The sequence below is a fragment of the Trichocoleus sp. FACHB-90 genome, assembly GCF_014695505.1.
In the GTDB taxonomy this organism is placed as follows: domain Bacteria; phylum Cyanobacteriota; class Cyanobacteriia; order Cyanobacteriales; family FACHB-T130; genus Funiculus; species Funiculus sociatus.
Window position 1 is genome coordinate 57,128 of record NZ_JACJOK010000019.1, and the last position, 56,888, is coordinate 114,015.

At 45.4% G+C, this 56,888-nt stretch carries 56 protein-coding genes and 1 pseudogene (2 of these 57 running past the window's edge); 28 read left to right on the plus strand and 29 right to left on the minus strand.

Annotation, left to right across the window (positions count from 1 at the left end; genetic code table 11):
- From H6F74_RS05170 to H6F74_RS05180, 3 genes are all read right to left on the minus strand, one after another.
- Positions 1 to 2,512, minus strand: the 5' portion of a protein-coding gene (locus tag H6F74_RS05170) for an EAL domain-containing protein (protein ID WP_190437271.1). The gene continues 5 nt to the left of window position 1, outside the view; 2,512 of the gene's 2,517 nt are visible here — the first part of the coding sequence; its start codon is at positions 2,510 to 2,512; the stop codon falls past the left edge of the window.
- A gap of 184 nt (positions 2,513 to 2,696) precedes the next feature.
- Entirely contained in the window at positions 2,697 to 2,855 is a 159-nt protein-coding gene (locus H6F74_RS05175; protein WP_190437273.1) for a hypothetical protein, read from the minus strand.
- A 36-nt stretch (positions 2,856 to 2,891) separates the two neighbouring features.
- Positions 2,892 to 4,826 carry a GAF domain-containing protein gene (locus H6F74_RS05180; protein WP_190437290.1) on the minus strand — a complete coding sequence of 645 codons (1,935 nt, stop codon included), beginning with the start codon at positions 4,824 to 4,826 and terminating at the stop codon, positions 2,892 to 2,894.
- Between the two features lie 956 nt (positions 4,827 to 5,782).
- Between H6F74_RS05180 and H6F74_RS05185 the strand changes: the two genes are divergently transcribed.
- Together H6F74_RS05185 and H6F74_RS05190 are read left to right on the plus strand one after the other, a co-directional pair.
- Positions 5,783 to 6,898 (plus strand): saccharopine dehydrogenase NADP-binding domain-containing protein, encoded by a 1,116-nt coding sequence (locus tag H6F74_RS05185; protein WP_190437293.1) that lies wholly within the window; start codon positions 5,783 to 5,785, stop codon positions 6,896 to 6,898.
- A gap of 130 nt (positions 6,899 to 7,028) precedes the next feature.
- Entirely contained in the window at positions 7,029 to 7,385 is a 357-nt protein-coding gene (locus H6F74_RS05190; protein WP_190437294.1) for a hypothetical protein, read from the plus strand.
- An 83-nt stretch (positions 7,386 to 7,468) separates the two neighbouring features.
- On the opposite strand, the gene H6F74_RS05195 is transcribed toward H6F74_RS05190, so the two are convergent.
- Together H6F74_RS05195 and H6F74_RS05200 are read right to left on the minus strand one after the other, a co-directional pair.
- Positions 7,469 to 7,930 carry a hypothetical protein gene (locus H6F74_RS05195; protein ID WP_190437296.1) on the minus strand — a complete coding sequence of 154 codons (462 nt, stop codon included), beginning with the start codon at positions 7,928 to 7,930 and terminating at the stop codon, positions 7,469 to 7,471.
- A gap of 28 nt (positions 7,931 to 7,958) precedes the next feature.
- Positions 7,959 to 11,111, minus strand: coding sequence for an efflux RND transporter permease subunit (locus tag H6F74_RS05200; RefSeq protein ID WP_190437298.1), 3,153 nt, complete (start codon positions 11,109 to 11,111; stop codon positions 7,959 to 7,961).
- Between the two features lie 91 nt (positions 11,112 to 11,202).
- On the opposite strand from H6F74_RS05200, the gene H6F74_RS05205 reads away from it, so the two are divergent.
- Positions 11,203 to 11,988 carry a GUN4 domain-containing protein gene (locus tag H6F74_RS05205; RefSeq protein ID WP_190437300.1) on the plus strand — a complete coding sequence of 262 codons (786 nt, stop codon included), beginning with the start codon at positions 11,203 to 11,205 and terminating at the stop codon, positions 11,986 to 11,988.
- 42 nt (positions 11,989 to 12,030) lie between these two features.
- Here the strand turns inward: H6F74_RS05205 and H6F74_RS05210 are convergent, their stop codons facing one another.
- The 3 genes from H6F74_RS05210 to H6F74_RS05220 form a co-directional block, all read right to left on the minus strand.
- A complete protein-coding gene (locus H6F74_RS05210; RefSeq protein WP_190437303.1) occupies positions 12,031 to 12,729 on the minus strand; it encodes a Uma2 family endonuclease in 699 nt (232 codons plus the stop codon).
- Between the two features lie 70 nt (positions 12,730 to 12,799).
- Positions 12,800 to 14,413 carry an efflux RND transporter periplasmic adaptor subunit gene (locus H6F74_RS05215; RefSeq protein WP_190437306.1) on the minus strand — a complete coding sequence of 538 codons (1,614 nt, stop codon included), beginning with the start codon at positions 14,411 to 14,413 and terminating at the stop codon, positions 12,800 to 12,802.
- A 168-nt stretch (positions 14,414 to 14,581) separates the two neighbouring features.
- Positions 14,582 to 15,277: a DUF305 domain-containing protein gene (locus tag H6F74_RS05220; protein ID WP_199300848.1), complete on the minus strand. Its 696-nt coding sequence runs from the start codon at positions 15,275 to 15,277 to the stop codon at positions 14,582 to 14,584.
- 223 nt (positions 15,278 to 15,500) lie between these two features.
- Here H6F74_RS05220 and H6F74_RS05225 point away from each other — a divergent pair, with 223 nt between their 5' ends.
- The gene (locus H6F74_RS05225; RefSeq protein ID WP_190437309.1) at positions 15,501 to 15,863 is read left to right on the plus strand and encodes a four-helix bundle copper-binding protein; all 363 of its coding nucleotides are present in this window, start codon (positions 15,501 to 15,503) and stop codon (positions 15,861 to 15,863) included.
- A gap of 3 nt (positions 15,864 to 15,866) precedes the next feature.
- Here the strand turns inward: H6F74_RS05225 and rppB are convergent, their stop codons facing one another.
- Complete coding sequence (gene rppB / locus H6F74_RS05230) at positions 15,867 to 17,216, minus strand: two-component system sensor histidine kinase RppB (protein ID WP_190437554.1); 1,350 nt, start codon at positions 17,214 to 17,216, stop codon at positions 15,867 to 15,869.
- Positions 17,217 to 17,277: 61 nt separating this feature from the next.
- Complete coding sequence (gene rppA, locus H6F74_RS05235; RefSeq protein ID WP_190437312.1) at positions 17,278 to 17,958, minus strand: two-component system response regulator RppA; 681 nt, start codon at positions 17,956 to 17,958, stop codon at positions 17,278 to 17,280.
- A 264-nt stretch (positions 17,959 to 18,222) separates the two neighbouring features.
- On the opposite strand from rppA, the gene H6F74_RS05240 reads away from it, so the two are divergent.
- Together H6F74_RS05240 and H6F74_RS05245 are read left to right on the plus strand one after the other, a co-directional pair.
- A complete protein-coding gene (locus H6F74_RS05240) occupies positions 18,223 to 19,053 on the plus strand; it encodes a DUF1206 domain-containing protein (RefSeq protein WP_190437315.1) in 831 nt (276 codons plus the stop codon).
- Positions 19,054 to 19,304: 251 nt separating this feature from the next.
- Positions 19,305 to 19,541 (plus strand): hypothetical protein, encoded by a 237-nt coding sequence (locus tag H6F74_RS05245; protein ID WP_190427927.1) that lies wholly within the window; start codon positions 19,305 to 19,307, stop codon positions 19,539 to 19,541.
- 308 nt (positions 19,542 to 19,849) lie between these two features.
- Here H6F74_RS05245 and H6F74_RS05250 read toward each other — a convergent pair whose 3' ends face one another.
- The 5 genes from H6F74_RS05250 to H6F74_RS05270 form a co-directional block, all read right to left on the minus strand.
- Positions 19,850 to 20,491 (minus strand): ThiF family adenylyltransferase, encoded by a 642-nt coding sequence (locus H6F74_RS05250; RefSeq protein WP_190437318.1) that lies wholly within the window; start codon positions 20,489 to 20,491, stop codon positions 19,850 to 19,852.
- Positions 20,492 to 20,539: 48 nt separating this feature from the next.
- Entirely contained in the window at positions 20,540 to 21,472 is a 933-nt protein-coding gene (locus H6F74_RS05255) for a hypothetical protein (protein WP_190437321.1), read from the minus strand.
- A gap of 221 nt (positions 21,473 to 21,693) precedes the next feature.
- Positions 21,694 to 22,902 (minus strand): AAA family ATPase, encoded by a 1,209-nt coding sequence (locus tag H6F74_RS05260; protein ID WP_190437324.1) that lies wholly within the window; start codon positions 22,900 to 22,902, stop codon positions 21,694 to 21,696.
- Positions 22,903 to 22,977: 75 nt separating this feature from the next.
- Positions 22,978 to 23,538, minus strand: coding sequence for an RNA 2'-phosphotransferase (locus tag H6F74_RS05265; RefSeq protein WP_190437327.1), 561 nt, complete (start codon positions 23,536 to 23,538; stop codon positions 22,978 to 22,980).
- A gap of 18 nt (positions 23,539 to 23,556) precedes the next feature.
- Positions 23,557 to 24,054, minus strand: coding sequence for a hypothetical protein (locus tag H6F74_RS05270; protein WP_199300852.1), 498 nt, complete (start codon positions 24,052 to 24,054; stop codon positions 23,557 to 23,559).
- Between the two features lie 7 nt (positions 24,055 to 24,061).
- Here H6F74_RS05270 and H6F74_RS05275 point away from each other — a divergent pair, with 7 nt between their 5' ends.
- Positions 24,062 to 24,355, plus strand: coding sequence for a hypothetical protein (locus tag H6F74_RS05275; protein ID WP_190437577.1), 294 nt, complete (start codon positions 24,062 to 24,064; stop codon positions 24,353 to 24,355).
- Between the two features lie 67 nt (positions 24,356 to 24,422).
- Here the strand turns inward: H6F74_RS05275 and H6F74_RS05280 are convergent, their stop codons facing one another.
- The gene (locus tag H6F74_RS05280) at positions 24,423 to 24,587 is read right to left on the minus strand and encodes a hypothetical protein (RefSeq protein WP_190427913.1); all 165 of its coding nucleotides are present in this window, start codon (positions 24,585 to 24,587) and stop codon (positions 24,423 to 24,425) included.
- A 139-nt stretch (positions 24,588 to 24,726) separates the two neighbouring features.
- On the opposite strand from H6F74_RS05280, the gene H6F74_RS05285 reads away from it, so the two are divergent.
- Positions 24,727 to 25,077 (plus strand): hypothetical protein, encoded by a 351-nt coding sequence (locus H6F74_RS05285; protein ID WP_190427911.1) that lies wholly within the window; start codon positions 24,727 to 24,729, stop codon positions 25,075 to 25,077.
- A gap of 76 nt (positions 25,078 to 25,153) precedes the next feature.
- On the opposite strand, the gene H6F74_RS05290 is transcribed toward H6F74_RS05285, so the two are convergent.
- The 3 genes from H6F74_RS05290 to H6F74_RS05300 all read right to left on the minus strand — a co-directional run bounded on the left by H6F74_RS05290 (position 25,154) and on the right by H6F74_RS05300 (position 27,644).
- Entirely contained in the window at positions 25,154 to 25,405 is a 252-nt protein-coding gene (locus H6F74_RS05290) for a hypothetical protein (protein ID WP_199300854.1), read from the minus strand.
- A 67-nt stretch (positions 25,406 to 25,472) separates the two neighbouring features.
- A complete protein-coding gene (locus tag H6F74_RS05295) occupies positions 25,473 to 26,024 on the minus strand; it encodes an NYN domain-containing protein (RefSeq protein WP_190437330.1) in 552 nt (183 codons plus the stop codon).
- A gap of 186 nt (positions 26,025 to 26,210) precedes the next feature.
- Positions 26,211 to 27,644, minus strand: coding sequence for a hypothetical protein (locus H6F74_RS05300; protein WP_190437557.1), 1,434 nt, complete (start codon positions 27,642 to 27,644; stop codon positions 26,211 to 26,213).
- Positions 27,645 to 28,139: 495 nt separating this feature from the next.
- Between H6F74_RS05300 and H6F74_RS05305 the strand changes: the two genes are divergently transcribed.
- On the plus strand, positions 28,140 to 29,411 hold the full coding sequence (locus H6F74_RS05305; RefSeq protein WP_190437332.1) for a DNA cytosine methyltransferase: 1,272 nt from the start codon (positions 28,140 to 28,142) through the stop codon (positions 29,409 to 29,411).
- Between the two features lie 83 nt (positions 29,412 to 29,494).
- Here H6F74_RS05305 and H6F74_RS05310 read toward each other — a convergent pair whose 3' ends face one another.
- A complete protein-coding gene (locus H6F74_RS05310; protein ID WP_190437335.1) occupies positions 29,495 to 30,043 on the minus strand; it encodes a rhodanese-like domain-containing protein in 549 nt (182 codons plus the stop codon).
- Between the two features lie 497 nt (positions 30,044 to 30,540).
- Here H6F74_RS05310 and mutL point away from each other — a divergent pair, with 497 nt between their 5' ends.
- Complete coding sequence (gene mutL / locus H6F74_RS05315) at positions 30,541 to 32,286, plus strand: DNA mismatch repair endonuclease MutL (RefSeq protein ID WP_190437337.1); 1,746 nt, start codon at positions 30,541 to 30,543, stop codon at positions 32,284 to 32,286.
- A gap of 5 nt (positions 32,287 to 32,291) precedes the next feature.
- On the opposite strand, the gene H6F74_RS05320 is transcribed toward mutL, so the two are convergent.
- Positions 32,292 to 33,566 carry a sodium:proton antiporter gene (locus tag H6F74_RS05320; RefSeq protein WP_190437338.1) on the minus strand — a complete coding sequence of 425 codons (1,275 nt, stop codon included), beginning with the start codon at positions 33,564 to 33,566 and terminating at the stop codon, positions 32,292 to 32,294.
- Positions 33,567 to 33,710: 144 nt separating this feature from the next.
- Here H6F74_RS05320 and H6F74_RS05325 point away from each other — a divergent pair, with 144 nt between their 5' ends.
- From H6F74_RS05325 to H6F74_RS29190, 6 genes and pseudogenes are all read left to right on the plus strand, one after another.
- The gene (locus H6F74_RS05325) at positions 33,711 to 35,090 is read left to right on the plus strand and encodes a cytochrome P450 (protein WP_190437341.1); all 1,380 of its coding nucleotides are present in this window, start codon (positions 33,711 to 33,713) and stop codon (positions 35,088 to 35,090) included.
- A gap of 82 nt (positions 35,091 to 35,172) precedes the next feature.
- On the plus strand, positions 35,173 to 35,379 hold the full coding sequence (locus H6F74_RS05330; RefSeq protein ID WP_190437355.1) for a cytochrome P450: 207 nt from the start codon (positions 35,173 to 35,175) through the stop codon (positions 35,377 to 35,379).
- Positions 35,380 to 35,433: 54 nt separating this feature from the next.
- Positions 35,434 to 35,595: a hypothetical protein gene (locus tag H6F74_RS05335; protein ID WP_190437358.1), complete on the plus strand. Its 162-nt coding sequence runs from the start codon at positions 35,434 to 35,436 to the stop codon at positions 35,593 to 35,595.
- A gap of 265 nt (positions 35,596 to 35,860) precedes the next feature.
- Complete coding sequence (locus tag H6F74_RS05340) at positions 35,861 to 36,232, plus strand: hypothetical protein (RefSeq protein ID WP_190437361.1); 372 nt, start codon at positions 35,861 to 35,863, stop codon at positions 36,230 to 36,232.
- An 86-nt stretch (positions 36,233 to 36,318) separates the two neighbouring features.
- Entirely contained in the window at positions 36,319 to 37,353 is a 1,035-nt protein-coding gene (locus tag H6F74_RS05345; RefSeq protein WP_190437365.1) for a glycosyltransferase family 4 protein, read from the plus strand.
- A 65-nt stretch (positions 37,354 to 37,418) separates the two neighbouring features.
- Positions 37,419 to 37,544, plus strand: a pseudogene (locus H6F74_RS29190) (glycosyltransferase family 4 protein); the annotation flags it as partial.
- A 219-nt stretch (positions 37,545 to 37,763) separates the two neighbouring features.
- On the opposite strand, the gene H6F74_RS05355 reads toward H6F74_RS29190, so the two are convergent.
- Complete coding sequence (locus H6F74_RS05355) at positions 37,764 to 39,263, minus strand: glycoside hydrolase 100 family protein (RefSeq protein WP_190437368.1); 1,500 nt, start codon at positions 39,261 to 39,263, stop codon at positions 37,764 to 37,766.
- A gap of 423 nt (positions 39,264 to 39,686) precedes the next feature.
- On the opposite strand from H6F74_RS05355, the gene H6F74_RS05360 reads away from it, so the two are divergent.
- A complete protein-coding gene (locus H6F74_RS05360; protein WP_190437373.1) occupies positions 39,687 to 41,984 on the plus strand; it encodes an amylo-alpha-1,6-glucosidase in 2,298 nt (765 codons plus the stop codon).
- 38 nt (positions 41,985 to 42,022) lie between these two features.
- Here the strand turns inward: H6F74_RS05360 and H6F74_RS05365 are convergent, their stop codons facing one another.
- Both H6F74_RS05365 and H6F74_RS05370 read right to left on the minus strand, forming a co-directional pair.
- Positions 42,023 to 42,331: a DUF2973 domain-containing protein gene (locus tag H6F74_RS05365; protein ID WP_190437376.1), complete on the minus strand. Its 309-nt coding sequence runs from the start codon at positions 42,329 to 42,331 to the stop codon at positions 42,023 to 42,025.
- 43 nt (positions 42,332 to 42,374) lie between these two features.
- A complete protein-coding gene (locus tag H6F74_RS05370; RefSeq protein ID WP_190427890.1) occupies positions 42,375 to 42,704 on the minus strand; it encodes a DUF2605 domain-containing protein in 330 nt (109 codons plus the stop codon).
- Between the two features lie 238 nt (positions 42,705 to 42,942).
- Between H6F74_RS05370 and thrS the strand changes: the two genes are divergently transcribed.
- From thrS to H6F74_RS05390, 4 genes are all read left to right on the plus strand, one after another.
- The gene (thrS, locus tag H6F74_RS05375; RefSeq protein WP_190437378.1) at positions 42,943 to 44,796 is read left to right on the plus strand and encodes a threonine--tRNA ligase; all 1,854 of its coding nucleotides are present in this window, start codon (positions 42,943 to 42,945) and stop codon (positions 44,794 to 44,796) included.
- 163 nt (positions 44,797 to 44,959) lie between these two features.
- Positions 44,960 to 45,541 carry a hypothetical protein gene (locus H6F74_RS05380; protein WP_190437381.1) on the plus strand — a complete coding sequence of 194 codons (582 nt, stop codon included), beginning with the start codon at positions 44,960 to 44,962 and terminating at the stop codon, positions 45,539 to 45,541.
- Between the two features lie 62 nt (positions 45,542 to 45,603).
- Positions 45,604 to 46,569 (plus strand): homoserine kinase, encoded by a 966-nt coding sequence (gene thrB, locus H6F74_RS05385; protein ID WP_190437384.1) that lies wholly within the window; start codon positions 45,604 to 45,606, stop codon positions 46,567 to 46,569.
- 23 nt (positions 46,570 to 46,592) lie between these two features.
- Positions 46,593 to 47,102, plus strand: a complete 510-nt coding sequence (locus tag H6F74_RS05390; protein WP_190437388.1) for a hypothetical protein — start codon at positions 46,593 to 46,595, stop codon at positions 47,100 to 47,102.
- A gap of 208 nt (positions 47,103 to 47,310) precedes the next feature.
- Here H6F74_RS05390 and H6F74_RS05395 read toward each other — a convergent pair whose 3' ends face one another.
- Complete coding sequence (locus tag H6F74_RS05395) at positions 47,311 to 47,751, minus strand: DUF5367 domain-containing protein (protein WP_190437391.1); 441 nt, start codon at positions 47,749 to 47,751, stop codon at positions 47,311 to 47,313.
- A gap of 98 nt (positions 47,752 to 47,849) precedes the next feature.
- Between H6F74_RS05395 and H6F74_RS05400 the strand changes: the two genes are divergently transcribed.
- From H6F74_RS05400 to H6F74_RS05420, 5 genes are all read left to right on the plus strand, one after another.
- Positions 47,850 to 48,482: a TetR/AcrR family transcriptional regulator gene (locus tag H6F74_RS05400; RefSeq protein ID WP_190437394.1), complete on the plus strand. Its 633-nt coding sequence runs from the start codon at positions 47,850 to 47,852 to the stop codon at positions 48,480 to 48,482.
- 476 nt (positions 48,483 to 48,958) lie between these two features.
- A complete protein-coding gene (locus H6F74_RS05405; protein WP_347269477.1) occupies positions 48,959 to 49,519 on the plus strand; it encodes a TetR family transcriptional regulator in 561 nt (186 codons plus the stop codon).
- A 121-nt stretch (positions 49,520 to 49,640) separates the two neighbouring features.
- Positions 49,641 to 50,096, plus strand: coding sequence for a small multi-drug export protein (locus H6F74_RS05410; protein ID WP_190437400.1), 456 nt, complete (start codon positions 49,641 to 49,643; stop codon positions 50,094 to 50,096).
- A gap of 123 nt (positions 50,097 to 50,219) precedes the next feature.
- On the plus strand, positions 50,220 to 51,335 hold the full coding sequence (locus H6F74_RS05415) for a cytochrome P450 (protein ID WP_190437401.1): 1,116 nt from the start codon (positions 50,220 to 50,222) through the stop codon (positions 51,333 to 51,335).
- A gap of 95 nt (positions 51,336 to 51,430) precedes the next feature.
- Entirely contained in the window at positions 51,431 to 51,586 is a 156-nt protein-coding gene (locus H6F74_RS05420) for a helix-turn-helix domain-containing protein (RefSeq protein ID WP_190437404.1), read from the plus strand.
- Positions 51,587 to 51,749: 163 nt separating this feature from the next.
- Here the strand turns inward: H6F74_RS05420 and H6F74_RS05425 are convergent, their stop codons facing one another.
- The 4 genes from H6F74_RS05425 to H6F74_RS05440 form a co-directional block, all read right to left on the minus strand.
- Entirely contained in the window at positions 51,750 to 52,583 is an 834-nt protein-coding gene (locus H6F74_RS05425) for a M48 family metallopeptidase (protein WP_190437406.1), read from the minus strand.
- 296 nt (positions 52,584 to 52,879) lie between these two features.
- Entirely contained in the window at positions 52,880 to 53,575 is a 696-nt protein-coding gene (locus H6F74_RS05430; RefSeq protein WP_190437409.1) for a TIGR00266 family protein, read from the minus strand.
- Positions 53,576 to 53,622: 47 nt separating this feature from the next.
- A complete protein-coding gene (locus H6F74_RS05435) occupies positions 53,623 to 54,300 on the minus strand; it encodes a TIGR00266 family protein (RefSeq protein ID WP_190437412.1) in 678 nt (225 codons plus the stop codon).
- 83 nt (positions 54,301 to 54,383) lie between these two features.
- Complete coding sequence (locus H6F74_RS05440; protein ID WP_190437414.1) at positions 54,384 to 55,049, minus strand: TIGR00266 family protein; 666 nt, start codon at positions 55,047 to 55,049, stop codon at positions 54,384 to 54,386.
- A gap of 144 nt (positions 55,050 to 55,193) precedes the next feature.
- On the opposite strand from H6F74_RS05440, the gene rsmA reads away from it, so the two are divergent.
- A complete protein-coding gene (rsmA, locus tag H6F74_RS05445; RefSeq protein WP_190437561.1) occupies positions 55,194 to 56,009 on the plus strand; it encodes a 16S rRNA (adenine(1518)-N(6)/adenine(1519)-N(6))-dimethyltransferase RsmA in 816 nt (271 codons plus the stop codon).
- A 55-nt stretch (positions 56,010 to 56,064) separates the two neighbouring features.
- A protein-coding gene (gene ispE / locus H6F74_RS05450) for a 4-(cytidine 5'-diphospho)-2-C-methyl-D-erythritol kinase (protein ID WP_190437418.1) crosses the window boundary here: on the plus strand, positions 56,065 to 56,888 show its 5' portion. Its footprint extends 121 nt past the window's final position; only the first 824 of its 945 coding nucleotides appear in the window; the start codon lies at positions 56,065 to 56,067; the stop codon falls past the right edge of the window.

Sequence of the window (56,888 nt, forward strand, 5' to 3'; positions counted from 1 at the left end):
CACAACAGTTGAGGTATTGGCAAGCTGCATTTTCAGATTTTTTTTTATTATCCCCATGCCCTAGAAGTTTGGATTTCATCCTATAGTTATTCAGGAAGTTTGTGGCATCTTCCACCTCTAGGGGCATACTAAACCAGTAACCTTGCATTTCCTCGCACTGGAGACTTTGCAATAATTCCATTTGCTCATGAGTTTCCACACCTTCAGCCACTACCCGGAGATTCAAACCACGCCCCAATGCAATCACAGCCGAGATAATCGCTGTATCCTCCGGTTGATCACGCAAATCGCGCACAAAAGATTGATCGATTTTGAGCGTATGGAACGGAAATTTCTTTAAATAACCCAGAGAAGAATAGCCTGTCCCAAAATCATCCATACTGATGTGAACTCCCATCGCGTACAGATCGCGCACCCATTCCCGTCCTTTGTCCACATTCTGCATGATAGTGCTTTCTGTAATTTCCAACTCCAGAAAGTGAGGCGAAAGTCCTGTTTCTGCTAACACCTGCCTCACCATTGCTACTAGATTCGGTTGTTGGAACTGTCTAGCTGAGAGGTTAACTGCCACCCTTAGCGGTGAGAAACCTGCTTTTTGCCAAGCTTTATTTTGAGCGCAAGCAGTCCGCAATACCCATTCACCGATGGGTATGATTAATCCGTTTTCTTCAGCCAGGGGAATAAATTTTTTCGGAGAGACGAGTCCTAGAGTCGGGTGATTCCAACGCAAAAGTGCTTCCATTGCGATAATCTCTCCCGTCTTGATATTTACTTGCGGTTGGTAGTAAATAACAAACTCTCCCTGTTTGAGAGCATGGTGCAGCCGATTTTCCAGCGTTAATAATTCACTAGCTTGAGAATTCATTGCTGGGACATAAAATCGGTAGTTATTTCTGCCTTGTTCCTTGGCGCGGTATAAGGAAATATCAGCGTTTCTTAAGAGAGTTTCGGGATCTTCTCCATCTTGGGGATAAAGAGCGATGCCGATGCTGCTGCTCATATGAAGTTGGTGTCCCTCCAAGCTAAAAGCAGGTTTCAAGGCATCTAAAATGCGTTGAGCAATCTTGGCGGCATCTTTTGGATCGTTTATGTGGGGCAGTAGCAGGGTGAATTCATCGCCTCCCCAACGGGCAACAGTGTCATTATCCCGCAGACAGTTTCCCATTCGTTCTGCAAAGAGTTGTAATAAGCGATCGCCCACAGCGTGTCCCAGTGTATCGTTAATGGTCTTAAAGCGATCCATATCGATAAACATGACAGCCAAACTGTATTGGCGATAACGTGCATCTGCTAGTGCCTGAAGAAGTTTTTCATTAAATAGAGTTCGGTTTGGCAAACCTGTGAGGAGATCATGAAAAGCTTGATATTGGATCATTGCCTCAGCAGCTTTGCGTTCAGTAATGTCTTCTTGGACGCAAACCCAATATTTCTTATCCCCAATTTCTAAGGTGCTGATCCGGGCATAGGTGGTGAATAGAGAGCCGTCCTTCCTGCGGTTAAAAAACTCTCCAACCCCAGAACTTTGAGCCTGTAATTGTTTGACAAAATCGCCATATATTTGAGTATTGTCTTCCGGTGGATGGGCGCTTAAAATCGACACAGGTTTGCCAATCAACTCGCCTCGCTCATATCCGAACATTGCTTCAAATGCTGGATTAGTAAAGAAGATGATGCCATTTTCGTCAGAGACGTTGACACCTTCTGCCATGCTCTCAAGCACTAGAGCCTGGGTTTTTAATACTTCCTCTGCCCGCTTGCGCTCAGTGATATCAAAAACGTAACTTCTAATTAGATCGTTTTCAGCAATGTAGTGTACATATTGTTCAAATACTTCATTACCAATTTGCAATTCGCGAACAAAAACTTTTCCTTTACTTTTTTGAAGCTTTGCTATTAAATCTCCGATCAGCGGATGCTGCCTTGTAGCTTCTTGAATATCGGGAAATTTTATTAGTGCCGCTGGATTTATATATGTAATTGTTCCTGATAAATTAATTTCTATAATAGGATTGGGTAGTAGTTCGGGAAAAGAAGCTAATCTAACTAGAGCCGATTCACTTAATTTGGCAACTTTGAGATTTGATGCTGATATCGGTTGAAAGAGAGTGCTTGAGCAGGCTGGAAAAGTAGAAAAATCTACTTGTTTGCCATAATTTATTAATTCTGCCTTTGATAATTTAGGTACTATCCGATAGCTTGCCTTAATAATCCCTCCAAATATGATCGTATCCTCATGCTTTAATTCGTGAGCAAAGCAGCGTCGCCCATTGACAACTAGCCCATTTGTGCTAAGATTACCTTGTAAATCTCCGTCTATTATCCAATATAAGTAATCGCCATTTACGGGATTTTTAACTCGGAACAAAGTAGCATGATGACGAGAAATTAGTCGAGAGTTCAAAACTACCGAATTGCTGCGATCGCGACCTAGTGAATAGGTACTAGCTTCAAAGGAAACTGTACGTCTACCTTTTGGATCTTCAATTACCAAAACATGACAAAATTGTTCCAATTTCCTTATCCTGTCTATTCTACCTAGGCTAGTTATTTTTACTAATTAAAAGAATACAGTATTCTTATAACTGTTACCTCCCAAATTATACGGAATTATACTGGGAAGGTTTTAAAGTAAATGTAAATTTCATGTATGAATTATTTAAACTCGGTTCACGAAATAACTATCAAGGTGTACTGATTTAGGCGGTAATCGCTGGTAACAGCAGTTGTGTAACCGTTGTGGTGGGAACAGCAGCATTGCAAATGTTACAAGCCAATGTCGAAGCCTGGGAAATAGCCAGATAGAGCCAAGTGCAACCATTGTGCAGTAGATAGCATCCGTTAATGGTTTGACCCATATCAACAGTATATTTTACTTGTTCAAGAAATAATCATTAATGAAGGTCATTAATGGGCAACTCTATGGTAAAGCTGGTTTGACGATTTTTACTTTCTACTCGCAGCGTACCTCCCAAATGTGCTACTAATTTTTTTACTAGAGCTAGTCCTAATCCAGTTCCGCCTTGCTTCCAGGGATCGGAACTGGGGATGCGATAGAATTTCTCAAAAATCCGATTTAGTTCGCTTTGTGGAATCTCAACTCCAGAATTGATTACGCTCAGCTGCATGAGATTTGAGCGGCATGTTTCAACAGCTTGGACTGTGAGTGTAATTGTTTCTAATGGGGGCGTGTATTTGCAGGCATTTTCTAGCAATTCGGTCAAGATTCTGCCTAGAGTGGTGGGATCGCAGGTGAAGCGGGGCAAATTGGGGGGGATGTTAAGAAGCAAGCTTTGCTGGCGGTTTTTGCCTCGTTCTTGAAATGGTTCTACAATTGGCGGTAGCCATTCCTGTAGCTGAATTGATGTTAGTAATAAAGGTTGAGCTTCTGTATAGAGTCGCTGCAAGTCCAAAAGGTCATCAATGAGGCGAATTTCGCGATCGCATTCGTTTTGCAATATTTGAAAGTAGCGAGCCACTTTGCTTTGTTCTGCTTTTGGTTTGCTGAGTTCCGCTAAAAATGGCGAGTCTCGATTAAGGGCGATGGAAAGCATTTGAATCGCCATTTTCATGTTGGCGACGGGGGTGCGTAATTCGTGAGAAACGGTGTTGAGAAAGTCATCTTTGAGGCGATTGAGATTTTCTAGAGCCTCGACTTGCGATCGCGCTGCTTGATACAATCTCGCTTGGCGAATAGCGATCGCGCACTGATTCGCCACTTGCTGCACCAGTCGGATTTCTTTTTCGTTAAAGGCTTCTTGGGGCGGCTTGAATAAGCATAAATCGCCTAGCACGCCTTGGTCATCGAAAATCGGGCAAATAAGTCTAGCGAAGGTACCGCGAATATCGGGGCCGAGTTGACAAAATTGGAAATACTGACCGTGCAGAAGCTGATTATAACCTTCGCGAAACTCTGCCATTTGCACCAAATGCCCCTGAGCGGTGGGCATTCCCAGAGTATACTCATAGCGAATAGTAGAGGTAGCGCGATCGCTGTCATACAAAGCGGTATCGCAGCCTTCGATGTTCAACCCGACGGCTAATTCCCAAACGACTATTTGCAAAATTTGGTTTTCGTCGAGGCTATCGCGTACATCGTCAGTGATGCGTTTAAGCATCGCTTCAAAGTCGAGGGATTGTTGCAGTTGGGCGGTGCGTTCGCGTACTTGGCACTCCAGGTTAGCGTTGAGTTGCTGCACTTGCTGATAAAGTTCTGATTGCTGAATGGCAATTGACACTTGTGTTGCCAATTGCTTGAGCAGATCGATCTCAAACGGTTCCCAGTGACGTTGTGCGGAACATTGATGAGTTGCCAGTACCCCCCAAAACTTATTACCGTGCAGGATGGGAGCTATCAAGGCGGCTTTGACTTGCTGTTGCTGCACATACTCGTTGATAGCTATAGGAAAGCCTTCCTGTTGCATATCATCGATCGCTCTTACCTGTCCCTCGCGATAGACTGCTATCCTTTCTTTAAACGAGGTTGAGGCAATGTTAACGCCTAAAATAGAGGGCCAACCCGCATCAACTGATTCAGCCACGACTACGGCTTGTTCATTTCCCTTAATTTGGTATATGACAGAGCGATCGCTCTCCAGAAATTGTCGGACTTCTGCCACCGTAGTATTAAGAACTTCCTCCAAGTTTAATGAGCCTCGGATGCGCTCGGTAATGACCCGGATTACCCATTCTCCTTCAGCCCTTTGCGAGAGGGCTTTTTCCGCCCGCCGACGCTTGGCGATCTCCTGTTTTAGTTTTTCATTGGCTTCCTGAATCTCCGCGGTTCGTTGTTCAACTTGCTTTTCCAAATTATTGCGATCGCTCTCCATAGCTGCTTCGTACCGCTGACGCTGTGTAATGTCTTCTAACAGCTTTTCGTTATTCCATCACCTGACCGCTCAAGTCTAGTGCTGCGCTAAACTTAAAGACAGCAGGAAAGAACACCCCCTGTCTTTGTCTGAATCTTAACCTCCCATTCCTTGGTTTCTAGGCTTTGGAGTACCTGACTTAAGTTGGTATAAAAGTTTTGCCGAGCCGAACCTGCCACAAAGATAGCTAACAGTTTGCCCACTCAACTTTCCTGGGAAACCTTCACCAAGCTTGCTGCTTGGGTTGCTTCTATAATAACCCCAATGGGATTTGTCACCAAATACCCGTTTCGGGGGCTATCGTCAAACCAAACCAAATCATAATAACGCTCTCCTCTCCACTTCCAGACCATGACGGATGGCGACTAGGAGTTTTGATGAGCGATCGCGTTTTTCGGCGCTGTTTGCCATTCTTCTACAGCTGCCTGCATTCTTGCACACTCAGGTTCTGGAGTCGTCGGAAAAAAGCCTCAATCTGCTGGTCGAACATTTTTTCTTCTACATCTGGGACAATTTCAAAAGGCGAATTTATGCCAAATTCAGGTAATTATATTATTCGAGAGTGCGCGAACAATGTACTCAGGTTATTTTGAGATTAAGGGGTTTTAAACAATTTCACACACTATTGTATTTTTCCATAATGTACTATTGTTTGGTATCAGAAGGTTAGGAGAATTATTCTATTAGCCCAAATCAGCAGCACATTGTCTGTATCTCATAGATCAAAATAATTTTTCCTTATTATCCTGATAATTTTGTAGAATAAGTAGGGCTAGAGGTTAGGTAGCGGATGCACAGACATGGAGAGAATAAATTATTCTTCATCCTTTCTGAGGAGGCAAAGTATTCCTTGTAACCGATGAAGAAAAGCATTCTAAACTGATGAACTGAAAGTTAGCGTTAATAAAACTTAATTAATGACAGAGCAGGTTTTAATTCTTGGAGGAAGCGGACGGATTGGCAGCAGCGTAGCAGCCGATCTGGTCGCACACACACAGGCGCAAGTTATACTTACTGGCAGACACGAAGCTGCTGGGATGTCGGTCACTCAAGAGTTGGGGTCGAAAGTGAAATTCCTGGCTCTAGATTTGGCAGACGACTCGGTACTCAGGGATGCGATCGCCTCTTGTAATCTGGTAATCCACTGTGCGGGGCCATTTCATTACCGGGATGATAGAGTCCTAAAAATCTGTATAAAAGAGGGTGTCAACTATCTGGATGTCAGCGATCACCCATCCTATACGCGCAAAGCCTTAGATTGCCGGGAAGAAGCTGCCGCTGCGGGGGTGACAGCGATTGTTAATACGGGAATTTTCCCCGGTATCTCTAATAGTATGGTGCGCCAGTGCGTCGAGCAGCTAGATGAAACAGACAGGATTCACCTGAGTTATCTAGTATCCGGTTCCGGCGGTTCTGGGGTGACGGTGATGCGAACCACATTTCTAGGGTTGCAAAAACCCTTTGAAGTTTGGATAGATGGTCAATGGCAGGAGATAAAGCCGTATAGCGATCGCGAAACTATTGAGTTTCCACCGCCTTACGGTCGCACTGGCGTTTACTGGTTTGATATGCCAGAAGCGTTTACCCTACCGGAAACTTTCCCAGTCAAAACCGTAATCACCAAATTTGGCACAGTTCCCGATTTTTACAATTATCTTACCTGGAGCGTTGCCCACTGGTGGCCTGCGAGTTGGCTAAGAAATCGTTATGTCATCGAGTTTTTAGCCAGAGTCAGTCACCGCATGACCGATGTAAGCGATCGCTTTACCGGAGTTGGCGTAGCCATTCGTTCTGAAGCCAGCGGACGTAAAGATGGACAACCAGCCAAGTTTTGCTCAACTTTAGTGCATGAAAACACCGCAGTTGCAGCTGGTTATGGTACTGGCAGCCTTGCCGAATTATTGCTAACTGGGAAACTCAAAAAACCCGGTGTTTGGGCAGTAGAACAGGCACTCCCCACCGATTTATTTGAACATACCATGCAAAGCCGAGGGCTTAATATTCATCAAGAGTGGTTGCCTCAGAAAAATTAATGTATCCTGCGGCAGAAGGCACAGTTGTAGCTGGACAAGTACGATTCATTTCGTACTAATAGATGACTTTAGTAGTTTTATCTACTCGCGTCTGCTCAAAGTATTGCGAAAAAATCAGGAGGTAATTTTCATGCAAAGAATTTTATTAGCTCTCAAGCAAGGAATGCAAAAACGTATTTTTGTTTTAGGTTTGATGGCTTTAATCAGCTTGTCAAGTATATTTATTTTCGCCGCACCGAGTTATGCAGTGCTACATTCAAAAGACAAGTTGTCATCTCAAGAAAAAATTGATCGCGCCTACGAATATAGCGAAGCCACAGGTATTTTAGAAGAAGAAAAGCAGGCATCAGAAAATGCTAATAAAACCTTTGACTTCAATGAAAAGGCTAACGTCAAGACAGTAACAAGCGCTACAGAAGAAAATTCCGAGCCAAATTTGATAGAAAAAGCGCAAGATTTAATTCAAAAGGTGACAGGAAACGACTAAAAATATCTCTAATTTCTAGTTTCCAAACTTAGGAAAACTAGAAATTAGAGGCTCTGCCTCACCGCTTGGCTATCAACAAATACCTATCGATTAAAGGTAAAACGACCATTTACCTTTTCGCCATTAATATCAGAGAGAATAACAACTTTATACTCCCCAGGTGCTTGCTCAGGTAGCAAAACAGCGTAGTGTTTACCCTCAGCATCGTATTTCATATCTAGCGTTTTTTGAGTCCCATTAGGTAACTGAACCTGAGCCGTTACTTTGGCGTTAGGAATTGCTTCGTGAGTGTCACCTTTCTGAAGATACAAATCCAGGTGAGTGCCTTTATCTTCCTTTTCAGAAACAAACTCTAAATGATAGTTTCCCGTCTCCACAACTTTACCTCCTTTGGCAGGTGTAGAGTGGTCGGCTTTGTCAGCCGTTTCTGAGGGAGAAACAGCGGGACTATTATCTGGAGTTACTGCTTGTTGTCCGTTACTACAGGAACCCAAAAGAAGTAATCCCATAGCAAAAACAGCCAAACTTACCTTAAATAATTTCATCTTTCCTTTGCGTCCTTGGCGCTTTATATCAAACCTTTTTAGGTATCAAAATTTTCCCAAACTGAGCATACAAAGCAGGTAATACTAACAGCGTTAAAGCTGTAGAAGTAAACAATCCCCCCAACACCACTACCGCTAAAGGTTGCAGAATTTCTTTACCAGCACCGCCGCCAAATACCAGAGGTAACAAACCCAAAGCCGAGGTAAAAGCCGTCATCAAAATAGCATTTAGCCGCTGCATCGAGCCTTCAATTATGACTTCACGGAAAGGCAAACCATCGGCAAATTTAGCATTGTAATTATCAACTAATAACAACCCGTTACGAGTGGCGACACCAAACAGGGTGATAAAGCCAACCAGAGAAGCCACAGAGATAACGCCATCTGTGAGCGCAATTGAAAGCACTCCTCCCACTAATGCTAAGGGTAAATTAATCATAATCATCGCAGTTGAGGGAAAAGATTTAACTGAAAAATATATTAATATTGTAATTATCACGAAAGCTAAAGAGCTAAATAGTAATATGTTTTGAGTAGCTCGTTGTTCCGACTCGAATTGACCGCCATATTGAATAAAGTAACCTGGGGGTAATTGCACTTGTTGCTTAACTTTGGCGCTAATTTCATCTACTACAGAGCGCAAATCTCTACCGCTGGCGTTGGCGGATACAACAATTAAACGGGAAACATTTTCACGGTTGATAGTATTTGGGCCTGTCCCGTAGTCAATTTTGGCAACTTGAGCGAGGGGAATTTTTTGATTGTTAGGAGTATCGACTAGCAAGTTACTAATAGTATCCAAGTTGCGGCGAGCATCTTCTTTTAACCACACAACAAGGTCAAAGGTTTGTTGCTGCTCTAAGACTTGGGAAACGACTTTTCCATTGAGCGCTGTTTCAATAGTTTCTGACAGTTCACCCACAGTTAAACCATAACGAGCAGCAGCTGATCTGTCAAACTGAATTTGAATCTGTCTAATTGGCAATTGAGGTTCTAGTTGCAAGTCTACAATACCGGGGACAGTTTTCATGATGTCTTCGACTTGTCTGCCAATTGTGCGGAGTTGCTGCAAGTCGGGGCCAAAAATTTTGAGAGCGATCGCACTCCTTACCCCTGATAGCACTTCATCCATCCGGTGAGAAATAAAACCGCCAATATTGGGCGCAACACCAGGTAATTTAATAAATTCTTCCCGTAGCTTTTCAATACTTCCCTTGCGGTCTTTTATCCCAGCTTCGCTCAGTTCCACATCCAAATGTCCAAAGTTCACACCTGCTGCATCAGCATCTCCGGGGGCGCGTCCCGATCGTAACTGGATAAAATCAAAGCGGGGATCGTCCTTGAGAGCATCCTGAAGCGCTTCACCAGCACGGTTGGTATTTTCTAGAGAAACACCGGGATAGAGAGTCAGGGTATTGACGAGCGATCGCTCTTGAAACTCCGGCAAAAATACCCGTCCCAACGAAGGCGCGATCGCAATTGCTGCTACAAGAGATGCGATCGCGATCGCAGAAATTAGCTTAGAACTACGCAGAGAAAACATTAAAAAGGGACGATAAAGCCCTTTAAAAAATCTCGCCACCCACGGTTCTTTTTCTGGAAAACTACCGTGAGGCAGTAAGATAGCACATAAAGCTGGAGTAACTGTAAGTGCTGTAACACTAGAAGCCAAAACTGCCACTAAATAAGCAATACCCATCGGTGCAAAAATGCGACCTTCTACACCAGCCAAAGCAAAAATTGGGGAAAATACAACCACAGTAATTAATGTGGCACCAAACAGAGAATCGCGCACCTCCTGACAGCCTTCAAAAACCACATCTAAAGCGGATTTTCTATTTGGAATTTGGGATTGGGAATTGGGAAGATTCCCTTGTTCACTTTCCCTAGTCCCCAGTCCCTTGTTCTTATATTCCCGGAGAGAACGGTAGACATTTTCAGCATCCACAATCGCATCATCTACCGCTGAACCAATGGCTACAGCCAAGCCGCCCAAAGTCATCGTATTAAGTCCCTGTCCCAGCCAATTTAACGCCAGTAATCCTAGCAGCAAAGACAAGGGAAGCGCCGTAAGGCTAACTACGAGAGTCCGCCAATTCATCAAAAACGGAATCAAAATTAGGGCAACAATAAAGCTACCTTCGACCAAAGCTTCCCTAACATTTTCAATCGAAGCATCGATAAAGTCTTCTTGACGAAAAGTTACCTGCACTTGTACATCTTTGGGTAAGCCAGATTTAACCTCTGCCATTGCCGCTTCTATGGCACGAGTGACAGTAGGAGTATCAACAAGCGGCTGTTTATTAACCATTAAAACTATTGCCTTTTTGCCGTTTAAGCTGGCATCGCCACGCTTCAAGGCAGCACCAATTTTAACATCAGCAACATCTCCTAGCATAATGGGTGTACCATTGCGAGATGTAATTACTGATTGCTGTAAGTCTTCAATAGATTCAATCCGGCCAATGCCTCGGATTAATAATTCTTGGTCTGGATTAGTTAAATAACCACCAGGAGCATTAACATTAGCAGCAGCAGCAGCTTCTTGTACTTCGCGCAAAGAGACATTAAACGCTTTCAGCTTTTCTGAATCAACTAATACTTGATACTGGCGAATATCACCGCCATAAGCCACAACTTGCGAGACACCAGGAACAGCTAAGAGGCGATTGGTCACTTGCCAATCGACAATCCGTCGTAACTCCATCAAGTCAATTTGGGATTGAGGTTTATCCTCGGTAATAGTAAAAGCATATTGGATTACAGTACCGATAGGAGAACTAATAGGCGAAATTTGGGGTGAATCGACACTTTCTGGTAGTTTTTCTTGAGCTTGCTGCAATCTTTCTGTCACTAACTGCCGGGCTTGATAAATATCAGTTTCCCAGTTGAAAATAACTTTAACAACTGAGAGTCCCACCGCTGAGGCAGAGCGTACTGTTGTTACTCCCGGAGTCCCATTAATTGCACTTTCAATAGGTAAAGTAACGAGGGATTCTACTTCCTCTGGTGCCAATCCTGGGGCTTCAGTTTGTATTTCTACTTGAGGTGGAGCAAAATCGGGAAAAACATCCACTGGCATTTGCGAAGCCACGCGAAAGATCCATACTGTAATTACCCCGGCGGCGAGGACAACTATCCAGCGTTGTTTAATAGACCACTTGATGATGGTACTGAGCATTTTTGGTTTGTCAGTCGTGAGAATCCCTTTTTAATAATTGACACAGCAAAATGAAATCAGGATGAAATTTTAGCTAAGAAGTAGAAGAGTTATGGGTAAAGTGGCAATTATTGGGGTGATGCTCGTAATCGTCGCAGTAGTAGGGGCGGGAGTGTTAGCCTGGACTGCATGGAAGCAGCACCGACAAGAGGAGCAACGACGCGAACAAGACAGACATCAGCGATTAGCTCAGCGTGAAGAAGCAAGAAAGCGGGAAAACTTAAATCAGCCGCCGCCGAAGAATCAAGAAACAACCATCCAGTCACCACCACCAGGAAGTTTGATCGGTGAGATTGAAGATGGTATGCGCGAGTTGAAAACATCTATTAATGACGTTTTCGCAAAGCCTGCAACTCAACAAAGTAAGCCAATGTTAGCTTCAAAACTAGCTGTTCTCCTAGCATCAGGAAGATGGAAAGAAGCTGACGAAGAAACACTCAGGATTATGCTTCAAGTGGCAGATCGAGAAAAAGAAGGTTGGCTGGATGTAGCAGCCATCGAAAAATTCCCTTGTGAAGACCTTCGCGCTATCGACAAACTTTGGTTACAATCCTCTGATGGACGCTTTGGGTTTAGTGTACAAAAGCAAATTTGGAAAAGCGTAGGCGGAAATTTCAACGCTGACGATCAAATTTATGAAGCTTTTAGCGATCGCGTAGGATGGCGCGTGAATCAAAACTGGCTACAAGTCGATGACCTTACCTTCAATTCCTCGGCTCCCAATGGACATTTGCCTGCTGTTGCTGTCAGGTTGGGAGGGTTGAGTTGGGGTGTGACGGGGTTTTGGTGGGAAAAGAGACAAGCCTACGTTTTTCTTCTCTCTGACAAAGACTGGTAACTTGTAAAATTCTCTCCATCGTCACTTACACAAATTAAACCTCTAACTGAGCGTTTCCGGATCAATTCCCCTTGCCCGTAGCAACTCTACAAGACGCTCTGCTCGTTGCCGCTCTTGCTCTGTTCGTTCATCTGGCGTTGGGAATCTATTACCTTGCTCGTCATACCAATACAGCCATTCCCGATGACAGCGATCGTGAGTGCCATTTTCGCGCCCAATTCCTAAGCCAATTTCCGGCATCCAGACGGGTTCACCCGGTTGACGTACATATTCTCCGTTCACCAAGCGGTACACCTCCAAGACATTATGCTTGTCGCGCCGAGAATAATCGGGGTTGTAAACGCAATAGTACAACACCCCTAATCGGGCATAATCGGTAATTTTCTCGTCGTATTCTCCCCCGTAGGTTTTGGAAACGACTTCTAAGACCCAAATTGGAACAATGTTATTTTCTTCCCAAACGATGTAACTTGGTCGTAACTTACCATTCTTGAGTCGCGGTACTCCCAAACTCAGGAAACTATCGGGAACTATGGCAATTCTGGGATTTGTCCCAGTTGTATGGTAAATGCCCATATTTACGCCGAAAAACCAGTCGTTACGACTAGCCCACAGCAAATTTAAAATTATCCTCAGCAAGGTGGGGATTAGGATTTGTAATTCATGATCCACTGGAGTGTCGTCAGAATCTGGTAGTTCGTCACTTGAGGGTAGATTTTGTAGCGGATTGTAGTTTACCATAATCGCTCTTTTAGCGCCTCCTGTCTGGATCTTAACTTGCTCAGGCGTTCAGGCTAGAGATAGGCATAATCTACCGTTTTGGGGTTAGTTGCTGGGGATCGGAATCCTGAGTTTTCGGCATTTCGGGAATTGAGAAATCTACCAAACTGACGGCTTTTTTGGTGCGACGACCTAACCAAAAAGCACCAGATGCGATCGCTCCCGCACCAGCTACAGCCCACAACCAGGGAAGTGCTGAGTTCTGAGTGTTGAGTTCTGAGTTAGGCGGTTCATTTTTGCCTTTTTCCGCCCCCCGAATTGCGCCCTCTTGTGGGGATCGATTGCCTTTTAAAGATTCGGCATAAAGTTGAATTGCGCCTTGGGTGACGATGCGATCGCCATCAAACAAGCCACTCTTAATTTCAACTAAGTTTCCCAAAGTTCTGCCCAAAGTAACTTCAGCAGGCTCGAAGGTTGTACCATTTTCCACATAAACCAGCTGCCTGCCATTGGCTTCTACCACAGCTGAAGTTGGAATCACTAACACAGCAGTTGGTGTCTTATCAGTCAAAACTTCTAATTGGGCAAACATTCCCGGTTTCAATTGTCCATCAGCATTATCCAGTTCGGCTTTGACTGGCACAACCCGCGTTTCACCTTCTACAACCGAACCAATTACGGCAATCTTCCCTGTAAAAGTGCGATTTGGCAAACTGGCAACCTTTGCGATCGCTTGTTGCCCAATTTTCACTTTTTCTAAATCTTTTTCGTAGATATTCGCCGTAGCCCAAACCCGACTATTATTGAGGATAGTCATCAACTTTCCCCCCGCCTCTTCCACCGATTGACCAAGAGTGATTTCCCTATCAGCAACGGTGCCAGAAATCGGTGCAGTTACAGTTACTAATCCTTTATCATTTGCTCTCGTTCCCAACTGTTGCAGTCGAGTTTGATAAGCGGCGTTACTCAAACGGATACGAGATTTTGCCACTTCTACCGCTGATTTAGCGCGTTTAAGTTGCGCTTCAGCTTCCAGAACTTCCCGGCGGCTGGTGGCTTTGGTAACTGTCGCCAAAGCTTCTGCCAGTTCGGTTTCGTCTTCCAGCACTTGGCGGCGCGGAATTGCTCCCTGTGCTGAGAGTTCCCGATCTCGGTTATACCGTTCCTCAGCCAAGGCTAACTGGCTGCGGGCTTGTTTTATGTCTGCTGCGGCTATCTGCAAGTATCGCTGATAATTTTGTTCGGCTAACTTTAAATCAGCTTCAGCTTGTTGCAAATCTGCCTCTGCTTCTGCCCGTTTTTCCTGGGAATTGACGCGCAATTCTACTAAGTCAGGTGCAGCGATGACGGCGACAACTTTCCCTGCTTGGACAACGGCACCAGGTTCTACTAAAAGTTCAACAATTTTACCTGGCGTTGGTGAAGTAACTTCTACTTTTTGGCTGGGCAAAGTTTCAATTTGTCCTGTAGTTTTAATGCCAAAATCCATCTGCTGCTTCGTGACAGGTTTAACTTCAATTCCCATCCGCTTTACTGTTTGGGCATCCACCTGAATTCCCTGTTGAGTCCCCGGATTTGCTTCTGTTTCTTGATGAAATTCGTCTCCATGTCCACCATGAGCTAAAACAAATTTTGGCGTTATAAGTAACAACAAAAATAGAAATATTCCTGAAACAGAACGCATTGCCATAAGGTAGAAGCGCATGGCTAGAAATTCCTTATATCACAGCATTTAACAAGTTTCGCAAAAGATAATGAAATCAGGATGAAATCACTACTGCCGACACCCTGTAGGGTGTCGGCTATACGGGCGAAGCCTGCCAACGCAGGCTTTGTTTGCTTGCCCTTGACTTTAGTCGTCCGGCGTTTTTATTTACTTTTTATACCACGCTAGTCGCCACTGTTTCATTTGCTCAATTTCTGCTTTTTGAGAAGTGATAATTTCTTGGGCTAATTGTTTAATTTCCGGTCGTTTAGACTTACTGAGTGCATCTTGAGCCATTGTTATCGCACCTTCATGGTGCGAAATCATCCCATTAATAAAGCGCAGATCGAACTCAGCATCGGCAGATCCCATATCTCCAGACATCATCATGCTTTGGCGTTGTTGTTCCGACATTGGAACTACAGATTTGCCTTCACCTCCGTAGGCAACAGGTTGTTTACTGGCTTGAGGATACCATCCCTGCCGCCACTGTTGCATCTGATTTATTTCTTTATTTTGATCTTTAATGATGTTGTCAGATAGCTGTTTTATTTCAGGGCGTTTAGATTTTTGTTGGGCAACACGAGCCATCGTCACAGCACCTTGATGATGTATTGTCATCGCGTCGATAAATCGCAGATCGTAGTTGGCATCTGCTGGCCCCCAATCCATTGCTACGCTATGATTCATCCCGCTGCCATGCCCTGTATGATCCATACCGCCAGCATCTGATGGGGAGGCGTTTGGGGCTTGGGCTTGGTTTTGGGAGGCACTAGAACAAGCTGTAATAAATGCGCTTGTTGATCCAGCGATCGCTACTAGGGTAAGCATCAAAAAGCTATTTTTAAAAAAGTTAGTTCGCATAGACTTTATTTCCATCTAAGAATTTTCAACAATAATGCTGATTTTTTTCTATTATCAATTCAGCACAGTTTACTTATTGTCTTACAAAAAAATGAAATCAGGATGAAATTCCGATACATCATTAGATAGAAACCATATCTACTTCATTAGAAGGACGCGCTTAATTTATCTGATTTTTAAGGTAAAAGCGAACAGGTAAACATTCGCAAAAGAGGTGAAAATAATGGCACATCATATGCAACAAATGAGCCAAGAAATGCAGCAGTGCATTCAAAATTGCCAAGATTGCCACAGCATCTGCTTGCAAACGGCGGTTACGTATTGCCTGCCAACTGGCGGTATGCACGCAGAACCAGATCATATTCGGCTGATGCTTGATTGTGCGGAAATCTGCCAGACAAGTGCTAATTTTATGCTGCGTGGTTCCGATCTCCACACGCGCACTTGCGGCATTTGTGCCGAGATTTGTCAGCGGTGTGCAGAAAACTGCGATCGCATGAGCGATGATGCCCACATGAAAGAGTGCGCTGATATGTGTCGTCGCTGTGCCGAATCGTGCCGACAAATGGCAATGGCAAAAGCTTGATATTTAGGCTGAATTGTGCATAGGCAGTTTAACGGTAAAAGTGCTGCCTTTGCCCAATTTGCTCTCTACGTGTATGCTGCCGTTGTGGGCAGTAGCGATCGCTAGCGCAATCGGCAATCCCAAGCCAGAACCGCCACTGTTTCGGGAGCGATCGCTATTCACGCGATAGAATCGGTTAAAAATCAGCTTTTGTTGTTGCGCTGTAATGCCGATGCCTGTATCTTTTATGTGAATCAGCGCAGTGCGATCGCTACTTTCTAAAGTAACCATCACCTCTTCCCCGACGGGCGTGTATTGAATAGCGTTAATAACTAAGTTACAAAGCAGACGATACAGCTGTTCCTCGTCACCATTTACATACAAAGGCTCGCCTACATTGCCGTTGTCAGCCATAAGATTAACATCAGATGCGATCGCCAGTGCTGCCAATTCTTCTGTCACATCACTGACTAAATCGTTGAGACAGGTGAGACGAAGTTTTATAGGCGAAACCTGCTGATCCATGCGAGATAGTAACAACAAATCCTTAACAAGTTCAGATAGGCGGTGATTCTGACGCTCCAGAGTTATCAGGGTGTCTCTCGCCTCTTTGCCACTTAGTTTATTTATTCTCAATGAAGATTCTACCGTCGCTTGGATTGCCGCTAGAGGTGTCCGCAACTCATGGGCAGCATCCGCTGTAAATTGTTGAATTTGGCGATAAGATTGGTAAATTGGTTGCATCGCTAGTCCAGCCAACAACCAACTAGAACCGCCTACCAAAATCATTGCCACTGGCAAGCCTAATAATAAGATAAATTTCAAGACAGCAAGTTGATTGTCAAGGTCTTTAAGGCTTCGCCCCACCTGAATGTATCCCCAAGAGAGATTATCTTGGGTATGCAAAGACAGAGAAATTTGATGGTAGCGAGTACCTTGGCGATCCTTGTGAATTTGCCACAATTCCCGTTTTGATGTTTGATATAATCCCTCTGGCTGAAGTCCTGCCAAAGCAATTAAGCGTCCTGAACGATCCAATAAACGCACGTAGTAGTCGCCTTGGTGAATTGCGCCTATTGCGTGACGCTGTGTATTTTCTAATTGGGTAACGCAGCCGTTAAGAGCAAGACAAATATCTGGTAAGAGTTTTTGAGTAATTGGTTCCAAGCGTCCAGGCTGCTTCAAAGTTGGTTCAATGCTATCGTGCAGCGTTCCGGCGACAGATTCTAATTCTCGATCGAGTGCGTTCCAATTAGCATGAGCGATCGCGCGGTAAACAGCAAATCCACACAGACTCAGAATCAAGCCCATGATGCCAACATACCAGCCAGCTAGTCGCCAGCGCGTTAGCTGAAATAGTTTATTTTGATTCACGTTAATAGTTGCTAAGGTCAGGATGGCTAATTGTTTATTAATATTAGCCATTAGTTATTAACTAATGACTAATTAAACGATATCCCACACCATATACAGTTTCGAGGACGCGATCGCATCCATATTCAGCTAATTTACGACGCAGCAGCCGCATCTGAGCCGCCACCACATTACTCATCGGTTCTGCACCCAATTCCCAAAGCTGATTTAGAAGTTGGTCGCGAGTAACAATCTGCGTCGGATGCTTCATAAAATACTCTAACAGTTGAAATTCCTTAATAGTCAGAGGAATAGCTTGCTTATTCTGATAACAAACCGTATGAGTAGTGTAATCTAAAGTCAAACTGCCAACTTGCAGAGCTGGGGCTTGAAGTTGAGGCGATCGCCTTTGCAATGCCCGCAGCCTCGCTAACAGTTCTGCCATGCCAAACGGCTTGATTAAATAATCATCAGCACCAGCATCCAACCCAGCAACTTTATCTTCCATACTGTCTTTAGCAGTTAGCATCAAAACTGGTAGAGGATTATTTTGCCGCCGTAGCTTTACACATAACTCGATTCCTGATAAACCTGGCAGTAACCAATCGAAAATAGCCAGTGTATATTGCGTCCACTGGCTTTCTAAAAATTCCCATGCTTGCGTGCCATCCAGAACCCAATCAACTATATACGCTTCCTGGCTTAAGGTTCGTTTAATTGCCGCACCCAAATCAGGCTCATCTTCGACTAAAAGTATCCGCATAAGATGTTTTACTAAGTTGTATAAACGACTGGTGAGGGAGAGAAAAGTCGCTTAATTTTATTCAGCACTCAGCACTTTTCAAAATATTAGTTAAGCACTTAGATAGATGTGGTAAAAACTAATTATTGTTAAAAAATGGTTAGAACACCATTTTGGTTTATCTTTGCAAAACTTAAAATTTTATGACTGATTAAAGGCCAGAGTTTCAAAATCCAAAATGGCATAACCCACCAATTACTGATAGCCAAGCAGAGACATAATATTATGAACACCGGACAAAAAGACCCCATAACTGGCGCTAATTCTTCTGAGTGGGTGGAGAGACTGGCACGTTTGGGCTTTGGGGCGAGAGGGGTGGTTTACGCCACCGTGGGAGTGCTGGCGGCGCAGGCGGCGTTTGGTGCAGGCGGCAAAACCACTGATACTAAGGGTGCGCTGCAAAGCATTGTGACGCAGCCGTTTGGGAAATTCTTACTGGCTATAGTAGCTTTCGGCTTGCTTGGTTACGTGCTGTGGCGTTTCGTGGAAGCGATCGCCGATCCGGAAAACAAAGGCACCGATGCCAAAGGTCTTGTGCTGCGTCTGGGATACGCTGGCAGCGGCTTGATCTATGCTGGGTTAGCCTGGAGTGCAATTAAGCTGATCCTGGGTTCGGGAGGCGGGGGTAATAGTAATTCTTCGCAAGACTGGACAGCACGCTTATTAGCGCAACCCTTCGGTCAATTTCTAACTGGAATTGTTGGAGCCGCGGTCATCGGCATGGGCTTCTATCAATTTTACAGAGCTTACAAAGCCAAATTCCGCAAAAAGTGGAAAATCAGCGAGATGAGCCAACAAGAGGAGAAATGGGCAACACTTGCTAGCAGATTTGGTATTGCTTCTCGTGGTGTCGTTTTTAGCATTATCGGTCTTTTTCTACTCCAAGCGGCGCGCCAGTCCGATGCCACTGAAGTTGAGGGACTACGTGGTGCCTTGGCAGCACTAGCACGACAGCCTTTTGGCCCTTGGCTTTTAGGAATTGTTGCCTTCGGTCTAATTGCTTATGGTATTTATAATTTCGTAGAGGCGCGGTATCGGCGGATTCAGACTAGGTAAATAAATTTAAACATTTCGGCAGAGTCGAGTTTATCTCGTTCCCAGGCCGCAGTCCAGGAACGAGATTTTAATGCAGAGGTAATGGCAATAGGCTTTAAGGTGGTTCAATAGATAGTTAAGTGTTTTTCTATAGCAATTCGAGGGTTGGTTGCGATACATCTGTAGGGAAATGGCAATGGCATTTCCCGTTAGAACCGCGATATATTCCACCCAAGTGAGAAACACTATAAATTCAGATATTTGTAGAAGCTATGCTCAACAAACATGATGAGTTGTTACTAAAGGATCTAAAGCTTCAACCGCTTTGGCTGCTCCAGTTATATGTAGTTCTAGGAGTGGTGGCAGCAATTTCTGGATTCGTTATTGAGAGCGGAAATCTCTCAAAAGCTGCTTGTTTAGGAGGTGGTTTCCTGATCGCTTTGGGAGCTGAAAAATTGGTAACGCACCGAATCAGAAAAGCTGCACTTTCTCTGGTTAATAGAAATTAACGCTGTTTTTCATGCTCAGGACTTACGCAGTTAATTAGTGAATGCCTGATTGTGTCGTAGGGGCATGGCATTGCCCCCTACAGCGTGTTGACGTGCGTAAGCCCTAATGCTTTTTCTCGCACTTCTCGGCCTAAGTGCAATATCTAACAGGACTTACGCACTTGCCGTGAACTAAAGTTCCGGCTCAAAGCCCAAACCCATTGAAATGGGTTGGTTTGAGCTTTTTTAGTCAGTTTCAACTGGCTTGGGCTTTGGGCCTGGAAATTGATTTCCTTGCACTGCGTAAGTCCTAATCTAAGCTGTAAAATTCAAAAGTTATCAAATGGTTTGACGGCAAAATCTCCCAGCGTCACGGTGAAACTCTGCTGATTTCCAGTAGCAACAAAATTAATAATAACTTCAGAAGCTACGGCAACAGCCAACATAACTAAATTCCGCGCTAATGGGTAGTCACAAACATCATCATTTGCTGGGGAAGGAACGCGATAAATTTCGTTCCAGATAATCTCGGCATAGTCGGAAGCTAAGCCGACGTGTAGGCAAGGAATATTTGCATTGGTGCAATAATCTTTGACAATTTGACGACTGGTGCTGTTGTCAAAAGTATCAATGACAATACCGCTACCAGCAAGTAATTGGGCGACGTTTGCGGATGTTAATTCTTTGGAACGCCCATCGACTGCAACACCCAAGGCGCGATAAATAGTATTGGTGAGAATTTTCGCTTTGTACGCACCAACGTCTGAACGGTAGTAAGGCTGGGTGGAGAGGTTGCGTTCTTCAATGCGATCGCGATCGATTGTCACCAGTTTACCAAAACCCGAACGCGCCAGATTTTCTGTAATATTTGCACCCAGCGCCCCCGCACCGCAAACAGTCACCGGGACATCGCGCAACTGTGCCATTAATGCGGGCGTTCTGTGGAGTTGTTCGTGAAAGAATATAGACATATTGGTAATTGCTAATGGCTAATTGCTAATTGCTAATGGCTAATAACTTCAGAAATCCCAGTTATCTCGCGCTTCGATGACGCCTACCAGAGATTGCAAGTCAAAATCGCGATCGCGTCCACTCAAGCAAATGCCAGAACTGATAACGGTAAGCTCCTTTTTGTCAATAGCAGAAGTGTGCCACTCACCGTTGCTAGTAGTCCACTCGATCTGCCAATAGTCACCGCGATCGCGAAATTCCCGCAAATCGCCTCCACCCATCCGCAGCGCTTCCTGCAAGCGTCCTTCATCACCGTCCGTCTTACGTCGCGGTCTTTCCACGCGCCGCGCCTGTTTTGTAGTTTGTCGCGTCTCTCGCTGACGTTCGATTAATTGCTGTTGCTGTCTTCGGCGCTGGTATTCTTCCGTCTGCTGCAACGCCAAATCGTACACAGTACGCATCTCTGGAGTCATCCCAGCAAAGCGAATATTTTGAGTTTCCGTCAAAGAGCGCAGATGCGATCGCAGTTGTTCCCCAACCAGCGGATCGCCACGTCGATCGACTTCATCAAACCACCAGACACCGCCATCCCAACGCGCAATTATCGGCTCAAAAACCCCTCCCTCCGTCACCAAATGCACTATCGCTGGCTTAGCGACACCCAAGCGCTGCTGCATATCAGATTCATTCACAGGATAAGCCAGCCACGTCTGCCCTTGCAAAACATAAGCCAGACGCAAACGTAGCGGCTTTAGCAACTTGAGATATTCCGCCACCTGCACAAGGCTGGGTTCCTCCACCATCTCAGCCGTTTTTTCATTTATTGGCTGAAAAATGCCCCATCCTTCAAAGTTTTGTGGCTGAGGGGAGAAAGTGTAGATGATGTTTGCAACACGCGATCGCACCTTTCCCCCACGCACACACGGCGCGAAAAACTCAGTATCGCGCAACTGCGCTTCCTGTGCAGCAATTTGATTTAATAAATTGCGGATATCTGCCATAAAGCGCTCCTTAGCTAATTTTGAATAATTGAGCTTTCCTAATACAAACCAACTTTTTCCCGCTACGCTTACTTAAAAGCTTATCTTTTTCTTCCTAAGCGCTTCCCGCAGGCTTCGCCAACGCGCTCTTTGCGCCTAAGCGCTTCGCGCAGGCTCCGCCAACGCGGTTCATTTCACAAAAGTATAGACACGCAATTTCACATTTATACTAAAGACGTTCGTTACACAAATCTGTGAATAAATTCATGAGTTAAATCAACCCTTCCCTTGCGTAAAACGGCGGGATCTAATCTTTCCGTCGTGTTGCAAGTCATCAAAATCACCAACTTTTGTTTAGCCTGAATACCAGATTCATCAATTACACTTTGATACAAAGTCCCATCCAACAAACTCAAAATATGCTCAGTTTTATTATTATTCTGAGCAGCATCCAAGGCTCTATTTTTAGCTAAATTGTCAGCTTCATTGATAATGATACAAATTCGCTCCAAGTAACTTGGTGGAACAAAATTCTCAACCGCGTCGTGATCCAGAATAAAAATGACATATCCTAGAGGCGCGAGAATTTCCTTAGCTACAGCTTGCGTCCAAGCAGTTTTACCCGTACCAGGATCTCCATTTACTAACACAGCCAACTGATTTTGGTCGAGAATCGCCTGCTGTACTGTATCAGTAAAGCCTTGAATATCCTCTGGAAAAGACCGAATTGGAAACTGGCTGTGAATCTGTCCCACGCGGCTTTGGTAGCCACTCAGCATCACCGCCAAATTATAAGTTGCTTTATTAATCAGTGGCGCTAGTTCCTTAGCCATCAGGGTATAGCGTCGCCGTCCCCTGTCTAAGTTTTCGATTTCAAGCCAAGCTTGTTGCTTAGACCAGAAAGCATAAACTGTGTTAATAATGTCGAGGCGTTCCCAATTAACAAACCGATCTACAGGATAATAAAAATGTCTGTCTAGATAATATTGGGTAATCATATCCGGACGATCCAATAAATCCAGAATTTTGAAAATAGTAATCTCCTGTAGTCGGTTCAAAACGTAATCAATGGGAATACTATTGCGGCTTACGAATTGAATGACAGGTGCATCAACCCATAAAACATCTTTATACCGATAATCTGGCGTAGGAGGTTCGGGAGTAATGTAGTTCCAAAACTCATCTACTTCGTATCGCGTATTCTCAGAAAAGACGTTTAAAATATTTGCCCACCAGGTATACTCATTGCGTCCCATAGCATCAGCAATATCGCTGGCTAAGTCCAAACCTTTTTGTGTTAGCTCCTTAGAGTCGTTAAACAAAAGATGCCACAGAAACCCCCAGTCGAGCTGTCGGTTTAATGGTCGCCATCCAGCGCCCAATAAACCTTTTGCTTGCGGGTTTTTGGGTGTGGAATTGTCTTCTTGATTTCCAAAATATCCTGATCCCATAGTTTCAGTTATTCTCGCTTTGTGGTGTATTTATGGGGAAGCGATCGCTAGTTTTACTAAAACACTTTATTCTATTTATCCAACAGCCTTTAATATCTGTTGCAGATATTCGGGTGAAACGCTATCCACTAGCCAAACCCCATTCTCAGAACAATAAAATTCATGTCCTGCTTTGTGCATTGCAGCAGCATCTACCGCAAAAACTACTGGGCGACCATGACGTTTGCCTACAGCTTCTGCTGTGGCAATATCCAGCGATAGATGGACGTGATGCCGTGACATTTTCCGAAGACCATTCTGCATAATTGATTCGACGGATTTGTGTCCTGTCCCGTGGTATAGCACATCTGGAGGTACAGCGGGTTCCAATTGCAAATTAATTTCTACACTATGCCCTTGGTTAGCACGAATTAAGGTGCCTGTAGAGTCATAAGAAAAGCGTTTTTTATCATTTTGTGCGACTACCTCATCTAATTCGGCGCGGGTAATGGGAAATCTGTGCTTTTTACACGCTGTTAAAAGTTCATCTACCGAAATCCAGCCTCCAAGCGCAAGTTCAAGACCAATCTCCCCAGGATTGTGCCGCAGAATGTAACTGAGATATTTGCTGATTTTAACTTGGCGTGAATTGTTCATTCAATAACTCTTTCCATTTTAACAATGCCAGTTACCTTCCAGGTATCGCTTGACTAAACCTGCGTGTGATAAAGGACTAGATAAATCATCTAAGTCACAGTTGGTTTCATAATCTAATAACAAAACTGTTTGTTCTGCACTAAGTTGTTTCAGTTCGTCGAGTTGGTTCCCAAGACAATTTTCTAGCACCCATTTATATGAAGGTAGGTAAATAACACGACGTGCGTCTGCATAGGACAAAAGTTTGTCTCCTGTTAAGCCTGCACGATGTCCTAATACTTTTCCATAAATTCTTGTCGTGCGCTTGATACCCTTCATATTAGTTATGCTGAGTTTGCTTTTGTCTACGTCAGCAGACTCAAAAACTTTCAACCCTTGCCAAATCCCTTCTACACTCATGCTGAAGTGTCCCGGCGAAAAAGGAACGGGAATTCCTCCATGCGGGTAAAAAGGGCTGAAGCGCAAGCCTTGGTTCTGAACCACGCGAGGTAAGGTCAACGATAGCGGCTTCCCCATAGCGTTGATGCAAATCGCGGGAGGTGCGGCGACTTTTTACAAAAAGCGGCATTGTCAAGTGCCTAGCCTTAGAGTGGAAGAGGATGCGAGTATTTGTATTATAAGGTACTACAGAAAAACCGGACAGATTCCCGATGTCTATGGTTACTCTCGTTCCCAATCTCTGACTGGTAACGCAATTTTGGAGGCAAAGCCTCCCTTCCAAAGTTCTAGAAAACTTACTTATGGGGCTTTACTTAACTTCTACCATTCCCAGTCAGAAATTGGGAACGAGAAACGCCGAATCAATCCAAAATCGTAAATCTAAAATCCCATCGATTGACGACTTCTACTTTAAAGACATTCATAAATCACCTATTGTAATTTTTTCAATACCACAGAATTTGCTTTTGAAACAGAGTTTGGAGTTTTTTGCCCTTTCCCTTAACACGACAAGTGCGTTTTAGCACCGCCAAATCCTCTGGATGCTTTTCCAGCACCTGCTCCCACACGGCAAGGGCTACCTCTTTGTAGGCTGTTTGTAAGTCACTCATGCTGTATCCTCCATAACATCTTGACCAACACATCTACCGAAGGTTAGATTGAAAAAATGTGTTCTTCTGACCCACCTAAAGATGTGTGCCTTATTGAGTGACGTTGCTAGAGGACTATTTGTTGAGGAGAAATTACAAAATGTTTCATAAGTCGTTTCGTAATGCTATGGTGGCTGTTGCTCTATCGCTACCAGTAGTTTCGCTGACAGCGCATAATGCCTTAGCTGACCAGCGCGACTTCACAGTTATCAATAAAACCAGTAGTCCCATCCGTCACCTGTACGTCTCATATACTGGCGAGGACAAATGGGGTGAAGACATCCTGGGTAAGGATCTTCTAGCCGTTGGCGAGTCTACGTTGATATACTTCACTGGCGATGATAAGGTATGCAGCTATGACATCAAAGCCGTCTTCGAGGATGGAGAAGAGGCGGAAGACTATAAGGTGAATCTTTGCGAGACTGAGACTTATAGCTTTACTGAGAATTAAGGAAGTTGGTTGGGTGGGCTTCTTCCCACCCAACACAGCTGCAATGCCAGCAAAGTTCCGCTACTCTTGAGATTGGCTAATGCAACTCAGTACCGTCCTTGCGGAGTAAGTAGCGACGCTGCTTTGCAGCCGCTTCGCTAACGCTAATTAATTTCAGCACCACTCGCCCAATTTCAGGATGCGTTCTCTCCACCATCGGCTGTACGACAACGCTTTCCATCATGCAATCTGGGCTAATTACACTGTCAGCATTGTTAAACTGAGACACCGCTTCCCAACTGTAAGCACCGATATAGAGGACTGGCACTCTGGCTAAAGAAAAAGACAAATTTCATCTGAATAAGCCGTACATTATTTGAAACATTGTGTTGTTGAATATCTCGGTATAACTGGTTTTACTCTCTAATCATTGCCCAATTTTTTTCAAGCATTGTTTCTTTAGTTAGGATTTTAGGTTCATCACAAGCCTCGCGCAGTCTATCGGGCAAATCGCCGCACACGGCTAACACTCCTGTTCTGCAACCAAAGTCTTCAATCCGCTGTAAAGCTTTGACAAAATCAGTGTCTGTACTAACTACTAGGGCGTAATCATAATTTTTAACCGCTGCATGATAAACGATATCTGCTACCAGTAAAGCATCAACTCCTTTTTCTTTGATATTGCCATCCTTAGTTGGAATCCCTTCACCATAAACTATTCGTATCCCCTCGGTAATATGGGAACCGTGAAAATCCTTAGCTTTTTTCAGGTGTTGTTCAATGGTATAGAGATAGACCCGAACAATTTGGCGACTATCTGTAAAATGAGTAAAGATTTCTGCAAGGTTTTGATTTAAGCTCAATTTAGCAGCTTCTAAACGGTAAAAGAGGTTTGTACCGTCAATAAACACCATAGCCTTTTGAAACTGTATAGGTGGAATAGGAGTCGAAAGATTGTAAATTCCCATACTACTAAGACTCTTTCAAAACTAGGTTAGGACTTGTATTCGTCTAGATTTATACCGTAATTCAGTAATTGAGTATTTGACTATTTGTTGAATGCACTTAACAGAGCCTATAAAGCAGGCTGAAATCAGATTTGACCCCAATCCCAGCCTACCCCAGCCTGTCTGTTAGGGGTTGGAAACCAACCCCTACTTGTCATCCCGCACTGGCAATGGTGTCTCCAGAATTTCCATTAGCAACTCTAGCCGCGAAGGACGAGACAAGAGCGGGATAAGATTCGGCAACGAGTAGTAGTCACCTGCAAAGGTGAAAGTATCTACCTGCGCGTGTCTTTCCTGCAATCTGCGTTCCATCCAGTCATAGGGATAACCTACTTTGATGATGAGGACGCTTGGCTCTACTTTCAGGTCGCGCTTGTAAGCTTCATAAGTTTCCACAAAGTGGGGCGCTTTGTTTTCCCCTTCGTCTGTAACTAGGATGATTTGCTCCACACGTTGCTTTCTCAGGCGCATCGCTTCCAACGCACAACCGATGCTGGTAGCACCGCTGGCTTTGATGTGCTGGAAGGCACGTTCCCAGTCGCTTAAGTGCTTCCCCGCCGCTTTGATGGGGTATGGCATGGTGTCAAAGGCGTAGACGAACAAATCTGCCGCAGCAATGCCGGAAATTAGGGCGGCGATGCGCTTACCAACTTCGATGGCATTTTCCATTGAGCTAGATTTATCGACTAGGAGAGCAGTTGGCTGGGAAATTTTGCCGCGCTTTTTTACCTGTTCGTCCATGACGCGCTCTAACTTAGCGGCTGTATCTGCCTCTAGGTTGGCGACATCTGCCGCAACTCGCCCTTTTAAGGCAGCTACTCGCCCATCAGTTTGCGCTTTCTCCAGTTTCTCGTCGATGAGTGCTTTTACCTGGGGGTTTTCCATCGCACCGCGAGTTTGGAGTGACTTGAGGTTGTTAATTACCTCTTGGGGTGTCATAGAGTTAATCAGTGCTACTAGCACTGTGGGGGTCATCTGTTTGATGGCTCCCACTGCAACTGTGTAGGGGATGTTGTGTTCTACAATCAGTTGCGCTTGCTCTAGGGGTGAGGATGCGATCGCCATCAGCTTTAGCGCAAAGGCTAAACTATCTTCTGGCGGGTTGTCTTTGAACAACACCGCATCAGCGCGATCGCTAGGGCGTATATGCAAGCTAGCATAAAGATGCTTCATCGCCTGACGCGCTCGTAGTGCCGCACGGTCAAAGAACGCAGGATTTTTTTCCCGTTCCTTTAAATAGCGTCGCACAGCAGTACGAGTAGAACGCGGCAATTTACCCCGATACTGCTTCAAAAAGTCTACAATCCGCGCTACCTGATAAGGCGGAAACTCTTGCAACAGCACAAACCCCGCATCCCGGTGTTCGGTCAACTTGCTGGTGAGTAAATTGCCAACAAATACCTCTTTGTGGTCGCGGACATCACCTTGGCGTTGATACCATACTGCTAAATGTCCATAAAAAATCGGGTCGCTTACCACCATTGAGGAGTGAACTTCAGCTACTTTCTCTAGCTCCCGGTGGGGTGTGGTGAGCAGACTATTTAGCATATCTAAACGCACGTCGCGCTCTGTTGCTTGCACAGGAATCACCTCTATATAAGTCACCCCGTACAAGTTGAGAAAGCTCTTGGCTACTTTGTCAATAAGTATGTAAGCTTTCTCGGTTTGGATACGGGGTGAACGCTTGAAGAATGGGAAATTATATGCTCCGCGCAAGTCGGCAAAGCCGTTCACTTTCTCTGATGCTCTACCACTGAGCTACATCTCCAATTGGAGATAATGGGATTTGAACCCATGACAACCAGAACCCTATGTGTGTATGCTTCACTCGTTAGGGCGCAAAGCGGTAAATTATAAGCTGCCAATTAGCTGATGTCGCTTTTATGCGGCTACTCGCAGCACAGTTCAAATTAAACTACTCTTTTATACTACATAAATACTACAGAGTCGTCAAGGGACTGGAAAAAATAATTTTCGCTCTCGTCGGCAAAAAAAGTCCCAAGTCAGAATATGTATAGATACAGGCGGTAAAATACAAATTCCCTGGCTTTGCCAGAACTCCTTCATGGGAATAGTATGCTTGATTTCTGTCGCCGCCCAGTTGCCGTCGATTTATTTGCTGGTGCGGGGGGATTTTCACTGGGAATTGAGCAGGCTGGGTTTGATGTGGCGGTGGCGGTTGAGGTTGACCCGATTCACGCCGCAACTCATGCTTATAACTTTCCCCACACCAAAGTTTTGTGTGCAGACGCAAGGACGTTATCAGGTAAGGCAATTAAAGAAGCGGCGATACAAGCTGGTGGGGAGATTGACTTAGTAATCGGGGGGCCACCTTGCCAAGGTTTCTCTTTGATGGGAAAGCGGTGCTTGGAAGATGAGCGCAACGACTTGGTATTTGAGTTCTGTAGATTAGTAGTAGAACTGCAACCCCGCTATTTTGTCATGGAGAATGTACCGGGGATTGCTCAGAAAGAACACGCGATTTATCTGGATTTGATTAATAGTGAGTTGGAAGCAGCGGGATACTGCATCACGCAACCTGTAAAGGTGTTAAAAACGGCAGAGTTCGGAGTACCGCAGAATCGGAAACGTTTGATTTTATTGGGTTCTCGTGCTGGAGAACGCCAGCTTGAGTATCCTAAACCCCTAATTCCTAATCCCCAATCTTTATTTACCACAGTCAGGGATGCGATCGCAGACTTGCCCAACCTGGATGACTTTCCCCAACTCCTAACAAGCGATGAAGTCTTGCTGGAACGGCGACAGCTTAAAAAAATGCGCTCCCTAGCCAGCCTCTATGCACTCCAGCTAATGGAAGCTTCCCCCGACCTGAATAATTTTGCCTATCCTCGGCTAAATTGTGGGAATCTGTTGACGGGATCTCTGCGAACCCAGCACTCTACTACCTCAATTGAGCGTTTCCAGAAAACTCAACCTGGTGAGTTGGAATCTGTAAGCAGATTTAGACGCTTGCATTGGGATAAACTTTCACATACTTTAAGAGCTGGAACTGGCTCTGGAGGCGGTCGCTACACCTCTCCCCGTCCGATTCATCCGGATTACCACAGAGTTATTTCTGTACGCGAAGCGGCGAGATTGCATTCTTTTCCAGACTGGTTTCGCTTCCACACAACAAAATGGCACGGGTTCCGACAAATTGGGAACTCCGTGCCACCATTGTTGGCAAGGGCTGTGGGTCGTCAAGTTATTGCCTCGCTGGGCATTGTGCCACCCAAGCCAAAAGAGCCTATAGAATTAGGGAACACTCAACTACTCCGGTTTAATCCGTGGGAAGCTACTCGGTATTGGTCACTCGGTAGTCAGGGAATTGCCAAGTTGGAAAGCTGAAACGTTCTCAGGTTCTAACAACGCCTCCAACCTACCCCTTGGGCTACAAACTTTCAAAGACCAATCAATCCAACCAGCTAAACTTACATATTTGCTTTCGGCTTATTTGCCTCATTTTTTACTTCAGATAGAACATTGTATCCTTCTGGCCCTGGAGGATTTGTAGCTTCAGCAACGCCTTCTGTAGGGCCGCCGACTGCTTTCCATCCAGGAAAACCGCCTTTGAGTTCAGACACGCACTGGAACCCAGCAGAGCGCATTTGGGAAGCTGCTTGAGCGGTTTGCTCGTCAGATTCGCCATAGACATAAATATCGCGAGTGGGCTGAAGACTTGTTTTGGCGCGGTCTACCAATTCCTCTAGGGGCATAGGCATGGCTCCCATGATGTGACCGTTGTTAAAAGTATCGCGATCGCGCACATCTAAAATTGTTAGAGCAGGTTCGCCCCATTCCAAACGGGCTTTGAGGTCGCTTACGCTCGATTGGGGTTTCAGTCCCGGTGGGGTGGGCGTAACTTCTGGAAGGGCATCTTTTGCTTTTAAAAGGGTTTCTTCAACCTTGTTGGAAGCACTTTCCACACTATCTGCAACTTTTTTTGAAGCATCTTCAATTTTATTTTGAATATTGTCCATGAGAAAATTTAACCAATCACATCAATAGAAATGTAATAGGAAGTTAACTTTTTATTTATCCTTCTCCAGAAAGAAGGTTAAAATAATCTTTCTTTAGACAGAGTTGGGTATTAATTTCTCTGTTGTTGTAACCTACCAAATCTTTAGTTTTGTTAATCTTCCCTGACGCATTTGGTCTATATTTTTACGAATTGTAACAGTTTGGGGATAATGTGTTCCGAGGATGCGATCGCTCAGTTCTTAAACTTGCAGATACAGCGGTTTCGCTTGGGTGTAGTCTCCTTGAGCAAGGTAGAGATTTGCCAGATTATCCAGGCTGGAGGCTAATTCTATTTCTAAACGGATCGGTCTTGCCTGAGTAGAGAAGACGACAAAAGGCAGGAAAAAATCTAAATTTCTCTAAGCTGCGCGAAATGATTTTAATAACTCCCTAGACATCGCGCTATGCTGTATTGGGTGCTAACTACTTACGTCATGGCGCATTCCCAAGTTGTCCGGTGTCTGCTATTCAACCTTTACCCACAGAAGTAGTCCATTTGATAGCAGCTGGAGAGGTAATTGACTCTCTGGCGGCTGTAGTGCGCGAACTGGTGGAAAATTCTTTAGATGCTGGTGCAACGCGCATCAGTGTTTCCCTATCGCCGGAACAGTGGCGAGTACGGGTGGCAGACAATGGCTGCGGCATGAACTTGGTAGACTTGAAACAAGCAGCAGCTGCCCATAGTACCAGTAAAATCCGCGACTGCGAAGACCTCTGGAAGATTACCAGTCTGGGCTTTCGCGGGGAAGCGTTGCACAGTTTGGCAGCTTTGGCAGAATTGGAGATTTACAGCCGTTGTGCGGGAAGCACTGAAGGTTGGCGAGTGGTTTATAACTCGCAGGGGGAAGCGGTGCAGGTGGAGACAGTTGCGATCGCTCCCGGTACAGTTGTCACCGTAGCAAATCTGTTTGGCAACTGGTTGGCGCGTCGTCAGGCAATGCCAACACAAGCACAACAGCTAAGAATAGTACAAGCTACAATTCAACAAATCGCCATTTGTCATCCCCACGTCACTTGGCAAATACAACAAAGCGATCGCCCTTGGTTCACTCTCAGCCCAGGAACCAGCGCAAAACATATTCTGCCCCAAATTCTCCGAGAAGTGCGTTTGAACGACTTACAGCAACTCTCGGTTGAAGTTCCTACTCACCCAGAAAGTAAGGGACAAGAGGGACTTCCCAATCCCCAATCCCCAATTCCCAATCCCCAATTCCCAATCCCCAATCCCCAATCTAAAATCGACTTGGTGCTAGGATTGCCAGACAGATGCCATCGCCGCCGTCCAGACTGGGTGCGGGTGGGGATGAATGGACGCTTGGTGAAATCCCAGGAACTAGAGCAAACTATATTGGGGGCTTTGGTGCGAATTGTGCCACGCGATCGCTACCCGATTTGTTTTCTCCATTTCCAGATTTGTGCCAGTCAAATTGACTGGAACCGTCACCCCGCCAAGTCAGAAATTTATTTACACCAGCTTTCTTACTGGCAAGATCAGGTGAAATTGATAATTGAGCAAGCCTTACGCCTCAACGTCGAGACAATTCCTGAAAAAACTCTCACGCAACGGGTGGGAAAATTGCTCAAAGCGTCGGAAGCGCATAGTAGCTATAATGCAAGCCGTTCCATTCAACCGACACCAACCCAAGTTAGTGAAATAGGGTTATTGCCACTAAAAGCCGTTGCCCAAATTCACAACACCTATATTGTGGCAGAGCATCCGGCTGGGGTGTGGTTGGTAGAGCAGCACATCGCCCACGAACGGGTTTTATACGAGCAATTGTGCCAAACTTGGCAACTCGTACCCCTAGAACTACCAGCGATTTTAAATCAACTTTCACCCGCTCAGATCGATCAACTTGAACGCATCGGTTTAGATGTAGAACCTTTTGGCGAACAACTTTGGGCGGTACGCACCGCACCCGCGCCCTTGCGATCGCGTTCAGATTGTGCAGATGCTCTCTTGGAACTCAGTCTGGGAGGGGATTTGGAAGCTGCACAGGTGAGCGTAGCTTGCCGTAGTGCTATCCGCAACGGTACGGCTCTCAGCTTACTTGAGATGCAAACCCTGTTAGAACAATGGCAGCAAACACGCCATCCTCGCACCTGTCCCCACGGGCGACCAATTTATCTATCACTAGATGAATCAGCCCTCGCTCGTTTCTTCCGCCGTCATTGGGTAATTGGCAAAAGTCACGGTATTTAATAGCTTTAACTTTCAGCTCTTACCTCCTCATTCTCCTCTACTTTCTTGATTCGCCGCTCATACCAGTTCATCAAAGGAGTTGCGCTAATCCCATGTAGAAGTACAGAAATCACAATAACAATGTAAGTAATCCAGGCGATTTGTTCGCCCAAAGTGTCTTTTAATCCTTCGCCAAAGGCATAGGAAAGATAATACAAAGAGCCGACACCGCGAATGCCAAACCAGCCAAATAATGAGCTGGTTGCGGGGCCAAAGTTACGTCCGAGCAGGCTAATCCAAATTCCCAAAGGACGAATTGCAAATAATAACAATAGTGCTACTAAGATTCCTTGACCCGCGTACTCGCGCATCGGTGCATATCTTAGTATTGTCCCCAATATCAAAATTGTTGCTACCTCCAACAGTTTTTCAATTTGCTCGGTAAATTCAAATCGAGATTTTTGCTTTTCTGAATCTTCGTAAGTGCGCTGAACCACTACTCCAGCAACAAAAACCGCGAGAAAGCCATAACCGTTAACAACTTCTGTCAAGGAATAGGTCAGCAAAATTGTACTCAGCGCAACGAAATCTTCCATCAAGCTATCGACAGGGCGGAATTTTTGCAGTCGCTTGTCAATCCAGCCAACACTTTTTGCTACAACAATTCCCATCACGATGGCGGCGGCGATCGCCCAAAGTAAGTCAACAACTACCCACTCTTTAAACCAGTTTTCCCAGTTGTTATCTTTTAAGGAGTGAATCCCGAAATAAACAAAGGGAAAAGCTAAGGCATCATTCAAACCGCCTTCAGAAGTCAAACCAAAGCGCAATTCATCCCGATCTTCTAGACTTTCCATCTGGACTTCTGAGGCTAATACTGGATCGGTGGGTGCGAGGATTCCTCCCAATAAAATAGCGGGCCCCCAGGCCATTCCTAACAGCCAATGACCGACCGCAGCGATCGCAAAAATTGAAATCGGCATCAGCAAACCAATTAGCCGCGCCGTGATATTCCAAGACCACAAATTTAGCGGACGATTCATCTTCAGCCCGCAGCTAAACACTGAGACAATTACCACAAATTCCGCCAGTCGTTCCAGAAACTCAGCATCCGGTCGGATCTGAATCAACTTAGTCCCGTATGGCCCCAACAAAATACCCACAATCAGGTAAATGATGGCATAGGAGAGAGGTAAACGGGCAATCCAGCCCGAACCCAACGTCACCATGAGCAGGAGTAGACCAATAACCAGCAGGTCGAGAATATATATATCTACAGGAGGGAAAAGAGCTTCGAGCATACAGTTAGCGATCGCACGATTGGCAACTAAAGATCTGAGCTTACTGCGAAGTCTCCCCGCTCTAAATCATCCTGTGTGATTATTTGTTATCTAGGTTCTGTATACCGTTATACTTATGCCAACTTAGTATTTTTACAAACTATTATGATGCCTCCTAGTCTGACGACTCCAAAACTACTACAGATGATCCAGTGGCTGGCAAGCCCGATGACATTTATGGATGCTTGCGCCGCACGTTACGGGGATATTTTCACCTTGCCATTAGGCGCGAAATTTTCCCCAGGGGTGTTCACAAGCAATCCCCAAGCGCTTCAAGAGATTTTGACAGATTCAAAGCATTTTGAAGCCCCAGGTGAGACTAACCAGCTTCTCCAGCCTTTTCTAGGAGATCGTTCCGTGATTACGGTGAGTGGCACGCGCCACCAACGTCAGCGCCAGCTGTTAATGCCTCCCTTTCATGGGGAACGGATGCGAACCTATGGACAGGTGATGGGCGATGTCACGGAGCAAGTAATTAGCCAGTGGAAAATTGGTCAGCCGTTCTGCGTCCGTTCATCCACGCAAGCGATCGCTATGCGGGTGATTTTGAAGGCAGTGTTTGGTATAAATGAAGGATCACGCTGTCATCAGCTAGAGCAACTCCTTAGCGCCATGCTAGATGACTTGAGTTCTCCCCTGAGTGTCGCTTTTCTTTATTTTCCGGCTCTGCAAAAGGATTTAGGTGCCTGGAGTCCGTGGGGAAAGTTTGTGCGCCGCAGACAGCAAGTTGACAAACTCATCTACGATCAGATTCAGGAACATCGAGCGCACCCTGACCCATCTCGCACAGATATTCTCACCTTGTTAATGTCTGCTCGTGACGAAGCGGGGGAGGCGATGACGGATGTGGAGTTACGCGATGAATTGATGACCTTGTTAGTGGCAGGTCACGAAACTACGGCAACTGCCTTGGCTTGGGCGTTGTACTGGATTCATAAACTGCCATCCGTGCGCCAGAAGCTACTACAGGAACTCGATAGCCTTGGCGATGACCCAGACCCCAGCGCTATTTTTAAACTGCCCTATCTCAACGCTGTCTGCTGTGAAACTCTGCGAATTTACCCGGTTGCGATGCTGCTCTTCCCACGGGTGGTGAAAGCAGCACGAAGTCTTATGGGTTACGAACTCGCTTCGGGTACAGTGATAGTCGGTTCTATTTATCTGACGCACCGCCGCGAGGATTTATACCCGGAACCAGAGCAGTTTAAGCCAGAACGCTTTCTAGAACGTCAATTTTCACCTTATGAATATCTACCCTTTGGCGGAGGCAGTCGGCGCTGTATTGGTTTGGCATTTGCCCAGTTTGAAATGAAAGTGGTACTCGCCGAGATGCTTTCACGCTTTGAGCTGGCACTGGCAGATAATCGTGAGGTAAAACCTGTACGCCGTGGTTTAGTTTCAGCTCCCGGTGGCAGTGTGCGGATGATGGTCACGGGCGAACGTCGCCATTCTCCAACGCCCCAATTAACTTCTAGTAGCGTATAAGCTTGTGAAAGCAATTTGTATTTGAGCAAATGCGATCGCTATCCGTAAATACACCCACCATACTTGTAGTTATAGTCGTCGGGTGTGCAATGCAGTTTTCTCCCAAACGTTGCGGATTGATCCCGTAGCGATGGTTGCTTTGGCTCAAAGTGTAAAATCGCCCCTTAGCTTAGGCGATCAGTTGGATGTGGATACATTGCTTTCTCCCTGTATTTATCTTTTTCCCCATCGGGAAGATATATACTCACAACCAAAGCGTTTCAAACCAGAGGGTTTTCTAGAAAGATAATTTTCTCGTAATAAATATTTGCCTTTGAGTTACAGCAACCACTGCTGTATTAGCATGGCATTTCCTATCTTGGAAATAAAACTGATTCTCTTTACAATTGGGTTGCTTTATCAATTGACTCTTAGCGATAGTCCAGTAAAGCCTCTACCCCGTAGTGTCACCTTAGCGCCCCTAGCCAGTATGGTAGCTAATGGTTGTGACTTCCAAACGTTATGACAAATCCCCAACTTTTCATAGTAGCGCTACTTCTGCATAAACTACAGCGCGATCGCATCCGCTTTTCAACCCTCTGTTGTAGAGACGGCGATTTACCTCAAGTCTTCTACTGACTTTTCCCTAGCCAAACTTGAAATTGCGCCTTGCTCCCGATCTAAGTTTTGGCTAAAGTTTTACCGTAACTTTGCAAATTCTTTGTATCTTCTTCATTTTTCCCCCTAGTCAAGCACAGTATGTTTAATGTAGGAGTAACAGGTAAAGGGTGATGTGGATAATTAATGCAGTTTTAATTTTTGTAGTGATAGCTTTTATAAGTTTGTTTTGGGGAAAATTTGCTGATGAAGTAATTAGGGCTATGAGTTTCTTATTTTCAGGATTCCAATCAATATTAATTGTAATTTTCCAATTGTTACGTCATGCCCTAACCGGAGCAATAATTGGAGCAGTAGGCGGTATAATTTTTTCTGCAATATTTCATATTTCTGGCGCTCCAATGAAGGTGGTATGGCAAGTTGCTGTTGCAGTAGCATCAGGCTCTTTTTCAGTGTGGATGATCAAAGCTTTGGTAGAAGAGTGGAGTAACTTGTATTGGAGTATTCGGAATGCCAGACGCAACACCTATCGCCAGCGACGATAGAAGTTGATTGCACTCATGGCTTCTGGCGTTTCTAAAGATAAGCAATTTAAGCTAAGATTGGAGATCGCCAACTTCCTGTTTGTATTATGAGAATTGCCCAAATTGCTCCACTGTGGGAACGAGTACCACCCTTTCGCTATGGAGGAATTGAGCTAATTGTCAGTTTATTGACAGATGAATTAGTTCAACGCGGTCATGAAGTCACATTATTTGCCTCTGGAGATTCCCTCACAACTGCTCAGCTTAAATCAGTGCATGAGCAGGCGCTGCGGTTAGATCCCAAAATTAAGGAGCATGGACTTTATGAGCAAATGATACTTTCTCAGGTCTATCAACAGGCGCATCACTTTGATATTATTCATTCCCACGTCGGTTGTGCAGCCCTACCTTATACTGCTTTTGTAACAACACCAACCGTACACACTACCCACGGTATTTTTACGCCGGATAACGAGAAAATATTCCGGCAATTTAGATGGCAGCCTTATATCAGCATCAGCGAAGCGCAGCGAGAACCCAAACTAGGTTTAAATTACATCCACACGGTCTACAACGGCATTGACCCAGAGGTGTATTCCTTCCAAGAAAAGCCTTCTCAACCAACTTATCTAGCCTTTGTTGGTCGCCTCTCACCGGAAAAAGGGCCGGAAGGAGCGATTAAAATTGCGCGTGCCATCGGCTTACCTCTAAAAATGGCTGGCAAAATTGATGTAGTCGATAAGGAATATTACAAGGAAATACTGGAACCGCTGATTGACGGCGAACAAATCCAGTATTTGGGGGAAGTGTCCCACGAGGAAAAGGTGCAGCTGCTGCGAGGCGCTACAGTAACGCTATTCCCGATTACTTGGCGGGAACCATTTGGCTTAGTGATGATTGAATCGATGGCAACTGGTACGCCTGTGATTGGTATAGCAATGGGTTCGGTGCCAGAAGTCATCGCGCATGGTAAGACTGGGTTTGTCTGCCACTCCATAGAAGACATGATTGCAGCGATTCCAGAGGCGATGAAGTTAAATCGGCAGGCTTGTCGAGACTACGTTTTAAGCCGTTTTAGCGTTCAAAAAATGGTTGACGAGTACGAAAAAACTTACCAGATGGCACTGCTGGGGAATGGCTGATGAAATTACGGATTGCACAAATTTCCCCGGTGTGGGAACGAGTTGCATCGTAGGATTAGGGTGGTATTGAGTTAATAGTTAGCTATTTGGTAGATGAGTTAGTGCGTCGAGGTCATGATGTCACCTTATTTGCCTCTAGAGATTCTCAAACTTTGGCTCAGTTAGAGTCATACCCGGTAGTGCGCTTAGATCAATACAAAGCTGCTTATCAACAACTCCTCGCTTGAAGTTATAACTTTCTCCTTCCCAGGCTCAGCCTGGGAATGCTGCAATAGGTGGCTCTGCCTCCGGGTATACTGCTAACTCGCCAGCAATTTCTTTACACTCTCTTTGACACTTCAAGCACTCTTTTTCTTCAAAATATTTAAGATGAGGCAGAACCTCTAGATGTGTCTTTCCAACTGGAATCCCTACAACTTTGATGATAGCGGCTTGCTCTTAGGCTCTATATAGTCATCAAAGCCAATTAACTTTAAATGCTTTGAACCATCCTTACCAATCAGTTCTTTTGCTAATAAGTAACCAGCACAAGTCCAAGTTTGATTTCTTCTAGCTTCTCTGCCAATTAAATGTCCAGTATGCCCATCGTAGTATTCTGGCCATTCATCTTTTTGCAAACGTTTTCCAGCAAGTTCAATGGCTGAACTTGCAAAGTTTAAATATTCCTTTTCGCCAACTTTTTGAGCGGCTGCTGCCCACATCCACATCAAAACAGGCCAGCTGCCACCATTATGATAAGACCAAGGACTATTTTTTGGATCGCAGCCCGTGACAATTTTCCACTCTTGACCGTCTATAGCTGCATAACAGATTTTAAAGGGCATCTGTCCAAGAAGCTCTTTTTTGCGTTCTTTGATCAGCTTCATAATTTTTTCTGACATATCCTTGGTGGCTAGAGAAGATACAATTGCCATCAAGTTGCCTAGAGAAAAGAAACGGAAATCCATTTGCGAAGGGCCGATATTACCAATTAGATAACCGCCATCTTCTGGTATCCAATCATCTAAATTAGCATAGGGAATAGAGTTAGCATATATATTGTACTTATTGATAGCTGTTTCTCCATATTCCTCGACATTGTACTGATAGGTTTTATTCAATTCTTCCATATCCATCCAATATTCATCCCGCATATGGTTAGCAAGATCGATTAATCGTTTCTTGATTTCTGGAATAAGTTCTTTATTGCTGTGATTTTTCCGATCTAGTAGCTCATCAGCAGCACGCAAGGCAGCATAAAATAGCACTTGGATTTCTAAAGGATAACCATAGATACCCATCCGACGGTCAATCATACAAGCGCCATCGGGTACTAAGATAGTGGGTTCTCGATCGAAGCGATCGCTAAAGCAAAGTTCCAAAATTAACCTGATGCCTTCTTGGAAGTCAATTCGATGGACTAAAGCAGTCTTTCCGGTTGCTTTCCAATACGCTCGCAACAGGATAATCCACCAGAGGCTAGAATCAACAGGCGTGACTCTAGCGATCGCGTGTTGACCAAAATCAGGTTCCAGCTTTTCTTTCCCCTGCTTTTTAATAATTTTGAAGCTTGCAGGCATCAAAACTCGCCCGGTGTTTAAAAAGGTGCTTGACCTTTCTTGCTGATGCAGTTCTAATGTTACTTCAAGAAAGTTTTTGACAATTTCTTTACCCTTAATTAACTCTAATTTTCCATTAATAGTAATTTCAAAGTCACCTTTTATAAGAAACAGAAGTGCTACAGGAATAAAATCCCGAATAAAAACTTGATCATAATTGAGCATTTCCTTACTAACTTTGGTACGCTCATTTTCTTTCCGATTTTTTTTAGGAGTATAGGCGGCTGGGGTGCCAACCAAACTTCCTTTATAGGAAATTAGCGACTCAACAAGTATCCTCATTGCTTCTATTTCCAGTGCATTTTCTTCCATAGGACGCAAACCTCTGCAATTTTCATATCAACTATAGCAAGATGCAGCTTTCTCTTCGCCGCTCGTAATGAGGAGAATTGGGCAACAACTTTAAAATAGACCCTAGGATAGAAAGTGGGTGTATAATTAAAAATTTTTATAATGCTCCCAGGCAACAAACGGCACGAGGGACTTGGGGAGCAAGGGGAGAGCAAGCGATCGCTTGCTCTCGCGGCATGACAAAACGGAAAATTTTGTTGCGTGGGAATAGTTAGGCGAATAGTTGATTAAATTTGTAGAAGTGTGAAAAAGGCGCATATCTTGCAACCTTGACATCTATTAGGATGTCAGGGAGTTTTGTGGGTCAAACTTCTACCATGATGATAGTGCGACCCAAATAAAGCCCTCACAAACAAGCTGTATTCTTGAGCAGAAACCTGATTCATGGCACCAGATACTCTTGAACTGGAAGGAAAAACCTATATTCGGGCTGACGAACTACCCATCCCGGAATGGCCTTGCGTTTTGGGCGATCGCCCCCAGCCGACTCTTACCATTAAAGATAATGACCTATTTTTAGTTACCGACACGCTGGGCAACATTTCTGGGTGTTTAGGCGATGACATGAACTCCAGCATGGGGTTGTTCTGCGCTGATACCCGCTTCCTCAGCCGCCTGGAGTTGCAAATTAACGAACGTCCCCCGGTATTGCTCAGCAGCACCGCTGATAAAGGGTTTGCCCTTTCAGTTTTGTGTACCAATCCGAGTATGGACGGAGGAGTGCGATTAGAAGGAGGAGATAAATTAGAGCCAGAGGGGCAAATAGATGGCGGGGCAATGTTTGATTTTGCTCCCCTACGCGCCGATACCATAGGAATTGCGCGGGAAATTGTTCTCAATGGAGCGTTGTTTGAAGAATTAACAGTCTCCAACTACAGCACCCATTCAATTAGCTTTCAACTCAGTCTCAGCTTTGATGCGGATTTTGTGGACTTATTTGTAGTCCGGGGCTACGCTCGAAAACATAAAGGGCAGCTCTTACGCGCAGTGCCAAAAGGTGAAACCGCAGAAAAAGAAAATTTTGAACTGAAATTAGCTTACCAAGGGCTGGATGGCTCTTTGATGGAATCTCACATTGAGTTTGTTCATCTCCAACCAGACGCGCTGAGAGGTTACACGGCAGTTTGGCAGCTAGAGCTGGATTCCCACGAAACCCAGAAGCTGGGCTATCGGCTGCAAATGCGGATAAAAAATCGGCCTGCTTCGAGTGTACCTGCGCCAGTAACTCTAGTACAAGCGAGAGCCGCAGAGTTATCCGAGCAGCAAGATTGGCGCAATCACGTTACGCAGATTCGTTCGGACAAAAACACCTTTAATCGGGTGATTGAACGGGCTGAACAGGATGTTTATTTGCTGCGGCAATCTTTCGGTAAGGGCAAGGTACTCTCAGCTGGGGTGCCGTGGTTTTCCACGCTGTTTGGACGCGACTCGATCATTGCGGCATCGCAAACCTTGATGCTCGATGCGACAATTGCCCGCGAAACTCTAACTATTTTAGCTGACTACCAAGGTAAAAATGAGGATGATTGGCGCGACGAGCAGCCTGGGAAGATTTTGCACGAGTTGCGAATGGGGGAAATGGCTCGTTGTCAAGAAATTCCTCATACGCCTTATTACGGGACGGTGGATGCTACGCCGCTGTGGTTAATGCTGTATGCGGAATATTTTGCCTGGACAGCGGATCGGGAAACTCTTGAACTACTGTGGCCTAATGCTTTGGCGGCGATGGATTGGATTGACCGCAACTGCGAGGAAACGGGCTATCTGAGTTACCAACGTCAATCGAAGCGGGGTTTGGCGAATCAGGGTTGGAAAGACTCTGGTGATTGTATTGTGAATCGCAAGGGGCAGCTAGCGATGGGCGCGATCGCTTTGTCGGAAGTGCAGGCTTATGTCTATTCTGCTAAACTCCGCCTTGCTGAAATCGCCCGGATGAAGAAGCGGTTAGACCTGTCGGATCGATGGCAAGACGAGGCGAGAGACTTGAAGAACCGCTTTAATCGCGATTTTTGGATGGCAGAGGAAGGCTTCTGCGCTCTGGCTTTGGATGGCGACGGCAATCAGGTTGATAGTATTACTTCTAATCCCGGTCACTGTCTGAATCTAGGCATCCTCTTGCCGGAAAAGGCTTATAGCGTGGCGGAACGGCTGCAAGCGCCGGATATGTTCAACGGCTGGGGGATTCGCACTTTGAGCAGTTTGTCCCCAGCATACAATCCGATGGGCTACCATGTAGGATCGGTTTGGCCTCACGATAATGCTCTGATTGCGATGGGAGTGCGATCGCTAGGGCTTATCGATCAAGCTCTGGAACTTGCCAAAGCTTTGTTTGATATGACCATACAGCAGCCTTATCAGAGACCGCCAGAACTATTTTGCGGCTACGACCGGACAGAGGATAACGCACCAGTCAAGTATCCCGTAGCTTGTTCTCCGCAAGCTTGGGCAACTGGCAGCATCTTTCAGCTGCTGCAAATGATGGTTAATTTGGTGCCAGATGCTCCCAATAACTGCTTACGGATTATTGACCCTGCTTTACCTGAGTCGATTAATCGTCTGGCATTACACAACTTGAGAGTTGGAGCAACGCTGCTGGATCTGGAATTTGAGCGTTCTGGCAGTACCACCGCTTGTCGGGTCGCTAAGAAGCGGGGGAACCTCCGAGTCGTGATTGAAGCCTGATTTCCTCATTCCCAGGCGATCGCCTGGGAATGAGAAAATTAATCTTCTTGAGGTTCGCTACTGTTGCCGGGAGAAGATTTGTAAAGCGCATCCAATTGTTCGCGGGCATCTTCTACGGACATAGAACGCATCACCAGCAGTGGCTCATTAATTGGGTTCCCGGCATCATCTAACAGTTCCGGGTGCGGTACGGTTCGATAACCAGTGGCGGAAGCCATGTAGGGACCCGATGGTGGGTAACGCCGTGGAGTATCCATACTGCTGATAGTCAACAAGCTGCGGATCATATTCGCGATCGCTAAAAATGCCAAAATGGTAAAGACAACAAGATAAAGCAGGTGTAACATACGATTTTCCTCCAGGCCACACAGTCTAAGTAGTTGTTAGTTTTTATTTGTTATTGCTAGTCGCTTGCTCGGTACGGAACCGCATCCCCACCTGCCAGCACTCCGTTACTAGCTGGTGCCACGGCACCAAAGCAGACGTTTCGATACCGACTTGAGCGCCAGTTGCTAAGAAAAGCATCTGAGCTGTGCTGACTTCAGCTTGAGCTTGCTTTACCCGTTCGAGCAGGTCTGATTGCTGATTTTCACTTAAAAAGGGAATTTCTTCAGTTTCTAAGAGCAGGCGCGATCGCGCAAACCAATACTGAAAATCTTCTAACAACGGTTGTAATACCGTTTTGAGCAATTCGTTTTCCGGCAGGTTGGAAAGGGGCATGATAAAAGCCGAATACTATCCTACTCTAATCTTAACTTACTTTACAATTCTTAATGTTATTTAAAACTTTTTTAATAATGTCTAGATCCAGGGACTAGAGGCAGGGGAAAATTATTCCCTTTTTCCCTCCTCCCCAGCCCCCAATCCAAAATTCAAAATTGACTAACCCTTTGTCTTTCAACAACCTGGGTATCATATAAGCAGTGCTATCACAACAATTCTGTCTATTTTCGCTCTTATGGTTCAGCAGCCAATGCCCCCCGAAGAATCTTCAGCTTCCCAGGATGTGCCAGCAAAGATAAATTTGCCCCGTACCAGTGAATCTGAATCCTTGAAGAAAATCCGTCACACGGCATCCCACGTTATGGCGATGGCGGTGCAAAAGCTGTTTCCTAAGGCACAGGTGACTATTGGCCCGTGGATTGAAAACGGATTTTACTATGACTTTGACAATCCAGAGCCATTTACAGAAAAAGACTTAAAAACCATCCAGAAAGAGATGGTCAAGATTGTCAATCGCAAATTGCCAGTAATTCGGGAAGAAGTCAGCCGCGAGGAAGCCGAAAGCCGAATTAAGGCAATTAATGAGCCTTACAAACTAGAAATATTAGAAGACCTGCAAGAACCCATTACCATCTATCATGTGGGAGATCAGTGGTGGGATTTGTGTGCTGGGCCTCATGTAGAAAACACCAGCGAGTTGAATCCAAAAGCATTTGAATTGGAAAGCGTTGCTGGAGCCTACTGGCGCGGTGATGAAACCAAAGCACAGCTACAGCGAATTTATGCCACGGCTTGGGAATCGCCGGAACAGCTGGCTGAGTACAAGCGACGCAAGGAAGAAGCGCTGCGGCGAGATCACCGCAAGCTAGGCAAAGAACTGGGATTATTCATTTTTGCGGATCAGGTGGGGCCAGGGTTGCCTCTGTGGACACCAAAAGGAACGGTGTTGCGGAGCGTTCTGGAAGATTTCCTCAAGCAGGAACAGCTCAAACGCGGATACCAGCAGGTAGTAACGCCTCACATCGCCAGAGTAGATTTATTTAAAACCTCTGGACACTGGCAGAAATACAAAGAAGATATGTTCCCGATGATGGCGGAGGATGAGCAAGCGGCGGCGATGGAACAAGGGTTCGCACTCAAGCCGATGAATTGCCCTTTCCACATCCAAATCTATAAGAGCCAGTTGCGCTCCTACCGGGAACTACCGATGCGACTGGCGGAGTTTGGCACCGTCTACCGTTACGAACAATCTGGGGAACTCGGTGGATTAACGCGAGTGCGCGGTTTCACCGTGGATGATTCTCACTTATTTGTAACGCCAGAACAACTTGAGAGCGAATTTCTCAACGTGGTGGATTTGATTCTGTCGGTGTTTAAGAGTCTGCAACTGAAGAACTTTAAGGCGCGTCTCAGTTTCCGCGATCCAAATTCAGACAAGTACATCGGTTCCGATGAAGCTTGGGAAAAAGCTCAAGGTGCGATTCGCCGCGCCGTGGAAACGCTGGGAATGAATTACTTTGAAGGAATTGGGGAAGCAGCGTTTTATGGCCCCAAACTGGATTTTATCTTCAGCGATGCTCTAGAGCGGGAGTGGCAGCTGGGTACTGTGCAAGTAGACTACAATTTGCCAGAACGTTTTGATTTGGAGTACGTTGCGCCGGATGGTTCCCGCCAACGTCCTGTGATGATTCACCGCGCTCCTTTTGGCTCTTTAGAAAGGCTGATTGGAATTTTAATTGAGGAGTATGCTGGGGATTTTCCGCTGTGGTTAGCGCCAGTACAAGCGCGACTGCTGACAGTAAGCGATGATCAGTTTCCGTTTGCTCAGGAAGTGGTAAACCAAATGCTACGCTGCGGTATTCGGGCCGAAGTTGACACCAGTGGCGAACACCTCAAGAAACAGATTCGCAATGGTGAAAAGGAGAAAATCCCAGTTATGGGAGTTGTGGGAGCGAAAGAGGTGGAAGCTAATAGTTTGAGTATTCGCCTCCGCGCTTCGGGTAAGCCAACCCAAGAGTTAGGAGCGATGCCTGTTAGTGAGGTAATTGAGAGAATCAAAGACGCTAAGCTCAACTACGGCAGCTTTTAAACTGTAGGGTGGGTTTTTTCCCACCTTACTGATTATTCCAGAGGATGAAGGAAGCGATCGCTTCCTTTTTCCATTTTTAACCTCTTTTCCTAAGCAATACGGAATCCATAACATTTCTGGTGAAGGGTAAGTATACAAACTTTTATCCTAAACACCAGCCAAAATGGAGAAATTACACGTTTTAGGAACAAGCATTTTTCTAGTAGCATCTATTGGATTTAGTACGTCTCAAGCTGCTGTAAAAAGTGAAAATATTTTGACAGCCAAATCCAACACAATTGAACTAGCCCAAAGTAACTCTAGATTTCGCCCAGATCCAGATTATCCCAATGTCCTTCGCGACTATGGTTGGACTACGCGGCTACCAAAAACTGGTAAAGTAACGGTTCGTGGCAATATTAAACAACTAAATTCCAATCGGCTGTTTACTCGTTGCCCTGCTAATACGGTGGTAGTTGCATTTGCAGAAAGTACAAATTACTTGACGCAAATTTGTTCTAAAGAATATGATTTATCACTTCCTAAGTATTACTTTGGACGCGAAAAGAAAAGTGGCAGCAGTCTGAAGATTGTAAATAATGATGCAGATGAAGCTAATCAACTGATTTTTCACAATCGCGGCTACACCTACTTGATTTATGCAGATGGTTCGCGTCCCGAAGGATCGAACGCATATCTAGAGGTGACGCAGCCAAATGGGAAAACTTACGCTGAAGCGCTGCTTTACTTGTACGATCGAAGATAATTTGTAACCCTCACTCTATAAACGGTGCGGGGAATTTGCTGTTACCAACGCCTAATTTAAAGATGCCCTCTGTTTCTTGCGTAACCGTTACCGTTCCCGCTACGACTGCGAATTTGGGGCCTGGATTTGATTGTATTGGGGCAGCTTTGACGCTGTACAATCAGTTCAAGTTCACCCGGCTCGACTCAGCTAAACCGGAATTGAAAATAACTGTCACTGGTGCGGAAGCCGAACGGGTTAACACCAGTGCTGATAATCTGGTTTACCAGTCGTTTGTGAAGTTGTATCAGCATATTGGTGAAACGCCGCCGTCAGTCGAGATTGAGATTGATTTGGGTGTTCCTCTGGCGCGGGGTTTGGGTAGTTCAGCGACAGCGATCGCGGGTGGGTTGGTTGGTGCTAATCTGTTGGCTGGTTCGCCTTTGAGTCAGGCTGAGGTGATGGAATTAGCGATCGCTATGGAAGGACATCCTGATAATGTGGTTCCGGCGTTGTTGGGGGGTTGTCGTCTGGCGGCTACGGGTTTAAAGGAACCGCAGCGCCCAGAACCCAGAGAAGAGGGATGGGAGATTTGTGAGGTTCCCTGGCATTCTGATGTTGTTCCGGTGGTGGCAATTCCGGATTTTGAGCTTTCGACTTCTGAGGCGCGGCGGGTTTTGCCAAATCAGTACAGTCGTGCTGATGCGATTTTTAATACGGCGCATCTGGGTTTGCTGTTGCGGGGGTTGGAAACTGGACGGGAGGATTGGTTAAGGGCGGCGCTGCAAGACCGCATTCATCAGCCTTATCGGAAAGCTTTGATTCCCGGTTATGATGCTGTACGCGAGGCTGCAATGGCGGCGGGTGCTTTAGGTATGGTGATTAGTGGTGCGGGGCCAACTCTTTTGGCTCTTGTACGCCGTGATCTGTGTGTGTCTGTGGAAGAAGCGATCGCTACAACTTGGCAGCAGAAAGGAATTAAGGCTCAAGTGCGATCGCTGCAAATTGATTTGCACGGCGCAAGCAGCTCCACAGAAGCATTACCATGAATAGATAATCAACTTAAGTAATTATGGAGCCATTGCAGGCAGAAATTGACGCGATTCGCTCTCAACTTGATGCTTTAAAGCAAGAACGCGAGTCATTAAAAGTAGATCCAGTATTGCCAAGCTATGACTCACCAGAGGCGATTGTTGAGGCTTATCGTCGTCATGCTAGAGAGACATCACAAATGTCTGCTGAAATCAAGGGGATAGATGATGCGATCGCTGCTCTGGAAGCTAAATTAAAGCAGCTGGTCGGGCAACCTCTAGAATTGTTACAAAGGCAGCGCAGACAAAACTCTCTGGAGCAGCAGTTAGATGAGGACAAACAACGCGCTCAGGGTCATGCTGAACGCATTAACGACCTCGCCGCAGAACTGGCAGAAGAAGTACAGGCACTCAAAGCGATCGCTGACGAAATTAGTACGGATTATTGGCAGTTACACGGGAAGCCTTTTATTACTGGGTTCAGCAGGGTGACGGTTCCCCACGTCCGTTCAGATGGGGTTGTTTGGACGATTGTGAATAAAGTTGTTTGAGAATCCCTCCCCAACCTCTGCCCGTTGACGGCTACCGTGTATACACATCTGGGCAAGAAGCTAAAGACCAACCGAGAAATAGGGAATCAAACTGTCGGAGACCCTGAAAAAGAGTGGCAATTCCGGGAAGTCGTTGGCTCTGATAAGTAGTTAAACAAACTATGTAATTAATTTTGTTTAACTACTTAGCCGTGTCAACGGCTGTTGCTCAGACCATCTGTGACTTGCTCTTTTGCCCCGTGATGAATCCGGTAATGAGTACAAGGGCGTACCCCCACAACAGCCACGCCCCAAATGCGCCGTCGGCAGCCGGAAGCACATTTGGGAACACCTGAGTAAAGAAGTAAGTAGTCACAACATCAAGTAGCATTCCTGGAATGGCTAAACAGATAGCAGCATCTCTACGCTGATGAGGCTGTACCTTCTTCCAACGAAACAAAGCGTAAGCTAGGAGCGGCAAAAACACCAGGGAAAATAAAAAACTACTACCCATGCTGAAATTGTTTTCAGGGATGAAAAAGGTGTGTCCCCACAGCCGCATGATGACCGTTGCAACGAGCCAAATAAGAAAGCTCATGAAGAAGAAAAATCCATAGAAGATCGATTGGCTGCGGTTTTCAGTCATACTCAATTGAGTTGCAGGTTGCATAAATTCCTCCATCAAAAATGCTGTAAACTAAAATACGAGCTTTAGCTCACCTTTTCAAGATACGAGCAATCTCTCGCGTTTGTCAACCCAAGATTTGCATGATGACTGACAGCCCTGAGCAGACACCGCTATGGCGCTTACCACAACAAGCACGAAGCCGTGAACGATTTAACCGAATCCTTGATGCAGCAGCTGAATTGTTTGTAGAGATTGGTTACGAGTCAGTCACAACGGATGAGATTGCAGCACGAGCAAATACCTCTGTTGGCGGCTTATACCGCTTCTTCCCAGACAAGTTAGCCGTTTTTCATGCGTTGCTCGATCGCTATCTCAATCAACTTAGAGGACTGTCTGCAACTCTTCATACTGACGAAGTAATGGAGCTACCGCTCGACATCTACATTCATCAACTGGTAGATGGGTTCGATCAATTTGTGAGTGCAAATCCTGCCTTCCGCACGGTGTTTGTGCAATCTCGTCTGATCTCTACAACCGTTGAAATGAACACGGCATTTAATCAGGAGATTGCACAACAACTAACCGTCTATTTTGCAGCGCGTAATCCTGCTTTAGAGCAAAGTCAAAGAGAGCTACTCGCAACAATCAGTGTTGAAGTTGCCAGCGCGCTCGACATTCTCGCATTATCCCGCGATCGCGCCTTTCAACACCAAGTTTTAGACCAAACCAAGAAATTACTGATTGCTTACTTACGACCGTATCTTCCAGATTGATGTTGACGTACAAAGAACCTGAAAGTACAGCCCCAACCGAAAGGCTTTAACCCCTGCACTGTAACGATCAGAACATCCTCACTTTTTTCTCAAAGATTTTGGTTGACACTATACCGTCTGGACGGTTATATTAATTTCATAAACCGTCCAGACGGTATAAAATTCATAGGGTCTTGAGCGATACTCGTTTGTTCTGCATTGAGGAGAATGTTGTGGTTTTTTGCCAGCGTCCCTTCTGGCTCCAAATGCCGCTTGGTTCAGATTGCAATAGGTGTGGGCAAAAAGCGCTCGATTTGTTGGATGCAACGTTGTGCAGTATGGTTGCTCAGCCTTATGGAAAGTCGAGAAAAGTTGATAAACGGGAGTTTGCTCGTTATTTGTCAAACCAAAATCAGAAACTACACTCTTGATTCAGTTGATTTCACAACTGAATCGTTCCTTGTTGCTTAATGTACAGTTCTTACGCTTCTAATCTTGTGGCAACTTCAAAAAACTCTAAATCTGCCTCTGTTACTCGTGATGCACTGCTAGAAGCAGCAGGGCGAGTTGTTGTCGCTCAGGGAGCAGAAGCACTGACGTTACAGGCAGTTGCTCAGGAAGCAGGAGTCAGTAAAGGCGGTCTGCTCTACCATTTTCCAAACAAGGATGCGCTGATTGCTGGCATGATTCAACATCTAGTTGATGAATTCACAGCAGCCTTGAATCAGGAGTTGGCACAAGACGATGCACCAAAGACTCCGGGGCATTGGGTCAGAGCCTATATCCGTGCATCTGCGGTGTTTGATCAGCAGACGATCGCGTTGCAATCCGGACTGTTAGCGGCGATCGCAGTCAATCCTGAATTACTCATTCCCATTCAGGAAATCTTTGTTGATTGGCAACGGCAGATCGAAGCCAGTGGCATCGATCCAGCAACAGCAACAGCACTACGACTTGCGATCGATGGATTACTATTTGCCCATCTTTTTGGGTTAGGGGTTCCCAAAGAATCCTTGCAGGAGGCTGTCATTGAAACACTGCTGAAACTTGCCCACTGATTGATTCTTTCAGCTTTTTAGACATTTCTGCTTGGGTATTCACCATGCCGCTGTGTGAAATACAGCCGTGTGTGGTGATCGATCACTGTGCCATTCAATCGAAGCTCTGGAGATTTTCATCATGCTATTGGTTGAGTACATGACCAAGGCACTCATCACCTGGTGGGTTGGTTTTTTCCCTTATTTCGAGGTTTATGCGGCGGTTGCAGCGGGAATGGCAATGAAACTGGATGTTGTTTCATCGGTCGCTTGGGCAGTGTTTGGCAACTTTACTCCTATCCCTTTACTGATGTGGGGATATAGCCGCCTGATGCGGATTCCCCAATTCCGCCACTGGTTGCTGCGTCTTGAAAAGCGTGGTGTTCACAAAGTAAAACGAGCATTCGATCGTTATGGAGCCTGGTTTTTGATCGTCATGACACCCATTCTCGGAAGCTGGACGATCGCCGTAGTCGCCCCTTTAACTGGAATGAAGCCTAAACGATTGCTTTTGTTTTCGTTCATCGGCATCACGATTTATGCAATAGTCACGGCTGCCATCATTGCGTCAGGCGTGAACTGGTTCACTCATCGTTAAGTCTCGATTGCAATTTTAGGTTTCTCACTCGTTGGTTATTCATTTCCCAGGTAGCGCGTATCTGGCTCAGTTCGGTTGTCCGGTTACATCTGATTCACTTCTAACTCATTCAAGGAGATTAACATGACGTTCGATTCACAGTTTCTGTTGAACCCCTTTTCCTGGTATGCCCAAATGCGTCGTGAAGCCCCTGTACATTACGATGAGGCAAAACGAAGCTGGAGTGTGTTTCGCTATGCTGATGTCCAGCGTGTGTTGAGCGAATGGCAAACTTTTTCGTCTAAAATTCCTCACCCACCTGAACAGCAACACCTGACGGAGAGTTTGAATTACACCGATCCACCGAAGCATCGCAGTCTGCGATCGCTGGTGCAAGGTGTCTTCACGCCTCGTCGGATTGAATCAATGGCTCCTCGCATTACGGAAATTACTCATGATTTGATTGAGCAAATAAAACGGAAAGATCGGGTAGATTTAATTCACGATTTTTCCAGTCCATTGCCTGTGACTGCGATCGCAGAAATTTTAGGAGTACCAACTCAGGATTGGGAAGACTTCAAACGTTGGTCGGATGGTGTCGTTGTACTCGATCCAGTAGCACTGCAAGCGCTGGCAGACTATTTTCAACAGTTGATCGATTGGCGGCGATCGCATCCCACTGACGACCTAGTGAGCGATCTCATTTCAGCCCACGATGCAGAAGCAAAGCTGACGGCTAAAGAACTGATTGATTTCTGCATTGTGTTGCTCGTGGGGGGAAATGAAACAACCACAAATCTGATTGCCAATGCAGTTCTCTGTCTGCATGAACACCCCGACCAAGCACAACGCCTCCGAGAGGATCGATCGCTGTTGCCCAGTGCAATTGAGGAAGTGCTGCGATATCGTTCTCCGATTACATCGATGGCTCGATACACCACAGTAGACACCCTCATCGGTGAACAAGTAATTTCTGCTGGACAAATGGTTGAAGCTTGGATGGCATCGGCAAACCGAGATGAGCTGCATTTTGAACAAGCAGATCGGTTCATCATTGATCGACAACTGAATGATCATGTTGCCTTCGGGTATGGCATTCATTTCTGCATCGGTGCGACCTTAGCCCGCCTGGAAGCTCGAATTGCACTGACTGCTTTGCTAAAGGAGTTTCCCAATTTGCGGGTTGATGAAACCAAATCTCTGGAACCAATTCCGACGCTTGAAATACATGGGCTGAAAGCGCTGCCTGTATTACTTTAGGAAGATTAAATTGGGCGATTGCCTCTGTTTGAGAGTACAAGGGCGATCGCCCCACCTCAGCACTACGCCCCTTGGTTTTTCCGACAGTCCGCTTCATGGTCAAAGCAACAGAACTATTGCGTGAAAGTCAATTGGGGCTGAAAGAGATGGCTACGCGGGTGGGCTATGAATCGGAAGTATCTTTTAGCAAAGCGTTCAAGCGGTGCGCTGGCGTTGTCCTAAGTTTCTATCGGCAGCAATACGCTTCATAAGTCCTGAATCATTCATGTTTTGATTCAAAGTCAGCCAAATTTACAGCACTGGTGACTTGAACCGCCAAGGCATGAGCCGTCTTGATGGGGGAGACGGCAATGACATTCTCGATGGGAGAGATGGCAATGACTACCTCAACGATGGAGTCGGAAGGTTTAACGGCTATTCTTTCAAGTTAGAGAGCGTTTCTGGAAGGGGCGATCGCTCTTTTACAGGATAATTTTTCTGCTCGATCAAGCGCTGCAATTCTTTAACACGCCTACCGGGTGCTGGATGGGTGGTTAAGAAATCAAAATTCACACCTTTTTGACGACTCATTCGGGCAAAAAAGTCGGTTGCTCCTGCTACATGACCGTAAGTATTTTGTAGTAAAGTAAGTCCAAACTCATCGGCTTGAGATTCTTGAGACTGAGAAAATTGGGAATTGCTGACAGCTTCAACTCCAGAAGCAGCAACTGATGATAGTCCACCCGCATCCCCAAAAATGGTAGCGATCGCGATCGGGAAAATCAGCTGGCGCACTAAACTGCGTAAATGATCGCGATGGGCAAAATGTCCCAACTCATGTCCCAACACCATCATCAGCTCATTTTCAGATTCGATTTGCTTGAGCAACCCCGCGTAGATGATTATGCGATCGCCCGGTAAAGCTAGAGCATTCACCGTATCACCTGGCAAATATAGCACTCGATAATCCCGCTCTTGTCTCACCTCCTGCGACAATTTTGTTTCCAGCTTATCTAACAGCTGATTCAATGTCTCTTGAGTCGGTGACGGTTTAGCCAACTGTTCGTAAGCCGGAACAATTACCGCACCCAGTTGTTTTTCCACACTGGGAGGAATCACCCATACCAGGCTATTAATCAGCAACCCCAACAGCCAAATAACACCCACAATAAAACCAATAAATAACCCCAGAATTATGAGCAGTTGGCGGTTACTTGGGGGCGGATTGCGATTAATAGGTGTTGCTGTTGAGGGAAGTTCAGAAGACATAAGATTAATTCTTAGTACGGTGCAATGACACTTACAAAAGCCGAAAATTAACTTTTAGGTTGGGTTGAACGATAGTGAACCCTACAACTCTCTTAGATTAGCTAGTAGGTTGGGTTGAGGAACGAAACCCAACCTACTAGCACGTCTCAATTGAGTCCGCGCAGGCGGACTTTGTTTGTGTAGCCGCGATTTCCTTTTCTCCTGGTATTTTTGCAAAACTGGGATGTACCCGGTGAGGCTCCAAGAGCGCAACCTACGTTTTCAAGTAAGTGCTGCATACACACCGTATTTTTTTATTAATCACTACTCTTAACTGGACGAAACGGATTCAAGAAATTAATCAGCGCATAAAGCTCCCGTGACTGAATCCATAAACGTCCGTTACCCTGAAAGCGACATACTAATCCTTCACCACCTAAAATTCCAGTTCTCAACCCTTTAAATGACAAACCCCCTAACATCTCAACTTTGTATTGTAAGGAATCTTCAAACGCTACAATGTAGCCAGTATCTACTACATAATCACCCGCCACTGGAATTTCTACAATTGCTCCATAAGAACTAAACCAGATATCACCTTGTCCAGTTGCGCGAAGTAAAAACAAGGACTCTCCACTAAAGAAGCCTTTAAAACCTTGAAACTTAGTATCGAGTTGAACTGTGGGACTAGCAGCAACAAATCCAGAAGATTGCACCATTAAACCATTACCATTCAGATAGTAATGTTGAATTTCTCCAGGGACTCCAGGCGAAACATACAGTTCTCCTGCTCTACCTTCAGCGGTGAATTCACTGATAAATAAAGATTCCCCACCCAGCATTCTACCAAGACCTTTCATTAAACCACCTTGCACCTTAGATTTCATTTTGATGCAAGAGTCCATCGCCGCCATTGCTCCTGATTCAACTAACACCGTTTGATTTGCCCTCAAGTCGAACCGTAGGGAAGCATATGCAGGAGAATGTTCGATTTCGTATTTTATTTCATTCATATTTTTAAATTGTTAATTATTTGTTATTTGTGAAGAATGACTAATGCTTATCGTGCTGGAAGCTGAGCGCCGACCAGTATACCAAAGGCACCAGGATTGTGAGTTTGGCAAAACACTTTACCTTGTCCTTTAAACCGACAAATGAAACCTTCGCCGCCCAAGAAAGAACCGATCAAACTAGAACTTGCTTTTTTTATTTCAAATGTCAGGCTTTTTTCAAAGGCAACAATATGTCCGGTGTCAACAATATATTCACCGTTTACTGATATTTCATAAATTGCCCCAAAGGAACTGAGAAGAACAGAACCCTTGCCAGTGACATCTAACCAAAAGATTGATTCGCCAGAAAATAAAGATTTAAAGCCTTGAAATCCCAAGTTAATATCAACATCTGATTCACTGGCTAGGTAAGAAGCAGACTGCACAACTAAGCCATCGCTAGTCATTTTATAAGGCAAAATATCGCCCATCAATTTTGGAGCCAGAGATATTTCACCCCCAGCAGTGGGAGAACGGAAGACACTTAAAAATAACGACTCGCCAGCCACCATGCGCTTGAGTCCGCCTAAGATTCCGCCGCCTTTTCCTTGGCGTAAAGTGGTGCTGGCATTGATGTAACCACTCATGGCAATCATTCTGCCAGCTTCTGCAACTAATTCTTCACCAGCACCTAAAGTAACGCGAGCGATCGCGCTGTCTGGTTGATGTAAAATTTCCACATTCATTTGGACAAAATCTCCTAAAATAGTTTTGAAGGTTGAATTTGATTTTTTAAAAACTCAAACAACCTTCAAAATTCAAAACTTTATTACCGTAATTTGGGGCTTAAATACCTAACTAATCCCCCAACACTGCGAGACTGTAAATAAATCTCCCCTTGACCAGTCAGACGGTTTACTAATCCTTCTCCCGACGTGACAGAACCAAGCAATCCCCCAGCTAACCCAATATTCATTTTGATTCCTGGTTCATAAGCAACTAAATGACCGCTATCTACTACAAATTCGCCATAAATACGTTTTTGAGTAATGCCACCATAAGCACCAAAGAACACTTGTCCCTGACCGTTTAACTTCAGCTTAAACAGTCCTTCTCCTGATAGCCAGCTCTTGAAACCTGCCCACTGTACTCCCATATTTACGCCTGGAGTATGGGCAATATAAGCACCGGGTTGGAAGCAAATTTCCCGTCCACCCCGTAAATCGATACAAACTATATCACCAATGGTGGATTGAGTTAAAACTAACTGCAATGGTTGCTGTGAATTGTTAGTAAAAACATTAACAAATAATGATTCTCCACCAAAGAATTTCTTTAACAATCCTGAGATGAAACCACCGGAAAACTCGGTTTTTATGGACAGTTGAGCATCCATACTGGTCATAGCTCCCGCCTCAGCGGTGAGGCTATCACCCGGATTCAAGGTGACAAAAACAGAGGCAAAGGCTGGTTTGTAACGAATTTCGTACTTCACCGATAAATCTCCTGCTTTTGGTGGATGCAGATATATACAAGTTTGGCAGAAGTTTTTCCGGTATCCAGATTTCTTAAGGAAAATAGATACATCTTAAAACAGGTTAAACGTGTAGCTGGTATCGCTCCCCAGTACAATCAAGTTATGACCCCTCAACCTAGAAAACAATTTGCTCAACACTGGCTGCGAAGCGACAAGGCGCTGAATCAAATTGTCGCCGCAGCTGCTTTATCGAAATGCGATCGCGTTCTGGAGATCGGCCCCGGTACTGGTATCCTGACTCGTCGCTTATTGCCCCTGGCTGAATCGGTTGTCGCTGTCGAAATTGACCGCGATTTGTGTCAACTGCTGGCTAAACAACTGGGTAAGGTAGAAAATTTTCTCCTTCTACAAGGCGATTTTCTTTCCCTCGATTTAGACGCTTCTTTAACTTCATTCCTAGCCTTCCAAAATCCAAATAAAGTTGTTGCCAATATCCCCTACAACATCACTGGCCCAATTTTGGAAAAATTGTTAGGTACAATTTCCCAACCCGCAGCCAAACCGTTTGATTCAATTGTGCTGCTGGTGCAGAAGGAAGTAGCACAAAGGCTGTATGCTAAACCTGGCTCGAAAGCATTTGGAGCTTTATCGGTGCGGGTGCAATATCTAGCAGAGTGCGAGTTAATTTGTATTGTGCCAGCAGGAGCGTTTCATCCGCCGCCCAAGGTTGATTCCGCGGTGGTGCGCCTGCGTCCGCGAATGACGGAACCACCAGCCGATGACCCCAAGCACCTAGAGACTTTGTTAAAGTTAGGCTTTGCCGAAAAGCGCAAAATGTTGCGAAATAATTTGAAAGGGATAGTAGAACGCGATCGCCTCACCCAATTACTGGAACAATTAGAAGTAAATCCCCAAGCCCGCGCCGAAGACTTAAGCGTTGCTCAATGGGTAGCCTTGAGTAACTTGGATCTTGCCTAACGACTAAAGTCGCCGCCATCCTTCCAGGGTGCGGGCATCCCTTACCGACGACACTATGCGTTCTTACTCCCTGATTTCCCCAGCCAAAATTAATCTCTACCTGGAAATTATCGGCGATCGCCCGGATGGTTATCACGAACTGGTAATGGTGCTGCAAAGCATCGGCTTAAGCGATCGCATAAATTTGCGATCGCTTAGCACCGACATCATCCGCGTCCAATGCGATCATCCCGAAGTGCCGCAAGACAAAAGTAATCTTGCTTACCGCGCGGCAGAATTGATGGCAGTAAAATTTCCCGAAGCCTTTGCCCAGTATGGCGGCGTTGAAATTGCCATAGAAAAACAAATCCCCGTAGGGGCTGGACTCGCTGGCGGATCTAGCAATGCCGCAGCTGTTATCGTCGGGATAGATTTGCTGTGGCATCTGGGACTCACTCAGTCGGAATTGCAAGAACTGGCTGCAAAAATTGGCTCAGATGTTCCTTTTTGTATCGCTGGCGGCACAGCACTGGCAACTGGGCGGGGTGAGGAACTTTCTCCTCTGCCAAACTTGGATCGTCTCTATGTCGTCTTGGGCAAATATCGCAATCTTGCGGTTTACACTCCTTGGGCTTACCAAACTTACCGACAGCAATATCTCAGTTCCTACGTTACGGATGCTGATAGTTTGGAGGCACGCAGGGAACGAGTACATTCTGGGCCAATGGTGCGAGCTATCTACAATAAAGATGGAGCAAAAATCGGTCAACTGCTGCACAATGACTTAGAGAAAGTCGTATTGCCAGAGTATCCCCAAGTATTGCGACTGCGGGAAGCTTTCATCAGTGCCGGTGTCTTGGGAACCATGATGTCGGGTTCCGGGCCAACAGTATTTGCACT

What these genes read in the sequence shown, in the direction of transcription:
- H6F74_RS05175 (WP_190437273.1), bottom strand. Translation starts at nt 2,855, where the DNA reads ATGGGTCAAACCATTAACGGATGCTATCTACTGCACAATGGTTGCACT.
- H6F74_RS05180 (WP_190437290.1), bottom strand. Translation starts at nt 4,826, where the DNA reads ATGGAGAGCGATCGCAATAATTTGGAAAAGCAAGTTGAACAACGAACC.
- H6F74_RS05185 (WP_190437293.1), top strand. Translation starts at nt 5,783, where the DNA reads ATGACAGAGCAGGTTTTAATTCTTGGAGGAAGCGGACGGATTGGCAGC.
- H6F74_RS05190 (WP_190437294.1), top strand. Translation starts at nt 7,029, where the DNA reads ATGCAAAGAATTTTATTAGCTCTCAAGCAAGGAATGCAAAAACGTATT.
- H6F74_RS05195 (WP_190437296.1), bottom strand. Translation starts at nt 7,930, where the DNA reads ATGAAATTATTTAAGGTAAGTTTGGCTGTTTTTGCTATGGGATTACTT.
- H6F74_RS05200 (WP_190437298.1), bottom strand. Translation starts at nt 11,111, where the DNA reads ATGCTCAGTACCATCATCAAGTGGTCTATTAAACAACGCTGGATAGTT.
- H6F74_RS05205 (WP_190437300.1), top strand. Translation starts at nt 11,203, where the DNA reads ATGGGTAAAGTGGCAATTATTGGGGTGATGCTCGTAATCGTCGCAGTA.
- H6F74_RS05210 (WP_190437303.1), bottom strand. Translation starts at nt 12,729, where the DNA reads ATGGTAAACTACAATCCGCTACAAAATCTACCCTCAAGTGACGAACTA.
- H6F74_RS05215 (WP_190437306.1), bottom strand. Translation starts at nt 14,413, where the DNA reads ATGCGCTTCTACCTTATGGCAATGCGTTCTGTTTCAGGAATATTTCTA.
- H6F74_RS05220 (WP_199300848.1), bottom strand. Translation starts at nt 15,277, where the DNA reads ATGCGAACTAACTTTTTTAAAAATAGCTTTTTGATGCTTACCCTAGTA.
- H6F74_RS05225 (WP_190437309.1), top strand. Translation starts at nt 15,501, where the DNA reads ATGGCACATCATATGCAACAAATGAGCCAAGAAATGCAGCAGTGCATT.
- rppA (WP_190437312.1), bottom strand. Translation starts at nt 17,958, where the DNA reads ATGCGGATACTTTTAGTCGAAGATGAGCCTGATTTGGGTGCGGCAATT.
- H6F74_RS05240 (WP_190437315.1), top strand. Translation starts at nt 18,223, where the DNA reads ATGAACACCGGACAAAAAGACCCCATAACTGGCGCTAATTCTTCTGAG.
- H6F74_RS05245 (WP_190427927.1), top strand. Translation starts at nt 19,305, where the DNA reads ATGCTCAACAAACATGATGAGTTGTTACTAAAGGATCTAAAGCTTCAA.
- H6F74_RS05250 (WP_190437318.1), bottom strand. Translation starts at nt 20,491, where the DNA reads ATGTCTATATTCTTTCACGAACAACTCCACAGAACGCCCGCATTAATG.
- H6F74_RS05255 (WP_190437321.1), bottom strand. Translation starts at nt 21,472, where the DNA reads ATGGCAGATATCCGCAATTTATTAAATCAAATTGCTGCACAGGAAGCG.
- H6F74_RS05260 (WP_190437324.1), bottom strand. Translation starts at nt 22,902, where the DNA reads ATGGGATCAGGATATTTTGGAAATCAAGAAGACAATTCCACACCCAAA.
- H6F74_RS05265 (WP_190437327.1), bottom strand. Translation starts at nt 23,538, where the DNA reads ATGAACAATTCACGCCAAGTTAAAATCAGCAAATATCTCAGTTACATT.
- H6F74_RS05270 (WP_199300852.1), bottom strand. Translation starts at nt 24,054, where the DNA reads ATGGGGAAGCCGCTATCGTTGACCTTACCTCGCGTGGTTCAGAACCAA.
- H6F74_RS05275 (WP_190437577.1), top strand. Translation starts at nt 24,062, where the DNA reads ATGCAAATCGCGGGAGGTGCGGCGACTTTTTACAAAAAGCGGCATTGT.
- H6F74_RS05280 (WP_190427913.1), bottom strand. Translation starts at nt 24,587, where the DNA reads ATGAGTGACTTACAAACAGCCTACAAAGAGGTAGCCCTTGCCGTGTGG.
- H6F74_RS05285 (WP_190427911.1), top strand. Translation starts at nt 24,727, where the DNA reads ATGTTTCATAAGTCGTTTCGTAATGCTATGGTGGCTGTTGCTCTATCG.
- H6F74_RS05295 (WP_190437330.1), bottom strand. Translation starts at nt 26,024, where the DNA reads ATGGGAATTTACAATCTTTCGACTCCTATTCCACCTATACAGTTTCAA.
- H6F74_RS05305 (WP_190437332.1), top strand. Translation starts at nt 28,140, where the DNA reads ATGCTTGATTTCTGTCGCCGCCCAGTTGCCGTCGATTTATTTGCTGGT.
- H6F74_RS05310 (WP_190437335.1), bottom strand. Translation starts at nt 30,043, where the DNA reads ATGGACAATATTCAAAATAAAATTGAAGATGCTTCAAAAAAAGTTGCA.
- H6F74_RS05320 (WP_190437338.1), bottom strand. Translation starts at nt 33,566, where the DNA reads ATGCTCGAAGCTCTTTTCCCTCCTGTAGATATATATATTCTCGACCTG.
- H6F74_RS05325 (WP_190437341.1), top strand. Translation starts at nt 33,711, where the DNA reads ATGATGCCTCCTAGTCTGACGACTCCAAAACTACTACAGATGATCCAG.
- H6F74_RS05335 (WP_190437358.1), top strand. Translation starts at nt 35,434, where the DNA reads ATGGCATTTCCTATCTTGGAAATAAAACTGATTCTCTTTACAATTGGG.
- H6F74_RS05340 (WP_190437361.1), top strand. Translation starts at nt 35,861, where the DNA reads ATGTGGATAATTAATGCAGTTTTAATTTTTGTAGTGATAGCTTTTATA.
- H6F74_RS05345 (WP_190437365.1), top strand. Translation starts at nt 36,319, where the DNA reads ATGAGAATTGCCCAAATTGCTCCACTGTGGGAACGAGTACCACCCTTT.
- H6F74_RS05355 (WP_190437368.1), bottom strand. Translation starts at nt 39,263, where the DNA reads ATGGAAGAAAATGCACTGGAAATAGAAGCAATGAGGATACTTGTTGAG.
- H6F74_RS05360 (WP_190437373.1), top strand. Translation starts at nt 39,687, where the DNA reads ATGGCACCAGATACTCTTGAACTGGAAGGAAAAACCTATATTCGGGCT.
- H6F74_RS05365 (WP_190437376.1), bottom strand. Translation starts at nt 42,331, where the DNA reads ATGTTACACCTGCTTTATCTTGTTGTCTTTACCATTTTGGCATTTTTA.
- H6F74_RS05370 (WP_190427890.1), bottom strand. Translation starts at nt 42,704, where the DNA reads ATGCCCCTTTCCAACCTGCCGGAAAACGAATTGCTCAAAACGGTATTA.
- thrS (WP_190437378.1), top strand. Translation starts at nt 42,943, where the DNA reads ATGGTTCAGCAGCCAATGCCCCCCGAAGAATCTTCAGCTTCCCAGGAT.
- H6F74_RS05380 (WP_190437381.1), top strand. Translation starts at nt 44,960, where the DNA reads ATGGAGAAATTACACGTTTTAGGAACAAGCATTTTTCTAGTAGCATCT.
- thrB (WP_190437384.1), top strand. Translation starts at nt 45,604, where the DNA reads ATGCCCTCTGTTTCTTGCGTAACCGTTACCGTTCCCGCTACGACTGCG.
- H6F74_RS05390 (WP_190437388.1), top strand. Translation starts at nt 46,593, where the DNA reads ATGGAGCCATTGCAGGCAGAAATTGACGCGATTCGCTCTCAACTTGAT.
- H6F74_RS05395 (WP_190437391.1), bottom strand. Translation starts at nt 47,751, where the DNA reads ATGCAACCTGCAACTCAATTGAGTATGACTGAAAACCGCAGCCAATCG.
- H6F74_RS05400 (WP_190437394.1), top strand. Translation starts at nt 47,850, where the DNA reads ATGATGACTGACAGCCCTGAGCAGACACCGCTATGGCGCTTACCACAA.
- H6F74_RS05410 (WP_190437400.1), top strand. Translation starts at nt 49,641, where the DNA reads ATGCTATTGGTTGAGTACATGACCAAGGCACTCATCACCTGGTGGGTT.
- H6F74_RS05415 (WP_190437401.1), top strand. Translation starts at nt 50,220, where the DNA reads ATGACGTTCGATTCACAGTTTCTGTTGAACCCCTTTTCCTGGTATGCC.
- H6F74_RS05420 (WP_190437404.1), top strand. Translation starts at nt 51,431, where the DNA reads ATGGTCAAAGCAACAGAACTATTGCGTGAAAGTCAATTGGGGCTGAAA.
- H6F74_RS05425 (WP_190437406.1), bottom strand. Translation starts at nt 52,583, where the DNA reads ATGTCTTCTGAACTTCCCTCAACAGCAACACCTATTAATCGCAATCCG.
- H6F74_RS05430 (WP_190437409.1), bottom strand. Translation starts at nt 53,575, where the DNA reads ATGAATGAAATAAAATACGAAATCGAACATTCTCCTGCATATGCTTCC.
- H6F74_RS05435 (WP_190437412.1), bottom strand. Translation starts at nt 54,300, where the DNA reads ATGAATGTGGAAATTTTACATCAACCAGACAGCGCGATCGCTCGCGTT.
- rsmA (WP_190437561.1), top strand. Translation starts at nt 55,194, where the DNA reads ATGACCCCTCAACCTAGAAAACAATTTGCTCAACACTGGCTGCGAAGC.